Here is a 54,228-nt window from a genome sequence, read left to right as displayed (position 1 = left end):
TCTAAGACTTTCTGGTATAGTTCACTTATCATTTTCGTTATTTAGGTCATATATAGTAAATATGACTTATCTTTTTTGGGAGTCTGTGTCTGTATTCCATGCTACATAAGCTTTTCAGCTTGCTTGTCCCCCTGTCAGCCATCTGACGAGTTAATGATCAATTTTCATAAAAATCTTCAGAATGATCCAGACAAAGCCAAAGCATTACGGCAAGCAATGTTAAACACCATGAAAAAACATGAAAATCCTGGCTTATGGTCTGCTTTCGTTTTATTTGGAGAAGCAGAAAAACCAACTAATGCTTTAGATTAATCACTTTAGTCCCTTTAATCCTTCATTTTGGGGGGAGAGGTCGCCTTAAGAGAAGTGTATCAAAGTATTAAGGATGTTAGTCGGTGGCGGAAATAATTCCTCTTATGATGTATAATCATAGACCGTAGCGGATAAGGTATTCAACCGCTCTAAAAACCTAGCTATCTAATCGATAGGCGCACCTTGAAAACTAGAGTTATAGGGTTCCATAAAGGATTGCTTTTATGGGTAAAAGCTCTAAGCATCAAGTACCAGAGAAACCAATTATTTTAGAGGTTTTGAACTGTATCGTAGGGCATACGAGAACAGGCTTCTGTAAGGTCGCGAAAGTCTGAGGAGAGACTCGCCTCTGGGTTAGATACCGCAAGGGGTCTGATTTAAGCGAACTCGTTGAGCCAGAAATTCCAATCAGTGATGATAGAAGAATCCACGTCCGTTCACGGCGCGGAGTATGTCAACTGAAATCTTACCCGAAGCCTTAGCCACAGCTAGAGCGATTGGGAATGAATACCACCGTGCAGAGGCATTACAAGGATTGACTAAGGTGTTAACGCCTGCCAATGTTGACCTATCCTTATGGGAAAAAACCCTTCAGGCTTTGGGAACTCTCACTCGTTCTAATTTCCTCGAAACTATTCCCAACTTAGCGCCTTTAATCCTTCATTTTGGTGGAGTGGTCGCCTTAAGAGAAGTCCATCAAGCAATTAGAGAAGTCAGCCGCTGGTGGAAGTGATTGCCCTGTCTCGTTTTAACCACAATCTCCAGCTTCGAGTCAAAAAAGCGATGGTGAATAGATCTATTATTCTTGCTAAAATCAAGAAAAACAAATTATTTTTAAACACTCATGAGCATTAATGTAACATTTCCCGAAGAACTCCTCATTGCTGCCAGAGAAGAAAAAGAAGCATTCTCTCGTAAAGTCATAATTTATACATTAGGGCATCTTTATCAAGAAGGAAAAATTTCAGCAGGAATCGGCGCACAAGTATTAGGATGCGATAAATATACATTTTATACACTTCTCTCTGAGTATGGTTTTTCCATTATTGATTACACAGCAGAAGAATGGGAATCAGAAATACAAACCAGCCGTAAATTAGCCCAAAAAATCCAAGAGAATGAAGATAATTGTTAATTCTACACCGATCATCGCCTTATCTTTGATTAATCAATTAGATCTTCTTAATCAGCTATTTAATGAAGTGATTATTCCTTGGGCAGTTTATCAAGAAATTGTCATCGCTGGAGATAATAAACCGGGGGCAAAAGAACTCAAAAATGCCAATTGGATTCAAGTTCAAGAAGTTGCATCATCATCTCCTCTTGAACCGCTATTACTAGGATTAGATCGAGGAGAATTAGAAGTTATTCTCTTGGCAATTTCAATCAAACCAGACTGGGTAATTATAGATGAGAAATTAGCAAGAAGAGTTGCCAAAGCTATGGAATTACCCGTCAAAGGAACATTAGGAATTCTCTTGGTTGGTTTTTATGCAGGTTATCTATCTAAACAAGAAATTTTAGATTTATCACAACAGTTAGTTGATTATGGAATTCGTATTAGTTCTCCGATTCTTAATTGGCTAAAAACAGAATTAGACAATGATCATTAATATCAAATCAATACAAAATAAACTACCATGAAACAACTAATCGTACACATTCGTGACCAAGAAAAAGCAGAAACACTCTCTAAAATTTTAACTGCTTTAGATTTTGTTGACTTCGTAGAAATCATCGAAGATCAAACAACATTATCTGATAACGAGCAAGACTTCTTTGCCCTAGCAGGACTGTGGGAAAACAGAAATATCACGCCTGAATCTATCCGTCAAGCAGCATGGCGAGAAGAAAAACGATGATTTTATGTGACACCAATATCCTCATTGAATTCTATAAAAACAACCATAGAATTATCGAAGAGCTTCGCCATATTGGACTAAATCAACTAGCCATTAGTTCCATTACTCAAGCCGAATTATATTATGGAGCAATCAATAAAAATGAACTCAACAAAATCAAAAGACATCTCGGATTACTACATACCTTTCCTGTAGATGTCGCAATATCCAATCAATTTATTAACTTAATGGAAACCTACTCCCTCAGTCACAAACTCAACATCCCTGACGCTATCATTGCCTCAACAGCATTAGTGCAGAATATTAAGCTATATACATTGAATTTGAGAGATTTTTGTTTTATTCAAGGCTTAGAACTCTATGATCTGTCAAATGAATAACCCATCAACGTTAGCATTTTCCAGCGTTCAGCGAACCAGTCATGAATTAGTCAAAAAATCAAAGAGAATGAAGATAATTGTTAATTCTATTCCCAACTTAGTCCCTTTAATCCTTCATTTTGGGGGAGAGGTCGCCTGAAGAGAAGTGTATCAAAGTATTAGGGATGTTAGTCGCTGGTGGCGGTGATTCTTGTTCTATGAATTAGCCTCCGCCTTATCCAATTGAATCAGCAGTCTGCTCCCCAGTGTCTTCGACAAGCACAGAAATCCGATAACATAGTTAATAGGTGACATCGGGAAAAAATCATCTATGACGACTACATCAGAAGACGTATGGCGAATCTTAGCCGAATTAGCGACTGCTCAAGCCGAATTGACTGCTGCTCAAAAAGAAACTGACAAACAACTCAAGGAAACTGACCTACTATTGAAGGAAGTTAGTCAACAACAGAAGGAAAACGCCCAACAAATCAAGGAAACTGACCGACAACAGCAGAAAACTGACAAACAACTCAAAGAATTAGGTCAGCAAATTGGGGGACTCGGGGCAAAATTCGGCAGCTTTACCGAAGGACTTGCTCTCCCTTCAATGGAAACGATTCTCAGACAACGGTTCGGCATGAAAGTTGTTAGTCCCAGTGTGCGAGCCAGCGAAGATGGACAACACCTAGAAATTGATGTCCTTGCCTATACTAATGGTGAGTTAAATACTGCCTATATCGTCGAGGTTAAAAGTCATGCCAGAGAAGAGTCTATTACACAATTAAAAAGTATTTTGCAACGGTTTCGCAGCTTTTTCCCTGAACACAAAGATAAAAAACTCTATGGCATATTAGCGGCGGTTCATGTATCCCCAGGATTACGCGAAAAAATTCTGCAAGAAGGGTTTTATGTGGCTCGGATTCATGACCAAGTGTTTGAACTCGATATTCCCGATAATTTTCAACCTCAAATCTATTAAAAATTTAGATGTGATTGCTCTCTTCCCCACAGGAAAAAACACTTTTTTCTTCATGAATAGGAAGAATTTAGTAAAATAGTAATAGAACAAATCAGAGGAAAAAAATCATCTATGGCAACTACATCAGAAGACGTATGGCGAATCTTAGCCGAATTAACTGCTGCCCAAAAAGAAACTGACAAACAACTGAAGGAAATTAGTCAACAAGGGAATAAATAATCAGTTTTTAATAACCAGATTTAGTATAAAAAGTGTTTTGCAACGTTTTCGCACCTTTTGCCTCGAACACAAAGATAAAAAACTCTATGGCATATTAGCATCCCAGGGTAAGCGCATCCTAACAATCCTTGACAAAATGAACTTTATGTGGGTTGCCTACCCAGAGGGCAATTCAGGCATATTTGAGTAGAATTTGCCATCTCAATTGTTAAGCAACAATCGACCAAATAGGTCGAGTTCGTAACTATTCTGATTGACTGGTACTTGAGATACCCTTTATGATAGGAGGTCCCCCGACTCATATTCGATCATCAGAACCATAAACAGGCAAAATTATCTGTATATTTAATCACTTAATCAGAAGCATTTACCTTTGAAATAGCAGTTTTTAAATAGGAAACCACCTCATTAATTGCTACTTCTGACGCTTTTTTACTGGCTCTTTCGACTAATTCCACCTTACCCGATTTGAGAGATTTACCCGTGACAATGCGATAGGGAATCCCAATTAAATCCGCATCTTTGAACTTAACACCTGCACGTTCATTCCGGTCATCTAAAAGGGTTTCAATGCCCGCTTGATTTAACTCATTGTATAAACTTTCAGCGGTTTTTACCTGCTCGGCATCGGCTAAATTAGGAATAACCACAATCGCTTGATAGGGGGCAATAGCTACGGGCCAAATAATGCCATCTTTATCGTAGGATTGTTCTACGGCTGCCTGGGCTAAACGCGATACTCCTATACCATAACAACCCATACAAATGGGGGTAGATTCTCCCGCTTCATTAGTATAAAAAGCATTCATAGCTTGAGAATATTTATAGCCCAATTGGAAGATATGACCGACTTCAATTCCTCTGGCACTTTGCAAGGTTTGATTAGGATCATGAATAGCTCGATCGCCTACCCGGGCCTTGCGTAGATCGACGATTAATTCCGGTAAGATAAAATCCTTACCCCAATTGGCCCCCACTAAATGAAACCCGGTTTCATTAGCACCGGTGATAAAGTTTTCTAAGTCTGTCACCGTGTTGTCTGCTATGCGTAAAAACTTAGGAGCTATATCGCTGGCTTTTTTGAGTAAATTATCTTCTAAGTCGGGAGCAATATAACCTAAAGGTAAAGGTTTAGTTGCCCATTGCTGTTGAGCGGCAGCATCGGGTATTTTTAAAGCTAAAATTGTTTTAGCATTGTAACGGCCTGCCTGTCTAACTAATTCATTTTGTAGTTTAACTTCGTTGACCTCTTGATCGCCGCGAATATGCAGTAAAACTAAAACAGTTATGCCGCTATCATAAACCACTTCGTAGAGAACATTTTTGACGATAGCAGTGGCAGAACAATCGAGAAATTTAGCTAAACTTTCGATCGTGTTGGTGTTAGGAGTTTCTTTTTTAGCAAACTTTTTAAAGGGAGAAGCCACTTTATCTGCTGGCAAAGAAACGGCTTTTTCCACATTAGCCGCATACTTTTCATCGGCGGTAAATAAAACCTCATCTTCTCCGGCATCAGCTAAGACCATAAATTCTTGGGATGCGGAACCGCCAATCGCTCCAGAATCGGCTTCTACTGCCCGAAAAGCTAACCCACAACGGCGGAAAATATTGCGGTAAGCTATATCCATCGCTCGATAGGTTTTCTTTAAACATTCCTCGTCGAGATTGAAAGAATAGGCATCTTTCATAATAAATTCTCGCCCCCGCATTAAACCAAAACGAGGGCGAATTTCATCGCGAAATTTAGTTTGAATCTGATATAAATTAACCGGTAATTGTCGATAGGAACGAATTAAATCACGAGCGACGGCAGTAATTACTTCTTCGTGAGTCGGTCCTAATCCTAACTCCCGCTTTTGCCGGTCTGTCAGGGCAAACATAATCCCTTCTGCTTTTGTGTAGGTGTCCCAACGGCCTGATTCTTGCCAGAGTTCTGCCGGTTGCAGTTGGGGAAGTAAACATTCTTGGGCGCCGGCTTTATTCATTTCTTCCCGGACTATCTGGGAGACTTTCTGCAAAACCCGCCACATCAGGGGTAAATAGGCGTAAATGCCGCTGCCAATGCGACGAATGTAACCGGCACGCACCAAGCATTTATGACTGGGGATTTCCGCCTCGGCCGGATCTTCCCGGAGAGTGACAAAAAGCTGTTGAGAGAGTCGCATCCTATCGATATCCTTTTGAAAAGAAGACTTTCTATTATCTCATCAAAGGAGAGCGACTGCAATGAGCAATTACTTGTGTTGACAAACAATAACAGCGATCAGTTTACCGATTCTCAGGTATTTCCCCTCACAACTTGAGACTGGTTGGAGACGCATTGAACTCTAGTTCCAATTGCCTAACTCCCTTGTTCTCTACTCTAGGAAATATGAGCGTTCAGGTTGATCGCTGTTATCGTCGTTATCGAGACAGAATGTAACTTTAACAGGGTTTACTCCTTTGTGAACTTGACCTTATAACCTTGCCAGTTGATCTGTCAGGGAAGCTTTTTTCTTTAGCTTCAATTATTAATATAACATCGGATTGGAGCTAGAAGTCTTTCTCTTAATCAAAGTTTACATTACTGGGATCAAGGAAAAGCCTAGATGTTTTGACGCTTAACCGACCATAACTCTTATTATTCAAAAATTATTTTTAGGTGTTCATGTTCCGACGGCTCCACAGTTTTAGTCCTTCAAACCAGAAAATACTGACAACTCCAGAAACTAAGCTGACCAGCAAATCATCAGTATGTAGAAATGAAAAGCCGAACAGGTGTCTTAGCAAGGGAACATAGAGAACTAATCCCAAAAACAGCAGTCCACCGCCGATCACCCACCACAAAGCCTGATTAGGAGCTTGGAGCGTTTCTGGGATCGTTCGTGACCAGGAACGATTGGTTAGGATCATAGCGAGGTTGGAGATAATCAATGTCGTAAATGCTAAGGCACGAGCATCAAATTCACTATTGCCGTTGTTATAGGCGATCGCGAATACAATAACCAGTACCACTAAAACGCTGGTTCCTTGAAGCAAGGCTAATCGCAACGTCCGACGACTGAACAAGGGTTCTTTGGGATTGCGGGGGGGGCGACGCATAATATCGCTCTCTGCCGGTTCAGCTTCAAACACAACCGTGCAGGCCGGATCGATAATTAAGTGTAGAAAGGCAATGTGGATGGGGAGTAGCACCAAAGGCCAGCCAAACATGACTGGAATCAACGACATACCGGCGATCGGAACGTGAACGGCCAAGGTATAGGCCATCCCCTTTTTCAGGTTGTCAAAGATACGTCTTCCTAGTTTGACCGATTCGACAATGGACGAAAAATCATCTTTCAACAGGACCAAATCGGCAGACTCGCGCGCTACATCCGTACCTCGTTCACCCATGGCAATGCCGATATGGGCAGACTTGAGGGCCGGGGCATCGTTGACACCATCACCAGTCATGGCCACAATTTCCCCGGAGCGTTTCAGTGCATTGACAATCAATAGTTTTTGTTCGGGGACGACACGGGCAAAGATATTGGTGCTTTGAATGCGATCGCGCAGTTCCGACTCACCCATTTGCTCCAGTTCCCTGCCGGTGATCACCTTGTCTAAAGGCCTGAGTCCAATCTGACGGGCAATGTTCTGGGCTGTTACCGGATAATCACCCGTAATCATGACAACGCGAATTCCCGCACCATAGCATTCGGCGATCGCAGGTGCAACAGTAGGGCGCACGGGGTCTTCCAGGCCGATGAGTCCGACAAATTCAAACTCAAAGTCGTGTTGTTGCACAGGTAAGCGATCATCAGATTCTAAGTAGGCTAGAGGCTCGGATGACTCAAGAGCGTGGGTTTTGGGTAATGTTCCCATTTTGCGTCCTTGGGCGACTCCCAGAACTCGCAAACCCTCTCCGGCCATTGCCTGGATCTGTTCGACAAGCTCCTGTTGTTGAATCGGGCTGAAATGGCAGAGATCAGCGATCGCTTCTGGGTCCCCTTTTGCCGCAACGGTAAGCTCCCCCGTCAGGGATTCCCAGACACAGGACATGGCCAAGAGATCGGTGGACAGGGGATATTCGCGCAGTAGTTGCCAATCGCTATGCAGGTGTTCAGTCTTGGCCAGGTAATCCCAACCAATTTGCTGCAACGCTTTCTCCATCGGGTCAAAGGGATCTTTGCGACTCGCTAGAATGCCAAACTCGATCAGGGGATGAAGGACTTCGGGCAAGGGTTCGCGCTCGTGGAGCGTCACATCGTACAGATAAGCATTGGAGCCGCTGTAAACCAACAATTGTTTGACGGCCATTTGGTTCAATGTCAGGGTTCCAGTCTTATCGACACAAAGAACGGTGACAGAACCCAGGGTTTCAACCACTGGAATGCGACGAGTTAATACCTGTTTTTGCGAGAATCGCCACGCTCCCAGAGCCAGAAAGATGGCCAGCACCACCGGAATTTCATTGGGCAAAATTGCCATCGCCAGGGCTAATCCTGCCAAAAAGCCATGCAACCAATCGGCCCGGGTTAATCCATAAATCACCACCACCGCCGCACAAATGGCCAGCGCGATCATCGTCAATTTACCGACAATGCGACGGGTTTCTTTTTGTAAGACCGTGTCTTCCGGTTCAACCGTTTGCAGAGCTTTGCCAATTTTTCCCATTTCAGTATGTATGCCCGTTGCTTGCACCTGGGCAATGCCCTGCCCTTGCACCGCAAGAGTGCCAGAATAGACAGTGGGTAAGTCGTCTCCACCCGGTCTCAAGGTGGCTGAAAGTTTCTCTGGGTCTTCTTCTAGCTGGATGGTGCGTTTCCTGACCGGAACAGACTCTCCGGTTAACAGCGATTCATCAATCGTCAAGTGAGTGGACCACAGCAAAATCGCATCCGCAGGAACCCGATCGCCCTCCTCCACCACGATCAAATCGCCCTCTACCACTTCTCGGCCGGCAATCCGCTGCCGCTCCCCATCTCGAATCACCAAAGCCCGAGGACTGGATAAGTCCCGCAGTGCTTCTAGAGAACGTTCCGTTTTTTGCTCTTGGTAAAGATTGATGCCAATAATAAAAAAGACAAACCCCAATAAAATCAGAGCTTCTTGTGCATCACCCAAAAAGAGGTAGATGACACCACAGGCAATCAGGAGCAATAAAATCGGCTCTTGGATAATGTCTAGGGCGATGGTTAAAAAAGTACGATGCTGAGTTGAGGGGAGTTCGTTGTAGCCGTGCTGTTTCAAGCGATCACTAGCTTCTTGACTAGACAACCCGTTAAACTGCCTATTTTGTATAGGTGCAACCATAACACTCACTTAGGTTTTTCACACAAGCTATTCTCGCATATAGAGAGTAGGTAATTGGACAAGGCTTACTTCTGTCTGAGATTAGATCGAATCTTTGAGAAGGTTGTCAGGAAAGCAACGGCTATGGTCGGCATGAGGGCTAACGGCTGAACTCACCCGCCGCCAATAAACTTGGATGATTACAGATACTCTACCATAAGGGCAGGTGCGGTGATTTGTTAGACTTACTGACCTCGCCCTGGCTTACAATCTGCAAAACTTAATGCCTCTGTGTCTAGAACAATGACGGCTTCAACGGGATAATCAATTTCAGTTGCACGAGCAATCAAGGCATCCTGAATCCAGTCTGGTAAGCGTCTTAAAATAATTTCTGCATCAGTGGACGAGATTCCCTCTGAAGGTTTTGCCTGCATGGGTTAGGACTCCAGATGAAGCGACAGAAACCGCGACCTCAGCCCTAGGCGGGTTGCGTGTAGTTCATGGATAGGGGAATTCTTCAAAATTATCCGCTCCCAGTCCCTCAAAATCACCTTGACAGACTACTAGAATCGCCCTTAATTTTTGTCAGTTGTCAGTCCCAGCCCTAGGGCAGGCTGAATAAATCTAAAAACCTTGTTGGATAAGACTTTTAGACTTTTTTCCCCTCAAAAAGTGCCAGACTTTGGAGTGATCGGGAGTAAAATTCAGGTACTTTTTCCCTGAAAATTAGGTAGTTGACCACCTAAAAATCGGTAAAACCCTACACCCCACACCCCACACCCTGCCCCCACGAAAAACTTTTTGCCGCAAACCCTATCTAAATTACTCGTTAAGACTGTCTATGAGCAGGGAGCAGGGAGAGGGAGTTTGAGCATTTGTACTAAAATTCCCCATAGGCAGTTTAAATGTACTACAGCTTAAAACCCGACACCCTGCGCCACGAAAAACTTTTTCAGCAAGCCCTAACTATATTCTTCCCCGACACTGAGGTTAAAGAGCATTTGCAGGGACTGTAAACAGCGCTTGCGGGCTTCGATATCCTGTTGGGCGCGCAGTTGTACCATGGGTTCGTGAAGGATTTTATTGACGATACCACGGGTCATTGCTTCGATAACTTCTTGGTGTTTTTCGGCGAATTCCGTCCCCAGACGGGAGAGGGCCTTTTCTAATTCCTGTTCGCGAATATCTTCAATTTTGCTTCTTAAACAGCTAATTGTCGGTACAGTGTCCAAAGAACGCCACCAAAGCTCGAAAGCTTCTACTTCCTGCTCTAGGAGTGCCTCTGCTTCCCTAGCCATCTGACGGCGACTTTCCTGATTGGCGGCAACCACCGCTTTAAGATCATCGACGTTAAAAGCTTGCACTTGTGCCAATTCCTTCACGTCGGTATGGACGTTGCGGGGAACGGAAATATCGATTAACATCAGCGAGTTAGCAGCAATCGTCACTTCTGTCAATAAAGTTTTAGTTAAAATTGGCTCCGTGGCTCCGGTACTGGTAAAGACGATATCCGATGCCGCTACGGTAGTCATCATCTCTTCTAAGCCATATAGTTGCAGCGGTAGGTGAGGAAATTCACGGGCCAACTCCTCGGCCCGTCTTTGGGAGCGATTGACGATCGCAATTTGCTGAGAACCCTTAGCCAGAAGGTGAGTAACTAATAATCGGGACATTTTCCCTGCCCCGATAATAGCGATTTTCTGGCTGCTGAGGTCTGCCACCTTAGCATGGGCTAACTCCACCGCCGCCGAACTGATCGATACGGCCCCCGTGCCGATGCTGGTTTCCGTGCGGACGCGTTTACCGGCAGTCATCGCTTGTTTAAACAGGCGATCGAGTAATTGGCTAATAGTATTGTACTTTTGAGCTAATTTATGGGTATTTTTAACTTGAGCGAGAATTTGCCCTTCACCGAGGACAAGACTTTCTAAACCGGCCGACACCCGGAGCAGATGACGGACAGCATCCTGATGCAGCAGGGTAAACAGATAACGACGCAGGACATTAAGGGGAATATGCCCGATTTCAGCGAGAAACTGGGTAATTTCCACCACGCCCTTTTCCGTATCCGTAACCACGGCGTAGATTTCCAAACGGTTACAGGTACTGATAATAGCCACCTCTTGGATGTGGGGATAACCCTTGAGGTGGGTAAGGGCGGACTCGATTTTCGCTTCCGGGATACTCAATTTTTCGCGAATTTCCACCGGGGCTGTCTTGTGACTCAAGCCCACTACAGCAATATTCATTTATGTTCTCCTACAAATGTTGCTCAGGCTACAAAAATTATTGATAAAGATCAGTGCGTTATGTCTCTAATTGTTGCAATTTAGTCCCAATCGGGATGCAAATAAAAGATGTTTGAAAAAAAACTTTATATATTTTTACCAATGGGGGCGAGGTGAGCCATACCCACCCCACCGGGTCAGAGAATTATCTCAGTTGAATGTATTTGGGTTGGTCGAACAGGTGAACGGTATCGACAAAGCGAGCGGTTTTCGATTGGGTGGAGATAACCAAGCTTTGGGTACGAGCGCCACCGTGGAAGAAGCGTACCCCTTCCATCAGGGTGCCGGGGGTGATCCCACAGGCGGCAAAGAGGACGGTTTCGCCACTGGCTAATTCTTCGCAACCGTAAACGCGATCGGGATTGGTGATGCCCATTTCTTGCAGACGAGCGATATTACCCTCGCGACTTTCGCCGATTAACCCAGTTTGAACCACTTCGGGATCATAGATTAATTGTCCCTGGAAGTGACCCCCCAGACAACGCATAGCCGCTGCCGAGATTACCCCTTCTGGAGCGGCACCGATACCCATGAGAGCATGAATATTAGTTCCCGAAAAAGCGCAGGAAATAGCGGCCGATACGTCACCATCGCTGATCAGACGAACTCTGGCCCCAGCGTTGCGGATTTCTTGGATTAATTCCTTGTGACGGGGACGATCCATAACCACTACCACCAGTTCTTCGATCGAACGATTGAGACAATCGGAAAGAACTTTCAGGTTTTCCGTCGCCGATTTATTAATATCCACATGACCTTTAGCTGCTGGGGGAGCGGCTAATTTTTTCATATAAAAGTCAGGAGCGGCGAATAACCCACCCTTTTCGGAGATGGCTAACACGGCCATAGAACCATTTTGACCGTAGGCAACTAAGTTAGTGCCTTCGCAGGGATCGACGGCGATATCGATTTCGACTAATTCGTCGGGATTACAATATTGTTTGGCATCAGCTTGGGTGCAGATACCCACTTCTTCGCCAATATAGAGCATGGGAGCTTCGTCTCTTTCCCCTTCTCCAATAACGATGCGACCGCGCATATGGATTTTATTCATCCGTTCGCGCATCGCTTCCACAGCGACGTGATCGGCGGTATTTTTTTCGCCTTTACCCATCCACTTCGAGGAGGCAATGGCAGCTTGTTCGACCACTTCGATAATTTCTAACCCTAGCGTACTTTCCACTCGATGATCCTCCCTACAGCTGATCTATGATATATCTAGTGAGTTTGTTTCCTTAACAGTCAAAAGTCTATCACCAGACGGGGATCATTCTTAAGTTTTTATGTAGATCATCTGGAGGAGACTGGTATAGCTAGGGAGTTTTTGGGACTATTATCGCCTAATCTTGGCGATTGGGACTTTTATCACTGATTTTGTCTGGCGATCGCCAGAAGGGATGTTCTTACCCCTGTTGTTACTGCTAGACAAGGGCAGCTTTGTCGATGCTAAACATCTGGTGAGGTTTTGCCGAGCAAAATTATCCACCCTATTCCGTTAATCCTTCAGTGTGTTTAACCGATGCTAGAATGCACCAAGAGCCTCGGTTATTCTAGACAAGCTAAAACCCACTTTTCTTGGCAATTGAGTTAAAACGTCATCGGGTAAGGTTTTAAAATGAGCCATTTTAGTTGACGGTCTTTCTCATAAAGATGCAGTATAACCTAATTTGCTATCGACAACTGACTCCCCAAAGCGAAAATTTCCTACCTCATCCTTAAGATAAGCTAAGACGCATTTTAACCGCCTATAACTCAGTTTGTTAACGAAGAAAATAAACTATAGCGGTAATAATACTCAGAATTACCACAGTCTGGCGCAGATAACTAGGAGAGATAATTCTAGCTAGTTTTCCCCCCAATAAACCCCCAATTAAAGAGCCAATTGCTACCACTATCGCCGCCGACCAATATACCTGATTAGAAAAGAGAAAAAACCAAGATGCGGCCACATTAACCACCAAAGAAAGCAACTGTTTTAAAGCATTTAATCTCGTGAGATTATCCTTGAGAAATAAGCCCAAAATTGCTAACTCAATCACACCTAAACCCGCTCCAAAATAACCACCATAAATTGAAGCGAGAGCGATGGGTAAAACCGCCCAATTTTCCGGTATATTGCCCTTTTTATCTCCCTGTCGCCGCTGCAACCAAGAGCGTAAAGTATCTTGAAAAGCCAATAAAGCCGCCGCTAAAAGAATCAGAAAAGGAATCAGGCGGTCAAATACTTGATCGCTGCTATTTAACAGCAAAATACCACCGATAATGCCGCCAATAACTGCCGATGGTAGTAATAACTGAATCCGTTTTTGTTGCCCGTGCAGGTCTTTTTTTTGGGCGAGGGTTGCCCCCAGATAACCGGGGCATAAAGCGACGGTATTAGTCACATTTGCCATCACCGGTGGGATACCCACCGCCATCAGCGTTGGAAAAGTAATCAGACTACCGCCACCGGCAAGAGCATTAATTAAGCCGGCAGCCACGGCAGTGATTGCTAGGAAGCCATACTGAATAGGCGTGAGCATTTAGGCGTTAGGGATAGTAATTAGGGCTAAATCAATTTTTTCCTCGTCAACTTGCTTAATTTCGGCTCTAATTCCTGGTCCAAAGTATCTTTCGATTTTTTCTTGTTTTGCCAGCCACTTTTCTAGGGGTAAAAGGGGCGATTCAAATTCTAGAGTGAAACAATAGGCGGAATCAACAGCAGTTTCACGAATTGCCACTAAAGTCGGTCTTTCCTCGTCCGTGGGGCTTAATCCCAGCTTTTCTAGGGCTTCATCCAGATGCACTTCCTGTCCGTAGCGATAGCGGGTGACATCGTTGCGAAGTTTGGTTTGGGTGACAGTAGCCTGTTGTTGGCGCAATTGCAAGATTTCGGGGCTAGTGGGTTGACTGAAGGGTATCGGTTTGATTTCTGAAGCTTTTAGGGCTAAACCTCCCAATAATAACGGTAATCCGTAGAAAAACCCCGCTAAATTGACCGTGGCGTTACCTTGGGCATAACCGATAATGCCGATAACCGTTAAAATACTGCCTAAAATTAAGCCAAAGTATGATAGTCTAATTTTTCTGAGCATGAAATAATTTTTTTCTTGAGTACGCTAATCCTTTAGAGATTATACAACTCAAAAGAATCTTTTTTGCAGAGGGGCAGTGGGGAGATTTTTCAGTTATTAGCTACTGAAGGCAATTAGTGTCTATTGCCTATTGCCTTAGTGTCTATTGCCGATGTACTCGCAATTTCTCAATTAATTGAGATAATTTCTGGTCAGAAGCGGCAGTAATAAAGTCTAATTTAAACTTTTGTCCCTGACTGAGATATTCTGCATAACTAGACAGAAGAAAAGGACGAAACTTTTCATTATCCGCAATATAAACTTCAAAAAAAGCCACCAATAAAGCCCCCGCATAATCCTCGATTAAATTTTGATTGGGTAAAGTGATATCGACCACAGACTCTAGGGTTTTTTGCATTCCTGCATCCAATTCCGTAAAATTTACATGAGCTTGTCCCTCCACCATGGCCAGATATTTATCTGGCGTTTTTAACCAAGTAAAAGGAATGGCCTGTTCAAAAATCGGATTAGCTGCCGGGTCATAACTTCCAGAACCCAAGAGGACAGGAATCGAGATTTTACTTAAACCTTTTTCCCCAAAAATACTGCGGTTAACGGGATTAGCTGCAAAGACAGCCGTGACTCGTTCATCGCGAAAATTATAGACCTGTCTAGGCAATTCCAGGGCGCGACATTCCAGTAAAATAGCGATATTAATCCCGGAGTAAGGACGATTACAATCTTGGGCGAGATTATCAAAATCAATTTGTGCGCCGGCAACAGCTAGAGATGTATAACCTCCAAAGGAATGACCCGCTACTCCCACATTAGTGAGGTCAAGTTTACCTTGAAATTGACTAGCATTTCGTCTGGCTAATTCATCGATGACAAAGCTAATATCTTTGGGTCGATTAATAAACTCATTGCCATCAAAAATATTGCGATAATACCCCCCTAACATTCCTTGTAGGTATTGGGTATCACTGCCGGGGTGTTGCGGTGCCGCTACTAAAAATCCGTAGGAAGCTAGATGTTCAATTGCTTGGGCATAATCTTCTGGTCGCGAGGCTAATCCGTGGGAAAAAATAATTACAGGTGTTTTACCTTCTCGGAAAGTTTGCGGGATATAAACATTGACATATAAACTGCGATTGCGACTGCTATCAGTTAAGTTCCAAACTTCTTTTTTTACCTGAAAGCTACCGCGCTGACGCAGATCGGGTAAACTGGTATAATTAATCGCTGGTTTAACGGCAGCAGCTTCCTCGGCTGTCCAGAGGCGCATATCTTTAATAAATATTTCCGCCACATAAACCGCATAATCGATGGTTTTAGCTAATCCGAGGATTTCTTCCCCCTGTAACTGTATATTATTGGGGAATTTTTTCAGGACATTTAAAAGGGTTAATCCTCCCGGATCGAAAGCGGCACTAACAATCGCACCCCGCAGGGCATATTTACCATTAATTCCCCCTTCAATGGTGATGCCTTTGCCCAAACGAGAGAGCATATCAGCACCCATCACACTATTAAAAAAACGAGATAGTAAAATAGGATCGATGTCAATCTTTGTTAATAAAGCCTCACGAAACTTCTCTCTTGCTTCGGGAGTTGCTCTGGACAGAAATCTTTTTAAATTAGCGTCGATTTTTCCTTCTTTAGCAAAATTTTCTAGGGATGCTACCGATACGGAAAAGACGAGGGGTGTATAGACAAATTCAATTTCTTCGGCGGCTTTTAGGGGTAAAGTGGTGATACCTGCAGCGAAAAGACCTAGAAGGAAAGCTCGCAGCCGACGGGTGGTATTATTTCTGGGAAAACGATTTTGTAAACGGGGGATAATCATGGGATTTTTAGTTAGGGTAAATGACAACAATTAAAAGGGAAAAGTAGCATACGGCCAGTTGAAAAACGGTCTTGGTTACTTGATTTCCTTAACCACGGCTCAAAGGTATTGAGACGAAGGTTTCTAAGGTACTAAGGGGCCAATTTAAGGCTAGGGCAAGCGATAAAGTGCCAAGCAAAGTAGGACGAGAAAGCATTAGCAAAACCTCGATAGATTCATCTGGGATATTTTAATTATAGATTATTGATAATTTTTGAATATACTATCTAGAATAGTAAGTTATAATTGTTTTTATGTCAAGATATTAACCATTAATAAAAAACAATAAATACATGGATTTAATAAGTGAAAGTGATATATTTGGCGATGAAAATAATCAGATAAGCTTTTTGACTGGGATAAATTGCTAATTATTACGAATATGAATATCTTGTTGCGGGAAGGGAATCTCGATACCCTGTTGAGTAAACCTATCAAGAATAGCACAATTAATATCACTAATGACTCGCTTTTTCCCGTTAACATCATCCAACCAGAACTTTAATTCAAAGTTTAAACTAGAATCACCAAAATTAATAAAAAAGGCTACTGGTTGCGGGTTTTTGAGTATGTGAGGATGTTGATCAGCAATGTCTAGCAATAAATTCATCACCTGTTGAGAGTTAGAATTATAACCAACTCCGATAACAACTGAACAATAAATCAAGTTATCACTACCCGTGTAGGTGGTGACATCCTCAGTAAAAAACTTTTGATTGGGAATAATTTTTTCGGAATTGTCTGTAAGAATTTGCACCGTTGTCGCTCGGATACCTAGCTTTTTTACCTGAGAAGTCTGTCCTTCAATATTAATTATATCACCGGGTTTGAGAACTTTTTCAAATAATAGTAAAATACCGCTAATGAAATTACTTACCACTTGCTGCATACCGAAACCAATACCCACCGATAAACCGCCAGTAATTGCCGCTATTGCCGTTGCATTAACTCCCACATAACCCAAGATGAGAATAAAACCTAAGACAATGAAAAAATAACGTCCTAACAGTAAAGTTGCTTCAATTTCACCGCGACTCGCTTGCTGATTTAAATTAGTAATGCTCAGAATTATACTCTCTATAAGAACAACAATAATTACCAGAAAATAGGGAGCTATTATCAAAATAAATATGCTTCTCAATGTGATCGGACTATTGAATAAATTGAAGGGAGATACTTGGGCAATTTCTTGAATATTATTGTAAACACCAATAATATTTCTCAGGAGGAATAATACCAATAAAGGTGCTAAAAGCCGACCATGATAATATTTAATTGTATTGACGGAAAACCTAGCATATAATCCAGCTAATAAACAACGATAAATCAAATAAAAAAATATTAATTGTATGGATAAATTAATCATTCCTCTTGTCCAGTTTTGACTGAAAAAAATTAGATACTTTAAGTCAAGTAAAATTAGACTAATAACTGGAAAATTAAGAAACTCTATCAGGATAGCAAAATATTGATGGAGGGTTAATTTTTTATCACTGTGAATAAAACTGGTGCCGTGAGGGAATCGTTTTCTCAAGTAAGACCATAACCATTTTGATAATAACCAAGCAAGAATTAAAGACAGAAAAATGATCGCTAATTGACTTTGAACATTTCTGCGTCCTAAAAATAATAATTGGTTAGCAATTATTTCCGAAAGAGAGGGAATATTGTTGTTCATAATTAATTTATTTTCCCGACTTCCTGATCGAGACCTGATTGAATATAAAGTGTCAGTTTTTGGGCTGCTGCTGAGGAAGATATTTCACCAGCGATCGCTCTTTCATACCAAAATTCTCCTTTTTCTAAAATTTTATTCAACTTTTCCCAATCATCCAGAGGTACTGCCACGGCATTTTGAGATTGTTGTAATAATACCGATTCGATCGGTAGTAAATTTCCTTCGATCTGCACCCGTCGATTAGTGGGAATAAAACTTTCTGTTTGGGTGATTGCTTGTAATTGTTGTTTGGGATTAGAGAGAAATTTTCCTAAAGCTAACCCCAACCTATTTTCATTATCACTATTATTACGATTAAATACCATCACCCGTGTATAGAGAATTGGTGCTGCTTTACCTTGAGTGTCTTGGGGAAGTAACGCGACTCTGAGATCATCTTGGAGGCTGTTTTTTAAATCGGCAATTTCAATAGAATTACACACATAATAGGTTAAGCGGCCTCTAGCAAAGGCCTCATGAAGCAATTCCCGTTGACGATTGAGGATAAAATTAGGCTGTGACGAGGCAAATTTTAGCCATTCTAGCCATTTTGCCCAACCATCCAAGCGAGGTTGCAGCCTACCCTGATCATCCCACAAATAGCCGCCAAAAATTGCCATTCCCCAAAAAGTATCTTCAAAAGAGGAAACTATCCCCACAGAATAACCTTTGCGCGCACGTTCCACTAATCCCCCTAAACTGGTGGGAGGTTGCTTCAGCAGCGGATCGGGACTAACTTGTAATTTTTTTTGATTATAACACAGTACATTGGTACGAGAACCTAAGGGAATACCATAGATTTTTCCTTGATAGCTAACTTGTTTCAGCGTCGGGGGATAATAAATAGATAAATCTAGATTGTTCTGGTCAATTTCCCCCAGTACTCCTTGGGATACTAACCTGGGTATATTTCTCGAAAAAATTAGAATAACACTCGCACCCAATCCGCTTTGAGATTGTTTAAAAAAACGTTCTGGTATCTCATCGATAGGAATAGCTTGTTCGAGAATTGTCACTTGCGGATTTAATTTTTCAAACTCTTGCAAACCGAGACCTAGTATTTCAGTTAAATTTCCCTCTTCTGGATACCAAACCAAAAGGGTTCCTTGCCGTTGCTCCGATGATTGGTTAGGAAGATCACTAAAACAAGCATAAAGAAAAATTGGCATCAAGATAAAAAGCAATAGGAGCGATATAATTCCCCTTATTTTTTTACTTCTCCAAACAGTTTTAACTCTGAGCCTTAGAAATTGCATCGCTCGTGATCCTTCAAAAATCTTGCCATATATTCATCGTACATGAAAAAGTGAATAATCATCTTCATCAGAAAAATAATTAACCTGATCTTTTGTCAAGAGCCACCAGTCTAGCAACAATTACAGTTAAAAATTTGTGCGAGTTAAGCTGATGACGTATCTAAATTACCTGTTACGTCCAGAACCCTATTTAGAAATCTTTGTCAAGTACAATTTATATCAAATTGGGTGAGCTTACCCTGCATACCAAATAGGTTTTTAATATTATGATTAACCCCCGAGTTATGGATTATTTCTCCCCATTCGCTGCCCCTTCTCCCCGCTCTCCTATATCTTTTAAATAGGATTTAGTATCACTCCTCCTCATTTCCTCAAAATCTTTTCCCATTTAGGGCCTTTAATCTCTCCTTTTCAAGGATAATTGGCTAGGGGCAATAAATATTAGGATGAGGTTCGGGATTTTGAGGAGGAGGGGATTTAGTTAAATAATCTTTGCAGAAAAGTGCTTTGATCCCGCAGAAAAACCTGAGCGCAATTGCGCCCCGGCATTCCCGAAATTGAGCCGCCGGGGTGAGTTCCTGCCCCAGTTAAATAAAGGTTTTTAATGGGGGTTTTGTAGTTAGCTATTTCTGGCAAAGGACGCAGGAAAATCATCTGATCTAAGGTCATATCAAGATGATAGTAATTACCTTTATAGGAACCCAAACGATTAGCTAATTCGGCCGGACTTTCCACCCGACGGGCAATAATGGCGGATTTGAGATTTGGGGCATAATCGGCCAGTTTATCAAGAACTCGATCGGCCACGCGATTTTTTAATTCTTCCGTCCATCCCGTGCCGTTTAATCCTGTTCCCTCGGCCCCGGCAATCTGATAGGGGGCAAAAAATTCGATCCAGAGGGTATGCTTGCCCTGGGGAGCCATGGAGGGATCGAGAATAGTGGGGACATCTAGGTACATCGAGGGATTTTCGTCGGGAATCTGCCCCAAAATCGTTAAAGCGTGGGCCTGTTCAACGTGACGCACGGAATCGGCGATGAGAATCGTTCCCTGTAAATACTCCTCTTTGTGATCGTAAGCCTCGAACCTTGGCGCTTCGGCGAGGGCGCAATCAATTTTAAGAATTGTTTCATTGTTATTGACAATTCGCCGTTCTACCCTTTCTCGCAATTCTGGATCGGCGGCATCCACATCGGCGGGGGCGACTAACTGTAAAAACACTCGTCTAGCGTCAATATTAGAGATAACAGCCGCTTTGGCCAGATATTCCTGTCCAGAGTCCACCCTAACACCGATCGCTTGTCCTTCCTCAATTAGAATCTGTTTAACTTTCTGCTCGGTTAAAATCACCCCACCGAGACTGACAACACATTTCACCAGAGCCTCAGTTAGTGCGCCTGTACCACCACGAGGGCGAGCCACCCCGGGGGAATGACGCATCGCCATCATCATCATCCCGGAGGTAATGCCTTTTTGGGAGGGAGGAGCGCCAATTTCTGCCGCTAGACGAGCCAGGGGTGCTTTGACAAATTCGCTCTCAAACCACTCATTGAGGACATCTTCGGGGGAAGTAATCATCGTGCGGATGAAGTCGAGCAGTTTCTTTTTCGAGCCGATCGCTTTCCAGACACTAGCTAAGGCACTAGAGTTATAATTGCGGGCGATTCTGAGCAAATCTTGGGGCGGAGCGTTAAACCAAGGACCGATCGCATTCATCAACTGTCCCCAATAGTCGATAAACTGAAGGTAGCGATCGGCATCTCGCCGACAAAACTGGGCAATTGCGGCGTGAGTTTTTTCCAGAGAGCGATAGGAAAGAAAATATTGGCCGGAGGGATGGGGACAGAAAACGGTAGGATCAAAGAATAAATACTCTAATCCGTGGCGTTTTAGCTCTAATTCCTCAATTACCGGCCCCAAAAAAATAAATTCGTGATCGATCGCACAGAGATTAAACTTAAAATCGGGGGCTAGATCTGGGATAACCGCTTCTGTGGTAGCTGCTCCTCCTGGTACGCTACGCTGTTCGAGAAGGAGGACGCGATAACCAGCTTTGAGGAGATAGGCGGCACAAACTAAACCATTATGCCCCGCACCGATGAGGATGACATCGTAACTTTCCATACAGTTTCAAAAATTCCTATTTTTAATTTTGCGCTTTTCTTGACCCTAATATGTTAAAAATAGTTAAAGATTGGCTGCTATCAGCAGATTTCAGCGAGCAGTTATCAGTGAGCAGGTAGAAAACATTTAATTTTTCCTTTTTTTTATGAGTTCTGCGATTAAAGTTATTCAACCATCCGGTATTTTAGATGGCAACCAAGCCAGCGAATTTCGCCAAGAAATTGCCGAAGCCGTGCAGGAAGGGTCAGAGGTTATTATCGTTGATTTCAAGAATGTCACCTTTATGGATAGTTCTGGTTTAGGGGCGCTAGTTTTATCCTTAAAAACCGTACGTTCTGCGGGGGGTAACATTTTTATCTGCTCGATTAATGATCAGATAAAAATGTTATTTGAATTGACCGATATGGATCGAGTTTTTGAAATTTTTAATAACCGAGAAGAATTAGAACAAAAAATCCTCGGAAGTTAATTAAGTAGTCGTGCAAAATTAATTTATTGGTTGGGATAGGCAAAAGGCAAGAGGCAAAAGCTTTATCGAAATGTGTAATTAATTTTGCTTAGGTACTTAACGAAAATCCACCTGCATGATCGAAAGATCATCCTTAAAATTACCATCAAATTGTAAAGCTTGAATCTTTTCGATAAAATTATCGAGATTTTTAGCATAATTACCGTGATAATTTCGCAAAGATTGAATAAAGTTCTCCAGTCCCCACATCCTACCATCAGCACAATCGATCTCGTAAATTCCATCGCTAAAAAGATAAAGGCTACTGGGGAAATTCAGGCATTTAACCTGATTAATATATTCCGCTTCCGGAAACATCCCGATGGGAAAACCGGGGGCTTTCAGTCTGGTTTCAATCATCTGGCCAAAAGGTTTTTGAGTCAGGAGAACTGCCGGGGGATGACCGGCACTGGCATAGGTTAACTGTTGTTGTTTCCGATCATAAATTCCGTACCAAATAGTAAAATATTTATCATTCTTAGGGCTGATTTGATAAATTTGATTTAACCCATGTAAAACCTGATTAGGTTGATAGTAATTCACCTGAGTTAAACCACGGGAACGGAGTAAATTAATCACCGAAAGGGAAGGTAAAGCCGCTCGCAACCCATGGCCAGCCACATCTAAAAGATATAACATCAAATGGTCATTATCTAACCAATAATAATCAAAGCCATCACCCCCCAATCGACGAGAAGGAAGGAAGCGAAAATCGATAGCAAGTTTTCGAGAAATAAAAGGTTCTGGTAACAGCGATCGCACATAGTCCGCCGCCTCCGCTAACTCCATTTCTAGTAATTGTTTTTGCGCTTGCAGATCATGACTTAATTGATGCAAACGCATTCCCGCCCGCACGCGCGCTCTTAACTCATTAATTTCGATCGGTTTACATAAAAAATCATCGGCCCCCGCATCCAATCCCTTCACCCGATCCTCCACCGATCCCAAAGAAGTTAAGAGGATAAAAAAAGTTGTTGACAGTTGGGGATTAAGCTTAATTTGCCGGCAAACTTCCAACCCATCGATCCCCGGCATCATCCAATCACAAATAATCATCGCCGGTTTTAGTTGCCCCGCTTGCTTTAATCCTTCTTCCCCATCACTGGCAACAAAAACCTCGTATTCCTTCTGCAAAGCTCGTCTCAGGAACGTTTGAACTACTCCATCATCATCAATTACTAGAATTCGTACCATCTTTTTTGTAACTCGACTATCTCAATCTTACTGCTTACCTCGGACTCCCTAAAAGATGACTTTGCTTGTCCCTCAACCAGGGATTAAATCCAGAATCGAGCTAACACATCAGTCATAGTTTGGCAAAAATGGTATTGTAAAGTTTCAATACAAATATGGTCAGATATAGTCATTCACGGTAATATGTACAGACAAAACTATCAGACTAGGCAAAAAAAACAGGAATAAGTTATCGAACGACTTGGAGGTGGTGGAAACAAGGGAATTTAACAGGCTATCAATTGCCTTCTGGTACAACTATCATAACGGATGACAACCCTTCAAAACCCGACGCTGAGTTAAAAGACAACGGATAATAATGTTAGTAGCAGAAAGACACATTATCAAGAAAGGACATCGATTTTGGGCGGAGATAGATAATTTATCTTGGCAGTCTAAAAATCTCTACAACTCAGCCAATTATTTAATCCGACAAAACTTCATTTATGGTCATGGCTATTTGACCTATAATCAGATGGCCTCTCTGATGAAAGACACAGAACAGTATCGAGCTTTACCCGCTAAAATTTCCCAACAAGTTTTAAGAGGATTAGACCGGAACTGGCAATCATTTTTTGCCGCTTCATCAGAGTTTAAAAGTCACCCCGATAAATTTCTGGGAAAACCCAAAATCCCTGGCTATAAGGAGCCAAAAAAAGGAAGAAATCTCTTAGTTTACACAATTCAAGCCATCAGCAAAGTAGGTCTTAAGCAAGGATTAGTCAAGCTATCAGGTACTTCAATTGCATTGCCGACGAGAGTAGCGGAGCGCCTAGCAGAAGTTAGAATAGTTCCTAAATGTGATTGTTATGTAATCGAGGTAATTTATGAGAAAACCGAACAGTTCTTAGCTCCTAATGAAAAAATAGCTGCGATAGATTTAGGCATAGATAATTTGATGGCTGTAACTTCAAATCAACCAGATTTTATCTCTTTGTTGATTAATGGCAGACCGTTAAAAAGCCTGAATCAATTTTATAACCAACGTCGAGCTAAGTTACAATCTCTGTTAAAAGGTAATCGTCAAAGTTCCCAGAGGATTAGCCGTTTAACTCGATGTCGAAATCAGAAAGTAGATGATTATCTTCATAAGGCTAGTTGTTATTTGGTTAAGCTCTTAGTTGACCAACAAATTACCACTTTAGTTATTGGTAATAATCCAGGGTGGAAACAAGAGGTAAACTTAGGGAAAGTCAATAATCAAAAATTTGTGACCATCCCTCATGCTCGATTAATTGACATGATTATTTATAAATGTCAATTAGTAGGAATCAAAGTGATTACTCAAGAGGAATCCTATACCTCCGTTGCTAATTTTTTGAATTTAGACCCCCTACCAGTGTATGGACAAACAACTGAAAAGCCAGTGTTTTCAGGAAACCGAATTTCGCGAGGGTTATATCGCACAGATAGAGGATTTCTTTGCCAATCTGATGTTATGGGTTCCTACAACATTTTGCGAAAAGCATTCCCAAATGCGTTTAACCGCTATGGGATAGAGAGGTGCGTAGTTCACCCAAGGAGAATCAATCTCTTGAAGTAAAAGTGAAGGGAATTTCTGAAATGGAATTTAGTCTGTCTATATTTGACTATACTTTTACTAACTATAACTTCTAGCGTAAGGCATTGCAGAGGTAAGCCGGGGGTGAAGATTTCTTTTCAGGTAGATAGCGATCTCAAGTCCTTAGATACCGTTTTAAACTATTTTGAGCAACTTGAACCGGCGGGCATTCCCAAAAAAGCCTGGCTCCAGTGTCAGCTTGCTCTTGCCGAAGGTTTTACCAATGCTGTCCGTCACGCTCACCGACACCTCCCCCCCGAAATTCCGATCGAGATCGAGATTGAGATTACCCCTCACCAGATGGAAATTCGCATCTGGGATCGGGGTTCCGTCTTCGATTTAGAGGACTTTATCGAGAAAAACGCCTATCATGACTATAGTTTCTCTGGTCATGGGCAAGGACTGCCGATCCTCCGAAAAATCGCCGATCAACTCAGTTATACTCGCAACGAAGATCAGCGCAACTGTCTATTAATTATTAAACAATTTTCCCGCCATGAATCCGATCGCACCCCTCGTTTCTCCTAGTTGGTTAGTTAACAATCTCGATCGCCCCGATCTGATGGTTATTGACTGTCGTTTTCAATTAAATGATCCCGATCTCGGTTATCAAGAGTATTTAGCCAATCATATTGAAAATGCCTTCTATTTACACCTCGATCGCGATTTATCGGCTCCCGTTGCCCGTCATGGCGGCCGTCATCCTTTGCCGAATCCGCAGACGATAGCCGCTAAATTAAGCTCTTTAGGGGTGATTTCCAGCCAAACCCATATTATCGCCTACGATGCCTCCCGTTTTGCCTTTGCCAGTCGTCTCTGGTGGTTATTACGTTATCTCGGTCATGAACGAGTCAGCATTCTCGATGGTGGTTGGCAAAATTGGTTAAATGCCGGTTATCCCGTCTCTAATCAGATACCTGTGCCAAAAACCGGCGCTTTTCTCCCCCAAGTTCGAGAGGATTGGGTAGTCACGATCGAGGAGGTGAAAAGGCAAAAAGAGCAAGCGGGAGTGGTGTTAATTGATGCCAGGGAAAGCGATCGCTATCGGGGCGAAAGGGAACCGATCGATCCGATCGCCGGCCACATCGAGGGGGCGCTTAATTATCCCTGGTTGGAAGTCACCGATAGTCAGGGTTTTTCTCAACCCCTGGCCCAGCAAAAACAACGTTGGCAAGAGCGGCAAGGCGATCGAGAAATTATCCTCTACTGTGGTTCGGGAGTGACAGCCTGTGTCAATATCCTTTCCCTTACCCTAGCCGGATACGACAATGTTAAGCTATATTCTGGAGGTTGGAGTGATTGGTGTTCCTACCTGATCTAACCAGCCTTGTTGATACCCATCTATCGAGAAAGATTATCAAAATGACCTAATTACTGTACAATCCCCCTATTATCACTTTTAATTATTCCCAAACTATTATCTAGTTTGTCTCCCAGACAAAAAAGCTAATTTTTATTTTAGTTGCTATCTTTTTGCTCTCAAATCACCGCTATTCCTCAAAGAATAGTCGTTTTCCCCCGTAAAATTACTAAAAAGTAATTTTATAGTTAAACTCTATAAAAAATTAGGTATGTATTTTGTATGACAGAAGCCGGTCTTTGTCATTGTAATGGTGGCGGCCGTCCGAAAGATCGCCTTTCGATTTTTGTGGATGGCAATAATATGTTTTATGCTCAACAAAAAAATGGTTGGTTTTTTGACCCGCGCAAGGTGTTAAATTACTTCACCAACGACCCGAATATTATGTTAATTAATGCCTTTTGGTACACGGGTTTAAAAGATTCCCAAGATCAAAGAGGTTTTCGCGATGCTTTAATTAGTTTGGGTTATACGGTGAGAACAAAAATTTTGAAAGAATATTATGATGATAGTTCCGGTCGGTTTTCCCAGAAAGCTAATTTAGATATCGAAATTGTCGTCGATATGTTTAATACCGTCGATCAATACGATCGAGTGATTTTATTTAGCGGTGATGGCGATTTTGAACGAGCGATCGAACTATTGCGCTCTAAAAATACTCATATTACCGTAGTTTCTACGGAAGGGATGATCGCTAGGGAATTACGCAACGCCACCGATCGCTATATTGACCTGAATGATATTCGCAAAGATATCGAAAAAAGTGATTATTAACCGGCCGTTGTGTCTTTAAACCGGCTATTTATCACCTTTTTCTTTATTGGTAGTCCTCACCCCAACCCCTCTCCCAGAAGGGGATAGGTGAGGCAATTAACCATCTCTTGTTTATTTTTCCTTGAGTCGAAATAGTAAAAACTGATTGACCTGATTCGGATTAAAATTATCATCACTGACTAAAATCAAAGAGCGACTGCCATCAGCTAATCTTGGACCGAGGGTCATTCCTTCCAAATTATCTAAATCAATCCCCAAAGTCCCTAAATCTAGTAATAATTTTTTCCGCAAGGGTTGCACCTGTAAAGCTTCTAATTCCCCCGGTATCCGAGCAATTTTCGACGTATCAGTGGCACTCCCATTAACTACCTGAAATAGTTTCGCTCCAAAACCTTCTAAACCAAAAGTTCGCTCTAAACTGAGAAAATAACCCTCTTTTTCTAAAGCTAATAATTCCGTTAAACCGTAGTATCTCGCACCACTGGGTGGCTCATCTAACACATACAATTGTTCTGATACTAACACAGGCGCACCAATCGGATCGATCACATAATGAAGAAGTCGCACTCTGAGATTTTCTGCTCTTTTTCCCGTGGGACTATCTTGAATTAAAGCGTTTTCTGTGGCAGTAAACAAACGAAAAGGATCGTCTTTGAGGGTGCTGGTAATCCCTAAAGTTAAGGATTCAAACCCTAAATTATCCTGTATTCCTTTTTGATTGCTATCATCCGGTAAAAAGCGATTAGGAATTAACAAAGACTCCTTTAATTGTCCCTGCAAATCAAATTCAGCAATAAAAGGAGCAATTCCCTGTTTAACCGCACCTTCACTGGAAATAAACAAAGTTTGTCGGGGCGAAAAAGCGATACCTTCCGGGTCGATCGATCCCTTTTTAAAAGTTTCTCCCTTGCCATCTTTTAGGAACGTGACTGCCTCTAAATTCACTTTTTCGATTTTTTCATCATTTATCTGCAAACTGGCCCGATAAAAGCGGGCCGGAGCTTTCTGAGAACGATCATCACTGAGGAGATAAAAGCGGTTATTGGCACGATCATAGGTAATTGCCGATAATCCCCCCACCCTTGTCTCCTGATAATCCGCTTGTGGTAATTGATATTCTCCCAAAAACTCGACCGAGAGGGGTAGAAACATTCGTTGTTCTGCTAAAACTTGCGGGGAGACACCACAGGCAGCCAGACTAAAGGTTACAATCAAACTAGCAATTAAACCCAAAATTGGGAAACGCAAATTTTCGGCAGTCAGTCTCTTATAGAATCGATCGATCACAAAATATCATCCTCTACTACGCTCCTATCAATCTATTATGCTACGTTTTTCTCTCAGTTTATGGCTCTGTTTGATCGGTACTTCCCTTCCTCTCCTAGCACAAACAGAAACCTCTGCACCCAATCCCCTCGAAACTCCCCTAAAAAGTCCTTTATTACCCGGAATTGATCGCCCTTTAACTCCCTTGGAGCGTCGTCAACTGTTATTATACATCGATCAACGCGATGCTGAAGCTCAAGCTAAATACGATGTGGGATTAAATGAGGAAGCTTTTCCTATCTGGTATGAAGTGATTAAATTAAATCGTTATTTAGGGGCCAAAGAAGAAGTAAAATCTTTGGGAAAAGTGGGGTTAGCAGCTTGGAATCGAGATCGAACCGAGGATGTTAAATTAATTACTGCTCGTTTAAAAGCTCTGCAACAAACCGCAGAAACTAACCAGACAATGGACGGGGAGTTATTAGCATTATTAGGTACATCCTATCAACAGGTACGAGCTTTTAATGATGCGATAATTATCTATGATAAAATTCTAGCTAATGCCAGACAATCTGGTGATAATGTGGCAGTAGAAGCAACTCTAAATCAACTTGGTCAAATTCATTTATCCCGTTTTGATTATCAAAAAGCAGCCCCAGTCTATGAGGAATTATTAACTATTTCTAAGGCGCAGAATAATTCTTTAACTCAAGGAATTTATTTGCAAAGACTAGCAGAAATTTATCGAGAATCTTTGCAACCAGCTAACGCCGTGAAAATTAAAGAAGAAATAGCTGAAACCCAGATCAGAAATCAGCAAATACAGTTAATCCCCGCTCTAAAAATTCAAATTGGTTTAGATTACCAAGCTTTAAAAGATGCAAATAAAGCCAGCCAAAACTTTCAAGAAGCCTATTCTCTCGCTTTTGCTTTACAACAGTACGGCACCGCAGGAGAAGCTTTAAATAAGTTAGCCGAACTTTATAAAAGTTATCAACAGGTAGATTATGCTTTACAAATCTATCAAGAATTAATTAAAGTCCATGAATTGGGTTATAATTACTACGGTTTAATGAATACCTACGATCAAATCGGTCAAATTTATCTAGAGAGAAAAAATTATCCCCAAGCTTTACTCGCTTTCCAAAAAGGTGCGGAATTAGCCCAAGCTATCCGTTATCGTGAACAATATTTTCAAACCCAAATCACCCAAATTAATCAAGCAATAAATAATCCTGAACAGTGATCTTTAAGTCTTTGAACAGTTAACTAATGGACAGGGAAATGGGGAAATGGGGACTAAGAAATATCTTCCCCAACACCCTAAAACCCTAAAAACCTAAAACCCCAACACCCTCAAACCCAAAACCCAACCCACCAATGGAAAATTCCTATTCTCAATTAACCGAAGACTTGCTGAAATTGCTGCAACATTTGCCTCACTTAAAAGATAGTAAATGGATTCAAAGATCTCTGGAAGCAATAGTCAGAATTGCCGGGGAGGAAATCGATCGCCTCGATTGGAAAATTTTAACCTACGCGATCGAAGATCTAGAAAAGGGATTTCAGGTATTTTACCCCTACCGTCACATTCGTAAACTGACCATTTTTGGCTCGGCACGCATCAAACCCGACAGCAGTGAATACCGTCTCGCAGTAGAATTCGCACGCCGTATCAGTCAATACGGTTTTATGGTGTTAACTGGTGCTGGGGGTGGCATCATGCAAGCAGGGAATGAAGGTGCTGGACGGGAAAATTCCTTCGGATTAAATATTCAGCTACCCTTTGAACAGGGGGCTAATCCTCATATCATAAATGATGCCAAATTAATCGATTTTAAATATTTCTTTACCAGAAAACTATTTTTTCTGCGGGAAAGTGACGCAGTAGCTTTATTCCCCGGTGGTTTTGGCACCCAAGATGAGGCCTTTGAGACGCTTACCCTCTGTCAAACCGGTAAATACGGACCTGCACCCCTAGTATTAATTGATGAGCCTGATGGGGATTACTGGCAAACTTGGCAAGAACAAATTAGTGAAAATCTGCAAAAAAGAGGACTGATATCCGCTGAAGATCGGAATTTTTATACAATTACCAACGATCTAGACTACGCTTGTCAAACAATTCGCCACTTCTATCGGGTGTATCACTCCAGCCGTTTTGTGGGAGAATCCTTTGTTATTCGTCTTAATCACGAACTAAGCGGGGAACAGATCGAACAAATTAACCAAAACTTCGGCGATATCCTAGTTAAGGGGAAAATCGCACCTAGTCAAATTCTAGAACGAGAGAATCGGGATTCCAGCCACCATTTACCTCGTCTAGTTTTTTACTTCAACGGCAAGAGTTACGGACGCTTGTATCAATTAATTGATCACATCAACGATTTGAGTCCTGTAGTTGCCCTAGAAGAGCATCCCGATAGAAAATAAACCCTAGGCCAGAGTTTCCGGACAGTATCCTAAACCTTTAGTAAATTGTTGCCGAAAAGCCTCTATATCTTGCTGATCCGGGGTACCATGGGACACAATCGCCACTTGATAGCGACGCATGACATCAATAGGAGATTGTCCCGTTTCCAAACTCCAAAAAACCATCTGGAGACGCATTTCCGGTTGATAGGGAATCCCTAACTCATTCATGTAGGCGCGAAAATCCCCGTGTTGGCAAGGAGTCAGCATTTGATTAAACTTCACCTTGACCACCCAACCGTTAATCTGATGGATAACCGTCATCACGGAGGAGGGCAGATGAGTCATCGATCGCAGGTATTCGGTGACTCGTAGCGTTAAACTAGCATTAGCAAGAAAATAGAGATAGTCCATAGTGGCCGCTGGGCTATTGGCTAATAGTCACAATTAGTGTTATATCTCTAGTCTGACGATAAACCGTCCCATACACCAAGGGGAGAAATCCCCGATTTCTTGAAGTTCGCCTGGGTAGAATTACCCAACTTTTGCGAAGATCTTTATGATGACAATGACGATGACCCCTGACCAATTACTCTCCAGCTACGATTATCACCTTCCTCCGGAGTTAATTGCCCAAAATCCCGCAGAAACCCGAGACAGTTCCCGTCTTTTGGTGGTAGATTCTCCCAATAGTCATAATTTGGCTATTTTTCGGGATTTACCCACTTGGTTAGAGTCGGGGGATTTGCTGGTTTTCAACGATACCCGCGTGATTCCGGCCCGTTTATTTGGACGTAAAACCACGGGCGCCCCCGTAGAAATATTACTATTAGAAGAACAAGATGACCATCGTTGGTTATCTCTGGTGAAACCGGGAAAACGCTTTAAAGTCGGTTCAGAAGTCCTTTTTTATCCGAAAACAGGGCGAACGGAAGACAAAGAAAAATTATGGTTAGCGAAAGTAATCGACCGAGATCTGAACACCAGTGGTCGTCTGCTGGAATTTCAGCGTCATCCCGGGCGCAGTTTTTGGGATATGTTGGAGGAGTACGGTCATATTCCTTTCCCCCCCTACGTCACCGAATCAGAGGCGGAAGAAGACCGTTATCAAACAGTTTACGCTGATAAACAGGGTTCTGTGGCCGCTCCCACGGCTGGATTACATTTTACTCCCGAATTATTCCATAAGCTCGCCCAGAAGGGTATAGATACCGCCTATATCACCCTTCATGTAGGAGTGGGAACCTTTCGCCCCGTGGAAGTGGAAAATATTACAGAACACCTAATGCACCAAGAATTTTTGCAGATTTCCGCCGAAACTGCCGAAAAAATCGCCCAAACAAAGGCTAGAGGTGGCCGGGTTATCGCCGTGGGAACCACGGTAGCTCGCGCCTTGGAAGGGGCAATTAAAGAAAGTAAGAGCGAGAAATTAACCGCTTTTCAGGGAAAAACGAATTTATTTGTCTATCCTGGTTATCAATGGCGGGTTATCGACGGCATGATCACTAATTTTCACCTACCCAAGTCCAGTTTGATGATGTTAGTCAGTGCCTTAATCGGACGGGAAAGACTACTGGCATTGTATCAAGCAGCTATCCAAGAGCGTTTCCGTTTCTATTCCTTCGGTGACGCTATGTTAATCCTACCCAGCGCTCGCAGCAGCAATCGGTAAGTAGTTGCACAAAATTACCTTCATACCCCAGAAAGAAGGAGGAGCAGAACTGCGGAAAGGGCAACAGGAAAAGCCAAAATATGTGTAAGCTGCCCGCGCATCTAAATTGCTCTAGGTCAATTATCGAACCACCTTTGGCCTGTTGTCTATCCTAACCAAGAAATGAAAAGAAAAGATGTTAAAATCGGTCGCCGCTATTCTAGCAAACCCCTGCAAATATTTGTAATTATTGCCTTTATCGCCGCCGCTCCCTTTGCTATTTTTTATCTTATTGCCTTGGCTTATCTCTGGCAAGGCGATCAACTTTTGGCCGCGGGGGAGAAGGAATCGGCTCTGTCTGCCTACCGAACAGTTTTATCTTTTCACGAAAATTTGGGCCAAGCCCATATAAAAATTGCTCAGGTCTTACAAAGTCAAAAACGCTATTCTGAAGCCTTAGAAGCCTATGATCGTGGCTTTATCGTTAATGATCAACCAGCGATGGAACCCTCCCAAAGTAATTATTTAGTGGCTTTGGGAGATATCTTCGCCCAAGAGGAAAAATGGTCTGAGGCGATCGATGCTTACCAAAAAGCAATTATCATTAAACCAACTTTTAAAGCGCAATTTCAGCTAGGAAAAGCTCTCTATAGTTTACAACGTTGGGATGAGGCGGCGAAAGCTCTGCAAGCAGCGGTTTTTCTCGATCCTAGTCAGGGAAAAGCCTATTTTTATCTGGGAAAGGCCTACAGTGAACAGCAACTCTGGCAAGAGGCCAGTTATGCCTATGAGCAAGCTCTAGAATTGATACCTAGTCAGGGTGAAACCTACAAAAAATTAGGAGAAACCCTAGCAAAACAGGGAAAATGGGAGCAAGCGGGGCAAATATATCGACAGGCTTTAGTTTACGCTCCTAAAGATGGGGATATTTATAATTATTTAGGTAAAGCTTTAGCAGAACAGGGAAAACTAGGGGAAGCGATGGCAGCTTTTCAACAGGCGCGCCAAATTAGCCCCAAAAATGCCGAGATTTACGAAAATCTCTGTTATATCTATATCAATAGCGGTCAGATCGATGAGGGTCTAAATTGGTGTCGGCAGGCCGTAGAAATCGATCCCAATTTATCAGAAGTTAGATTTATTTTACAGGAAATCCAACGGGGGCGATTAATTCATGATCATCCCGAATTATTAAAAATTCCAGAGATAATTCCCAGTGTTAAGAGTGATCCTCTGGTGAATTTAAAACGCTCAATTGTTAAAATTGTCATTCGCGGCAAAAATAACAATGGTATCGGCACGGGTTGGTTATTAAAACGAGATCAAGATAGAGCTTGGATCGTGACTAATCGCCATGTGGTGACGAATTCCCGTCAGGAAATCGATGCAGGGTCCCGCATTTTTGTCGAGTATTATAGCCAACCACCCCAGGGGAAAATCCGCAAGCGTTCAAAAGCTAAAATTCTCCACACTACCCCCGCTGACGACTGGCTCGATTTAGCAGTATTAGAGGTAAAAAATCCCCCCCCAGACTTAAAACCTTTAGCTTTAGCACCCCTACCAATTGCCGCTAATCAACCAGTAATCTCGATCGGTAATCCTTTTAATCAAAAAGATTGGACTGTCAGCAAAGGCACGGTTAATGATCATAACGAAAAATCCTTAAGTTTGTCCATGTTTGTCGTTTCTGGACAGTCGGGAAGTCCAGTTTTAAACGATAAAAATCAAGTGGTGGGAGTGATTTCTCAAGCGAGTTTATTTTGTGATGATCCCTCCACTCCTAAACCCCTGGAAAATGCCGTTAGATTGGGCTGCGGTTTCGCGATTCCCATTGACAGAGTGCGAGAAAGGTTAAGGGAGTGGGAATTATAAATTATGAATTATAAATTATGAATGATGAATTGGGGAGTGGGGGAGTGGGAAGTGGGGAGAATACATAAAAGCTGTCTCCTGTCTCCTGTCTCCTGTTTACTGTTTACTGGTCACTGATAACTGATAACTGATAACTGATAACTGGTCACTGATAACTGATAACTGCTATGCTACTCTAGGCAGAAAACCATTCGATCGAGATCACCGTGGCTAACCAAGAAGCAACTCCCCCCGCTATTCGTACCCCCTTATACGACCTAATTGCCCAACAAACCAGCAAATTTACCCCTTTTGCGGGTTGGGAGATGCCGATACAGTTTAGCGGCCTAAAAATCGAACATAATGCTGTCCGCAACGGTGTCGGGATGTTTGACATTTCCCATATGGGCAAATTTATCTTAACTGGAGATAATCTGGTTCAATCTCTCCAAACCCTAGTTCCCTCTAATTTAGCCCGTTTAAGGGCAGGAAAGGCACAGTATAGCGTTTTACTTAACCCCGACGGTGGTATTATCGATGATATTATCTTTTACTACCAAAGCGACAACCAAGGCGTATTAATTGTTAATGCCTCAACCACCGATAAAGATCGAGAGTGGATTTTAGGCAATTTAGAGGGATCGGGGGTCAAATTAAAGGATTTATCCCGAGAAAGGGTCTTAATTGCCCTGCAAGGACCCAAGGCAGCCACAATTTTACAGCCCTTGGTCGGGGAAAAATTAAGCGATTTTGGCCTATTTAATCACTGGGAAAGCCAGCTTTTCGGGGAAAAAGTTTTTATCGCTAGGACCGGTTACACGGGAGAAGATGGTTTTGAAATTATGGCCGCTCCTGAAATCGGGCAGCGACTTTGGACGGAATTCTTAAATTTAGGGGTGACTCCCTGCGGTTTAGGAGCGCGGGATACCCTGCGTTTAGAGGCAGCTTTAGCCCTTTATGGACAGGATATCGACGATAGCACGAGTCCCCTAGAGGCAGGCTTAAATTGGTTGGTTCATCTGCCAGAAAAAGGCGATTTTATCGGTCGCAATGTCCTTGAAGACCAAAAACTTAATGGTGTCAATCGGCGCTTGGTGGGATTGCAGATGTCCGGCAAACATATCGCCCGTCACGATTATCCGGTAGTATTGGCTGGGGAAGCGGTGGGTAAAGTCACCAGTGGCACTTTATCACCAACTTTAAACACAGCGATCGCTTTAGCCTATCTTCCCACACCTTTCGCCTCGATCGGACAGGCGATCGAAGTGGAAATCCGCGGCACTACCTACCCCGCTACCGTCGTTAAAAAACCCTTTTATAAAAGTAAAAAGTAGTGGTTTGTTTCAGCTAATTTGGTGTATTAGAAAAATGCTATAAATTCTATAATCTAAGACTTTAAGCCGAAATCTATAGCCCTATTTTAGCTGAAACAGTCCAGTAGGGTGCGTTAGCGCAGCGTAACGCACCAACCTAACGCACCAAGAAAAAAGGAGCAATAATTTGGTGGGTTACGGCGAACACAAAATCAATACTAAACTGTAGCAGTTACCGTCGCCTAACCCACCCTACAGCTGAATCCTGAAAATGCAATCCCTAGACTTTACCACCCTCAGCGCCACTTGTGCCGAAATTGCCGCCACTTGGCTGCCGGCGAGACTAGAACAAGTGTATCAAATTGATCGCCAAACGATCGCCCTCTATTTACGAACCTTCGATCGCAAGGGATGGTTAATTATTTCTTGGCATCCCCAAGGAGCGCGGCTGCATATTGGTGATCCACCGCCAAAAGTCCCTGATACCTTCACTTTCAGCGATCAATTGCGTCATCAACTCAATGGTTTTGCGCTAACAAAATTAGCATTTGTTGCCCCGTGGGAAAGAGTCATCGATCTGCAATTTGCCCAACGTCCCGATGATCCGGCCCTGGGGCATTTGTATATAGAAATTATGGGTAAATATAGCAATGTTATTTTAACTGCGGCTGACAATCAAATTGTCACCGTTGCCCATCAAGTCAATGCCACCCAGTCCAGTGTTCGCACCGTACAAACGGGACAAATCTATCAACTACCCCCCGTTTTATTGGCAACAAATCCCAGTTTAGAAGAATCCTTGAGCAGTTGGCAAGCTAGAGTTAGTTTAATCCCTAAAACTATCGAAAAACAGCTAGTTAGTACCTATCGTGGGGTGAGTCCAGTCATCGCTCGATCGCTGTTGCAAAAAGCCAAGATTAACCCGAAATTAAACACGGATCAGTTAGATAATAACGATTGGGAAAAGCTCTTTTCAGCTTGGCAAGAATGGTTAAAAATGCTCGAAAATAAAACCTTTCAACCCGGATGGACAAGAGAAGGTTATACAGTTATCGGTGGGGAGATACTGGCAGCGGCTAAAAATGTTCAAGAATTATTAAACCGTTATTATAGCGACCAAATTAATCAAGAAAGCTTTCGACAACTACAGCAAAAATTAAACCAAAAAGTCACCTCTTTACTGACTAAACTGCAAACTAAAGCGGCGGGATTTCAAACAAGACTAGCAGAATCTGCTCATGCCGATCGCTATAAAGAGCAAGGGGATTTATTAATGGCAAATCTGCAGCAAATACAGCAGGGAATGACTAGCATTAGTTTGGCGGATTTCCAGACAGGAAAACCTGTAATTATTCCTCTCGATCCCGAAAGAAATCCCGTGCAGAATGCCCAATATTTTTATAAACAACATCAGAAATTAAAAAGGGCCCGGTTAGCGGTGGAACCTTTATTAGAGGAAGTGGTCAGTGAAATTAATTATCTCGAACAAGTGCGATCGAGTTTAAGTCAACTAGAAAATTATAGCAGCAGCGAAGATTTAGAGGCCCTAGACGAGATACAAGAAGAATTAATCCAACAGAAGTATCTAGAAAGCAATTACCGGCGTAATCGGGCGAATAATAAAGAATCCGAACCCATGCGCTTTACTACTCCCTCTGGAGTAGAATTATGGATTGGCAGAAATAACCGTCAAAATGATCGGCTAACTTTTCGTAGCGCCAGCGATTACGATATCTGGTTTCATAGTCAAGAAATCGCTGGTAGTCACGTTTTACTCCGTTTAACCCCCGGTACAGTTCCAGAAGCCGCCGATCTGCAATTTGCCGCCGATTACGCCGCTTATTATAGCCGCGCTCGCCATAGTGAACAGGTTCCCGTCGTCTATACCCGTCCCAAATACGTCTATAAACCCAAGGGCGCCAAGCCCGGTATGGTGGTTTACAAACAGGAAACGGTAATCTGGGGCTGTCCTCAGAGGGTTGAGGATTACCGCAAAAAATAATTTTTTACCAAATTGTTTACTTTTTTTTACACAAAATGGGTATTGTCTGTTACAATTTCTACTATAGAGACGAATGCAGTTCAGGCGCTTGGGAACGCAAGGACTATATTTCCTCGGATTACAACAACAAACAACAGCAAACCAGTGGGAGCAGCCGATAGTCTCGGGAAAGACACAAAAAACCGACTATTCAGGTGATATTAAAGCGACCACTGGTATTTTATCTTCACCTAACCGCTTATGTCACTTTCCTCAACTTTCTTTTCGGTTTCCGAGACTTATTGCCCAGATGAATGAGTTTGATTGTTGAGAATATTTGCTCTATCTTTGGGATGAAAGAGGGATAGTTGGCATCCAGCTTTTTGTAAAGAAATTTAAACTTCACCCATAGTTAAGCCTCTTCGGCCTAAATAAACCACTAGAAACAGTTTTTCTCGGGAGGCCGGGTTTATGGATAGCCAATTAGGAACGATGAACTTTCAACAGACAGAGCTATATAAAAGAATTCAGGCATTTGCCTTAGATCGGCCAGATAGTCAATTATCTTTCAGCCAACGATTAGCAAGAGATAACGGCTGGTCCTTAGGCTATACTCAGAGAGCGATCGAGGAATACAAAAAGTTTATATTTCTAGCCGTTGCAGCAGGACATCCGGTCACGCCATCCGACCAAATCGATCAAGTTTGGCATTTACATCTGACCTATACGCGATTGTACTGGCAAGAGTTCTGTCCCAAAATTTTGCAAACCACATTACATCACGAGCCGACTCGTGGGGGTTCATCCGAGCAATTAAAATTTGGCAGTTGGTATAGCAAGACGCTAGAAAGTTACGAACAGTTTTTTGGACATATTCCTCCAATAGATATTTGGCCTAAACCCAAAGACCGATTCGGGCGAGATTTGCATTTTATCCGGATCAACACTCAACAAAGCTGGGTTTTGTCAAAACCTAATTTGACAATCTTCTTGAAACCACAACTGCGAAAAATAGGCATCTTTACCTTTTTAGTCTTCCTTTCGCTGATGATAACTAGCTGTCAGATAATCTCCCAAATTCCTAACCCAATCAATTTTACAGGTTCGGAATTTTTAACCTTCTATATTTTCCTAGTAGTGATGGGAATCGCTTTGGCAGCCTGGCTACGTTTTTCCCTGTGCCTAGTTAGCGCTAATATAAATCAGCAACCTGATTTAAATACTTACGAGATAGCTTTCTTGGCGGGGGGCAATCATCGCCTGATTATGGCCGCAATCGCCAGTTTGGTAAAACAAGGCTATGTGGAGGTATTAAAAGAAGGCAAACTGGTGGTGACAGGAAAGATCGATGCTATTGCCGATCCTGTAGAAAAGGCGGTTGCACAAGATATTTTGGGCACTGATGGGGCAATTAAACAGGTTTTCCAGAATTCTACAGGAATGAAAGATAGCATTCGTTCCCGCCTAGAACAGCTTGGTTTGTTTCTGAGCGATGCCCAAGCATTCAAAGCGCAAATTTATCCATCATTGATTGTGGTTATTCTTCTAGGAATAGGCTTGTGCAAAATGGCTGTGGGAATTTCTCGCGATAAGCCAGTTGGTTTACTTCTTATCTGTATATTTGGGCTTCTAGTTTTGGGAGCGGGGTTTTTTGTCAAACCACAGCGTCAGCGCAGCCGTTATGGAGAGATCATTTTTAATGATTTAACAAATCGCTTACAACATTTAAAAACAGCCAATAGCAGCGATTCTGAACTTGTACTTGCGGTTGCGTTGTTTGGAGCAACAGTTCTGATGGCGGATATGGCTTTAGCAGACTTGTATCAAATGCTGACTCCCACAGCCGTTGCTAGTAGCGGCAGTGGTGGCGGCAGTGGCGGCAGTGGCGGCAGTGGTGGCGGCGACAGTGTCGGTTGTGGTGGTTGTTTTCCTATTTGTGGTGTTTGATTGAGTTCAAGGCTATTAACAGCCGATCGATCGTTTTGTTGAACATTCCCGCCACCGTAGCCCTGTTAATTTTTGCCTTAATCTCCTCTCTGGTTTGATTGCTTAAGTAGGGTTGGCTTAATATTACTGGAAGCTTTGCTAGAAAAGGGTTTTGGCACTTTTTGGGCTAAAAAAGTGCCAGAAACAAACGTTGAGAAATTAGGGACTCAAAACCCTGGCACTTTCCGGAGGCGAACCCAAAGCGCTCGCTACGCGAGAACACAAAGGTTTCCGCTTCCAGGCGCGCGAGGTCATTCTGTTTTTCTGACTTCCCCGACCGATTCGGAGACGACCGACGACCGACTCCTAACCCCACCAACAAACTTTTTGCCGCAAACCCTAAATATTCTCGTTTTCAAGGTTTAATTGGGCAATAGCTCCATCAATTAAATCACAGCCCTCCCCCAGGGATTCGATCCGCGAAAACCGATCACGCCAAAGCGCCGCACCGGTAAAATCCTGACAATACCAAGCCAGATGTTTCCTGGCTTGCCAGATGCCGCGTTGTCCCTTGTATAGCCATAGCCCCTGTAAATGCTCTTTAGCTAGGCTTAACAGGTCAATAGAGGTGGGTTTCGGCAACTTTTTGCCTGTTTTGAGGTAATAATCGATTTCCCCCACCAAATAGGGATAACCGAGGGTTCCCCGCGAACACATCACCCCATCGGCCCGGGTAAATTCCAAACAATTAATCGCCGCTTCCACAGAAACGATATCACCATTAGCGATGACAGGAATCGATAAAACCTCCTTCACCCGTTTAATCCATTGCCAATCGGCCGCCCCGTGATAACCCTGTTCCCTAGTGCGTGCGTGCAGGGTCAACATTTGCGCTCCCGCATCTTCTAAACGACGGGCAAAATCGATAATATTAATCTCCTGAGCGTTCCATCCCAAGCGAGTTTTCACCGTTACCGGCACCGATACCGCTCTCACCACTTCCCTAACAATTTGCTCGGCAATTTCTGGCTGTCGTAAAAGCGAAGAGCCACCGCCTTTTTTAGTAATTTTATTAACAGGACAACCCATATTAATATCGATGGTCATCGCTCCTTCTTTAACCGCTTTTTTCGCCGCCACAGCCATAAAATCGGGACGGCAATCAAATAACTGCATACTAATTGGTTGTTCTTTGTCCCCGATAACCATCAATTGCGGTAACTCTTGCAGCTGGGAGATTTCTGTCGCATTGACCATCTCGGTATAGAGCATCGAATCAGGAGCAAAGCGTCTCACCAGGCGCCGAAAAACTAAATCGGTGACACCGGATAAAGGTGATTGCAAGACGCGGCTATGCACTTCTAAGTTACCGATTTTGAGAGGAGATGAGTAGATAGCCATAGGACCGGTTAAAAAATCAACAGCCAACACCAGCAAACCGAACAATTAGGGGATAGTTCAGTCACTGTTAGTATTTTGCCAACCCCTAATATATGCTTAACCGTCATCTTCTAGCCTAAAACTACCTGTATGATGATTGGAGAGGATAGAATCCTATCTCCCCTAAACGAGTAATTAAACAAAAATTTCGCTTTTTTTTATGGATAATCTGCAACTCTGGCAACGTTACCAAGATTGGTTATACTATCACCCTAACCTAGAACTTTATCTCGATGTCAGTCGGATTCCCTTCGATGAGGCTTTTCTCAAAGGTCTAGAAGCAAAATTTGAGCGCGCTTTCCAAGATATGACAGCTTTAGAACAGGGTGCGATCGCCAATCCCGACGAACAGCGTATGGTCGGCCACTACTGGCTGCGCGCTCCTGAACTCGCTCCTAACCAGGAATTGCGGGACGAAATCACCGAACCCATAGCACAGATCAAAGAATTTGTCAAGAAAATTCACTCCGGAGCGATTAAGCCGCCCAATCGGGCAAAATTTAGCCATATTCTCTGTGTCGGCATCGGGGGGTCTGCTTTGGGTCCCCAATTCGTTGCCGAGGCTCTATCCCCCCTTAATCCCCCCTTAGAGATTGCTTTTATTGATAATACCGACCCTAAAGGCATTGATCGCACCCTAGCTCATTTACCCTTAGCTGCCACCCTGGTTATCGTCACCAGTAAATCCGGCGGCACTCCCGAAGCGAGAAACGGAATGTTAGAAGTCCGCAACGCTTACGAAAAACAAGATTTAGACTTTCCCCAACACGCAGTCGCCGTCACTATGCCTGGTAGCCAACTGGACAAATACGCCCAAGATTGGCTAACTCGTTTCCCCATGCAGGATTGGGTCGGTGGTCGTACATCAGAACTATCCGCCGTCGGTCTTCTCCCGGCCGCTTTGCAGGGTATCGACATTAATGAAATGTTAGCCGGGGCCAAAGAAATGGACATCGCCACCCGCGTCCATAACCTGAAAAAAAATCCTAGCGCCCTACTTGCTCTAGCCTGGTATCATGAGGGCAATGGCAAGGGAGAGAAAGATATGGTGATTCTGCCCTACAAAGACAGTCTCTATCTCTTTAGCCGCTATCTGCAACAATTGGTCATGGAGTCCCTCGGTAAAGAAAAAGACCTCGATGGTAATAAGGTGTACCAAGGTATCGCCGTCTATGGTAACAAAGGTTCCACCGACCAACACGCCTACGTCCAACAATTACGCGAAGGTGTTCCCAATTTTTTCGCTACTTTTATTGAAGTGTTAAAAGACCGACAAGGAGATTCGATAGAAGTGGAAACCGGCTCCACTGCCGGCGATTTCCTCTCAGGATTACTGCAAGGTACTCGACAAGCTTTATACGAAAATAGTCGTCACTCTATCACTATCACTATCCCAGAGGTCACTCCCCGTCAGGTAGGGGCCTTGATCGCCCTCTACGAACGGGCCGTTAGTTTCTATGCTAGTTTAGTTAACATTAACGCCTACCATCAACCCGGGGTAGAAGCAGGGAAAAAAGCCGCCGCTTCTATTCTGGATTTACAAAGAAAAATCGTGCAAGTTGTTCGGGAAACGGGGACTGCTCTCGACCTAACCACTCTAGCGGCCAAAATCGGCGCTAGTGACCAAGTTGAAGCTATCTATAAAATTGTCCGTCATCTCAACGCTAATCGGCGCAGTTTAACTATTACTGGCGATTTAAGCAAACCGGAAACGATCCAAATCTCTACCCGCTAATCAGTTATCAGTTATCAGTTATCAGTTATCAGTTATCAGTTATCAGTTATCAGATGTAAGTTTTAAGTTTTAAGTTTTAAGTTAATTAGTTATTTAGTTATCAGATGTAAGTTAATTAGTTATTTAGTTATTTATTTATCTTCATCTTTATGGTTCTTCGGTTTGTCTTATGCAACGTACAGGGTTATAAGGAATGAAACTCTTATAGAGAAAGACATTTGGCGATTTTTGTTAATTGTTTTCGCTCTAGAGCGAACTAATCAATTAAATCTCTTGCCAGATAAGGATTTAGTCGATTTATGCCACCCGATCGAACCATACTAAGTAACTAAGATTCATCTTTATCCCTGTTTACTGTTTACTTTTCACTGTTTACTGTTTACTGATCACTGTTTACTGATTACTGAATGTAACTAACCATGGAAATGCTCGAAAATCTGAAAATGGCTTTTTCCGCTTTGATGGGCAATAAACTGCGTAGTGGTCTAACCATGCTAGGAATTGCTATCGGTAACGCCTCCGTCATTGCCCTAGTGGGAGTGGGTGAAGGAGCGCAAAAAGTCGCCCTCGAGCAGTTTGAAGCTCTCGGACCGAATGTTTTATTTGTTTCCACCTCCTCGCGCAATGTCCGCCGGACAATTCCTAATCCCCGGCCTCTCACCTACGAAGATGCTCAAGCGATCGCATCTCAAGTTCCCGCCATTACCGCCATTTCTCCCGAATTGAGCGGTAAAAAAATCCTATCCTTCGGTAATAGAACCAGTAATAGTCCCCTGATTGGGGTGGGATCCCAGTACCTAAACGTGCGTAACCGTCAACTATCTAAGGGTAGATTTATTATGGAATCTGACCTGAAACGGGATAATCGGGTGATTGTCTTGGGATCGGAATTAGCCAAAAATCTCTTTGGTAATCGCAATCCCGTCGGCGAAAATCTTCGCATGGGCAATCTTAGTTTTCAAGTCATTGGAGTTTTACAGGCGAAAGGCTCCTTATTTGAGGCTAATCAGGACGATCGAGCCTTAATTCCCCTAACTACCATGTCTAATCAGGTTTTAGGGCGCAATTCTATCTATGGCATTCCCCTAACTCATATTTCTGTCTTGGCTAAAAACTCCGCCCAAATTAAAGCCGCTCAGTTTCAGATTAGCAACCTGCTGCAAATGCGTCATCAGGTCAGCGACGAGAATTATGTGCAGATTTTCCCCCAAACCACAGTCTTAGAAATGGCCAAAGAGACTAACGATAGTTTAACTAGAATGTTAGCCTCGATCGCCAGTATTTCCCTTTTTGTTGGCGGAATTGGCGTAATGAATATTATGCTGGTGTCAGTCACGGAAAGAACCCAAGAAATCGGGTTAAGAAAGGCTTTAGGAGCCAAAGAAGGGGATATAAAAGGTCAATTTCTCATTGAATCGGTGATTTTAGCCACCACTGGCGGAATTATCGGGATTTTTGTCGGCATTCAAGGAATGTATCTAGCGGGAATTTTTGCCGCTTTAACCACCAGTGTCTCAATCCCTGCCATAATTCTCGCTTTAGGAGTTTCTAGTGCCATCGGTCTAATTTTCGGTGTTGTTCCCGCTCATCATGCCGCTAAATTAGACCCAATAGTTGCTTTGAGAAGATTATAGTTTCTCTAGTTCTTGTCCTCACCTCGGGATTCTATACCCGCATCCGTTGCCGTAAATCCCTCCGCTTGCGCTAATATTTGCAGATTATGGGCTATGGAGGCGAAGGAATCGGCAGGATATTCGATTAAAGTGGCGGAATCGAGAAAAGTTTCCACTCCCACGGGACAACCCAAATAATCAGCCACCGCTTTTGGAGTAGTGGAACCGAGGAGAATAGTTCCCGATTGTCTCAAAGAAGATATCTTTTCCCACGGCTCATCGATCATTAAGGATAAATGGGTGGGAGCAAAAAGATTCGATAATTCGATCGCTTTCTCCAATGACTCCACCACCACGATTAAACCATAATGAGCGATCGCTTTTTCCGTCAACAATCTCTGGGGGTGTACCTGTAACTGTTTTTGCACTTCTTCCTGTACTATTAGGGCCAAAGCCTTATCCGTCGTCAATAAAATCGCAGCCGCTAGGGAATACTGTTCCGCTTGCGCTAATAGATCTAGGGCCAACTGCCTGGGATTGGCTTGACTATCGGCAATAATAACTAAATCAGAAGTAATAGAGAGATAATCGATTTTTACACGGTCAGAAACCAGTTTTTTAGCCAAATTAGTATAAAAATCACCTATTCCGGCAATCATCTCCACGGGAGCGATCGTTTTTGTGCCGTAGGCTAAAGCGGCGATCGCCTGTGGTCCAGCCACCCGATAAATCTCACTAATACCCACCGATTGGGCTGCCACTAAAATCGCCGGATGGATGCGTAAATCCTCATCGGCAGGAGATACCATCACAATCCGTTTAACCCCCGCTATTTTGGCTGGAATCGCCTGTTGGAGCAATAAACTGAGATAGGCCCGTTTCCCATCGGGAACGACAATTCCCACACTGTTAACCGGTTGATAACGTTTCCCTCGAACCGTACCATCCTCAGGAAACTGGACCCAAGCTTTGGGGAGACGCTGACGATGAAAAGCCTCCATTTTTGCACAGGCAACGGCGATCGCATTTAATAAATCCTGCGACACCTGTTGATAAGCGGCATCCAGTTCCGATCCACTCACCTTAATTTGCTGTAGATTAAGGGACTGTTGGTAGAATTTTTCCGTGTAATCCACCAACGAGCGATCGCCAGCAAGTCGCACCTGATCGACAATCTCTCGGACAAGCGATTCTTTTTCCCGAATTTCCGGATCGTCGAACCGTTCCCGAATTCGTCTCAGTTCCGTTCTGGCTGACCATGGCTCTGTGATAATTCGCAACATCGAGCTATTATCCTCTAGGGGCGAAACGAGATTAAAAAGTTTTCACTCCTCACACTCTAGCTTATCGCTTTCAAGCTTGACCGGGGAGGGAGACCGAGTCAGTTATTTTAGCCGTCGGTAGTCAGGAGCCGGTCGTCCGTCGCCAGGAGATTATTTTTATTTATTCTCCCCACCTCCGGCGCTCCCTTCTCCCCACTTCCTAATTCATAATTTATAATTCATAATTTATAATTCCCCACTTCCCAACAGCCAGCCCGATTTCCCCAAGGTAACAAAACCAGATATTCTACTAAATAGTCGCCTATCACACCAGCCTGATCTCGTGGTCGTCCAATGCAGTTTGCCAAGATATTAATCGCCAATCGCGGGGAAATCGCCTTAAGAATCCTTCATAGTTGCGAAGAATTGGGTATTAGAACCGTTGCCGTCCACTCTACCATCGATCGCCATGCCCTTCATGTTCAACTGGCTGATGAGAGTGTTTGTATTGGTCCGCCTCCGAGCAGCAAAAGTTACCTAAATATCCCTAATATCATCTCCGCTGCCCTAACACGCAACGCCACAGCCATCCATCCCGGTTACGGTTTTTTGGCAGAAAACGCCCGCTTTGCCGAAATTTGTGCCGATCATCAGTTAACTTTTATCGGTCCGTCTCCCAGTGCTATTCTGGCTATGGGGGATAAATCTACCGCTAAAAAAACCATGCAAAAAGCGGGAGTTCCCACTATCCCCGGCAGTGGTGGTTTAATTACCTCAGAAGCGGAAGCAAAACGTATCGCTGATGACATCGGTTATCCTGTCCTGATTAAAGCCACCGCCGGCGGTGGAGGGCGTGGGATGCGTCTTGTCAAGAGTGCAGATGAACTAGGTAATATGTTAAAAGCCGCCCAAGGGGAAGCAGAAGCGGCTTTTGGCAATTCGGGAGTATATCTAGAAAAATTTATCGAATGTCCCCGACATATCGAGTTTCAGATTTTGGCCGATAGTCACGGTAACGTAATCCATTTAGGAGAAAGAGACTGTTCGATTCAGCGACGACACCAAAAACTGCTAGAAGAGGCCCCCAGTCCCTTCTTAACGCCCCATTTACGCTCAAAAATGGGTAATGCCGCCGTTAAAGCCGCTAAATCGATTAATTACGTCGGGGTGGGAACCGTGGAATTTTTAGTCGATAAACACGGTAATTTTTACTTCATGGAAATGAACACCCGTATTCAGGTGGAACACCCCGTCACGGAGATGATCACGGGGATAGACCTGATCAGAGAACAAATTCTGGTGGCACAGGGCGAAAAACTGCAAATTAAGCAAGATCAGGTGATATTTAGAGGGCATTCGATCGAGTGTCGCATTAATGCCGAGGATCCCGATCGCAATTTTCGCCCTCACCCCGGCAAAATTAGCGGTTATCTGCCCCCCGGCGGTCCGGGTGTCCGCATGGATTCCCACGTTTACACCGATTACGAAATCCCCCCCTATTACGATTCCCTAATCGGTAAATTAATTGTCTGGGGAGAAAATCGCGAAACTGCGATTAAACGCATGAAACGCGCCCTGCGGGAATGTGCGATCACGGGAGTACCGACGACTATTGATTTCCATCGTAAAATATTGGAAACTCCCGCCTTTTTAGCCGGAGATGTTTACACTAATTTCATCCAAGAACATCTCTTGCCCTAGGGCGTTACCATGAAGTTTAGACGAGAGTAAGTTGGGGATAATAATGACAGTAGAAGTTAAATTTAACTCGTTTCAACTCAGCGATGAACAGTTCTTTCAACTTTGTCAGGATAACCGAGATTTGCGCTTGGAACGCAGCGCAAAAGGAGATTTAATTATTATGCCACCGACTGGAGGAGAAACCAGTAATTCTAACGCTGGAATCACTGCCCAATTATGGTTATGGAATAACCTAAATAAATTAGGTGTAGTTTTTGATTCTTCTGGAGGATTTAAACTACCGAATGGGGCTGATCGCTCTCCCGATGCTGCTTGGATACCTTTAGATAAATGGCAAGCTTTAACCCCGCACCAAAAGGAAAGATTTTTACCTCTATCTCCCGATTTTGTCATTGAATTAATGTCTCCTAGTGACAACATAGAAACTGCTAGGAAAAAAATGCAAGAATATTTAGATAATGGGACTCGTTTAGGTTGGTTAATCAATAGAAAAACTAGAGAAGTAGAAATTTATCGTCAAGGACAGGCAGTAGAAATTTTAACTAATCCAGAGAGTTTATCGGGGGAAAGTATTTTATCTCAATTTGTCTTAGAACTTGATAGTATTTGGTAATTCTATAATCCTATAAAAGAGAATCTATGATGACAGTAGTAGAAATTAAATTTGAATCTTGGCAACTCAGCGATGAACAGTTTTTTCAACTTTGTCAGGATAACCGAGATTTACGTTTGGAACGCAACGCAAAAGGAGATTTAATTATTATGCCACCGACTGGAGGAGAAACCGGTAATTCTAACGCTGGAATCACTGCCCAATTATGGTTATGGAATAACCTAAATAAATTAGGTGTAGTTTTTGATTCTTCCACAGGATTTAAACTACCGAATGGGGCCGATCGCTCTCCCGATGCTGCTTGGATACCTTTAGATAAATGGCAAGCTTTAACCCCGCAACAAAAGGAAAGATTTTTACCTCTATCTCCCGATTTTGTCATTGAATTAATGTCTCCTAGTGACAACATAGAAACTGCTAGAAAAAAAATGCAGGAATATTTAGATAATGGGACTCGTTTAGGTTGGTTAATCAATAGAAAAACTAGAGAAGTAGAAATTTATCGTCAAGGACAGGCAGTAGAAATTTTAACTAATCCAGAGAGTTTATCGGGGGAAAATATTCTGCCAGAATTTAGTTTAAATCTTACTTTGATTTGGTAAATCAGAGGTAGTGATTGCCGTTTAAAGCTTGGCTTTGTTAGGCATTATATTCATCGATAAAATACGAAACTTTAGTTTTAAGGAAGATAGTCATAATCAAGGATTTCTGCAAGGGTAAAGGGTGATTCAATCGGGAATAAATCAGCAGCAAGTTGATACTTTCTGACAGTATCTTCTCTGGCTGCTTGGTAACAATCTATCCAGATTTCAGGAATCAATCTTCTCAGACTTGGACTCTCTTTTAATAAGCGTTGAACTTGTCGGCGTTGTTCAACAACTGTGCTGCGCCACCCTTGAGCATTTGTTTCCTTTTCAGTTAGCCAGTAAGTCAATTTAAGCAGATGTTCGGCAATGACGGTTAAGCGACTTTCTAGTTCTCGTTTTTCACTCCTTCCCATCGTTTCAATTTCTTCGATTAAATTTTCCAAGTCTAATTTTTCAAAACGATGTTCTTTGAGTAAATTAGCGGTTTCTTGTAACCATCGGTAGAAATCTTTTTGATAAAGACTTTTACCCGAGGAGACTAAAGACTTTTCGATGCTCATTTGATGATGACCTAGAAATATGATAGAGCAATCGGCGATTCTTACCACTGTTGCCTCTTGCCTGTTGCCTCTTGCCTGACTTCTGCCAGAAGTCTAATATCGCAGGATTACTCCTGAAAACATCAGAGCTTTAAATTTAAGCTAAAATTGGGTAAAACATCTTCACCCGATAAATCAGTGGGATTTTCTAAGATATCTACTTCCTTTCCTTGACGATAAATTTCAACTTGCCGATTCTGGGGATCGATTAACCAGCCTAACCTTGCCCCATTTTCCCTATATTCGAGCAGTTTTTTCTGTAATTTGTCAAGACTATCAGATTCAGACCGTAATTCCACCACAAAATCGGGACAGAGGGGAATAAATCCCTTTTTCTGCTTAGGAGTTAAAGATTCCCAGCGTTCTCGACTCACCCAAGATAGATCAGGAGAACGAATCGCCCCATTTGGCAGTATAAATCCGGTGGAAGAGTCAAACCCGACTCCTAAAGCTTCATTTTCTTCGCACCAGCGAAACAATTGTCCTGTTATACGAAAATTTCGCTGTCCTGATTCGCCACCTGTCGGGGGATTCACGATTAATTCTCCTTGGGCTGTACGTTCTAATTTTAAGTCCCGGTTGACCACAGCAAGGGCTTCAAACTGTTCAAGGGTGATAGAGAGAGCGATCGCCCTAGGAATTTCTAAGGAGAGGGTTTCGGGTGAGGTAGTAACTGCTAACATAATCCTTTGATCAGGTGCAACTCATATATACTATTAAAGATTATTTGTCAAGTTTTTGCTCAGACTTCTTGAGCTTGCGCTAACCAAATTCTCTATTTTTTGGGGAAGTTTCCACCTCGATCGGGCGGGTTCAATAAATAACAGGTTATAATAGCGGATAATTAACTAAATTTACCTAAAAACCATCGATCGTGTTCTACGCTATTGATTTCGGAACCAGTAATACCGTCATTACTCGTTGGAATGGGGCAACAAATAGGGCCGAAACCGTCAAATTATCGGAGTTATCCCAACAAATAGCCGACAATCCCCCCCTAATTCCCAGTTTACTCTATATTAAATCAGCCAATCCCCTGCAAGTAATTGCCGGTCAAGCAGTGCGCGATCAGGGTTTAGATATCGATCGAGATCCGCGTTTTTTTCGTCGCTTTAAACGAGGTATCGGCGCAAAAATTCAAGGATTTTTACCGGAATTAGAGGAAACTGTCCTCAGTTTCGAGGGGGTTGGCCAATGGTTTCTCGATAGCATCATCGACCACTTAAAAAACACCACCCCAGAAACCCCCCAATCTCTAGTTTTAACCGTCCCCGTCGATAGTTTTGAAAGTTACCGCAATTGGTTAAGCAATGTTTGTCAGGGATGGGAAATCGAACAAATTCGACTAATTGATGAACCCACGGCCGCCGCTTTGGGTTATGGAACCACTGGGGATCAAGTGATTTTAGTGGTAGATTTTGGCGGTGGCACCCTCGATCTTTCTTTGGTACAATTAGATTTAGATAATCCTCAAAAAAATCAAGGTTTTATTCTCAAGTGGGGAGAAAAACTTTTAGGCAATAATTCCGCCCAAAAAACTAAACTAGCCAGAGTTTTAGCCAAGGCGGGGACAAATTTAGGGGGGTCAGATATCGACGATTGGATTGTCGATTATTTTGCCCAAAAGCAATCTTTAGGGAAAACTTCCTTGACTACTCGTCTAGCAGAAAGATTAAAGATTAAACTTTCTTCCCAATTAACCGCCGAGGAAGTATATTTTGATGAGGAAAATTTCGAGAGTTACGAGTTAAGCTTAGATCGAGAACAATTGACCGATATTCTCCAACAACAAAACTTTTTTAATCAATTAGATGATTTAATGACGGGAGTTTTGCAACAGGGAAGACGCAATGGAATTGAAGTTAGCGATATCGATGCGGTGTTATTAGTCGGGGGAACCGTACAAATTCCGGTGGTAAAAGATTGGGTGCGACAGTATTTTGATAGTAGTAAAATTAAAGAGGATCGACCCTTTGAAGCGATCGCTTTAGGAGCGTTACAATTAGCCCAAGGTTATCAAGTCAAAGATTTTCTCTATCATAGCTACGGGATTCGTTACTGGAATCGTCGCAAAAATGCCCACGCTTGGCATCCAATTATTAACTCCGGACAACCCTATCCTATGGAAAAACCCGTGGAATTAGTCCTAGGTGCTTCCGTGGACAATCAACCCAGCATTGAGTTAATTATCGGCGAATTAGGCACAGAAAGGGGGGCAATGGAGGTCTATTTTGATGGTGATAAATTAATCACTCGTTCCCTCGGTAATGGAGAAACTAGCGTCCAACCCTTAAATGATCGCGAGGGGGCCCGATCAATCGCTAAACTCGATCCTTTAGGTTTTCGGGGTAAAGATCGCATTAAAGTGCAGTTCTGGATTGATGATCAGTGTTTCCTGCGGATTAATGTGGAAGATTTACTCAGTCAAGAATTGTTACTAAACAATCAAATTGTCACCAAATTAAGCTAGACTTGGCTTCAGTCAAAAATCAAGTGCAGACTCATAGTAAGTTTGCACTGATATTATCGCAGTATTCTGTTTTACCGGTGGCTTTATCGACTGTGATCGCGCACGGGGATCGGGATCAGTTCGGGTTCGGGTTCGGGTTCCGGACCAAAAACACTCTCAATCAGTTTGCGCGCCCATTCTCTCAACTTGTCTATCACTTCATCTAAATAGTCCATTGACCAAATGGCTCCTTTGAGATACTAGCTATGAGTTTTCGTCGATTGATCCCCGCAACAGCTTGATTCTAGAGAATTTTAACTAATTTTCATCGTTTGGCTGTTCAATCTGACGAACGGGGGAATCTATATCTTGTATTTATATTAAGCTTAACATAAGTTCTTAGTCTGAGTATATATTCTTGGCAATTCTTTTTTAAGATATTATTAATAAATTCCTGCGTAGGCGATCAAGAGCGGTATAAGCACTAATCTGGCGAATAGTCAAGCGATCTCGATTTTCTCCGAAACGATGCTCTGATACGGTAACATTTCCCTGAGGATCGGCTAAACCGATATAAACTAGACCCACGGGTTTTGTCTCGCTGCCTCCTCCTGGTCCGGCAATACCCGTGATACTGATCCCCCAATCCGTAGCGAGGCGTTTTCGCACCCCTAGGGCCATCTGTTGGGCAACAATGGCACTGACAGCCCCGACATTATTTAAATCCCGCTCATTTACGTCTAAGAGGGCAACTTTTACCCGATTATCGTAGGAAATAACCCCACCCCAAAAATAATCGGAACTGCCGGCGATTTGGGTGATAATTTCCCCTAATCCTCCTCCGGTACAGGATTCTGCCACACTCAAAGTTTGTTTTTGTCGCCGCAACAGTTCCCCCACTACCGAGGGTAAAGTATCATCATCGGCCCCAAAATAATCTAATCCGGCGATTTCCTTAATTTCCGTCGCTACCGGTTCAATTACCTGCAAAGCAGCCTCTAAAGAAGGGGCTTTGGTCGCAATTCGCAAACGCACTTCGCCTAAACCAGCATAGGGGGCAACGGTGGGGTTAGTCAGATCAAATAAATGGACAACTTTTTCTGCTAAAGCTGACTCACCGATACCGCGAAATTTCAGAGAACGACTATAAATCCTCTCTTTGCCCCATCCTTGACTTTCTAGGTAAGGAATCGCCGTTTCTACCCACATTCTCTTCATTTCTGAGGGTACTCCGGGGAAAGTGAGAATAGTCAGGTTAGTCTGTGGTTGCCAGATCATGCCGGGGGCGGTTCCCGTTGGATTTGGCAAAAAATCGGCTCCCACGGGTATTAAAGCCTGTTTACTGTTACTAGGAGGCATTTCTCGCCCTAAACTCGTAAATTTAGCCTCGATTTCTGCTAAAATCTCTTTATCTTCTCTAAGGGGCGTTTGGAAAAAATCGGCGATTGTTTCTGTGGTTAAATCGTCGGGAGTAGGTCCCAGTCCCCCGGTAAAAATTAAAATTGAGGAACGTTCTCGGGCAATAGCGATCGCTTTTTTCAGTCTTTCTACATTATCCCCCACCACCGTTTGATAATAATGGGGAATGCCTAATTTTGCCAATTCTAGGGCTAAATATTGGGCGTTAGTATTAACTATATCCCCTAATAATAATTCCGTTCCTACACAAATAATTTCAGCGGCCATAATTTTTGACAATTAGCTTAAGATTTTCAATTTTGATCATTAACTGATTTCCTGTCACCATCGTTCGATCGGGTTTCGGTAACGATGGTACTGGAAGTTAACAATATCAGTGCGCTCCCACATTATACCAGTAAGCTATCAACAATCAGAGTCTTGTATATTAAATATCACTTTGTTGCTGAACAGCCCATATCTGATTTAGCAAACATAAAATCAGCGTATTATTCCCTTATATAACAATAATTGATCATAATCAAGCATAACAAAGTATGGCCGAGCATCACCTCTTCCTTACTGCCATGACAAACCACACCAAAATCATCTAAAATCAAAATGTCCACTAAATAATAAAATTCTATGACTCGCTGGTTTAATATTGCCGGTCCCTGTAAAGACGATATCCACTATATGCTCTCTCCCACAGTACGATTACCAGATTTAGAGGAGCTAATTCAACAACGTAGTTACTTTGTCCTACACGCACCACGACAAACAGGGAAAACCACCGCAATGTTAGCCCTAGCAAAACAACTTACCGACACCGGAAATTATGCCGCAGTCATGGTATCAGTGGAAGTAGGAAGTGCATTTAATCATGATCCTACTGCCGCAGAATTGGCAATTTTAGGGGCATGGTATGATACAATAAATATCCGTTTACCCAAAGAATTGCAACCAGCTGCTAAACAATGGCAACAGGAACAACCAGGAAGCAGAATTAAGGCTTTTTTATCAGATTGGGCAACATCCTTAAACCGCCCTTTAGTATTATTTATAGATGAAATTGATTCTTTACAAGACCAAACATTAATATCGGTTTTACGACAGTTAAGAGATGGTTTTCCTAACCGTCCAGAAAATTTCCCGACCTCCGTAGGATTAATTGGTTTACGAGATGTGAGAGATTATAAAGTAGCATCTGGTGGTAGTTACAGATTAAATACTTCTAGTCCTTTTAATATCAAAGTTGCTTCTCTGACTATGCGAAATTTTAATCTTGCAGAAGTAGGAGAATTATATCAACAGCATACAGCAGCAACTGGACAAATTTTCACACCAGAAGCTATAGAAACAGCATTTTATTTAACCCAAGGACAACCTTGGCTAGTCAATGCTTTAGCTAAAGAAATTGTAGAAAAAATGGTAAAAGATAGAAATATTACTATTACCAAAAAACACATTTTAACAGCTAAAGAAATATTAATTGCACGTCAAGATACTCATTTAGATAGTTTAGCGGAAAAACTCAGGGAAAAACGAGTTAAAAATATTATTGAACCGATTTTAGCAGGGCAAACCTTACCCGATACCCTAGCAGATGATCGCCAATATTTAATAGATTTAGGATTATTAAGACGTGATCCGATGGGGGGATTAGTTATTTCTAACCCCAT

The 54,228-nt window shown here is 42.8% G+C and carries 46 protein-coding genes and 2 pseudogenes; 29 read left to right on the top strand and 19 right to left on the bottom strand.

Translation table 11 applies throughout. The features are described 5' to 3' along the window. Nucleotides 1–153 precede the first annotated feature (153 nt). From IM473_RS05910 to IM473_RS22685, 9 genes and pseudogenes are all read left to right on the top strand, one after another. Entirely contained in the window at nt 154–312 is a 159-nt protein-coding gene (locus tag IM473_RS05910; protein ID WP_287656733.1) for a CHAT domain-containing protein, read from the top strand. A 451-nt stretch (nt 313–763) separates the two neighbouring features. Continuing rightward, entirely contained in the window at nt 764–1,045 is a 282-nt protein-coding gene (locus IM473_RS05905) for a hypothetical protein (RefSeq protein ID WP_287656732.1), read from the top strand. 111 nt (nt 1,046–1,156) lie between these two features. Continuing rightward, nucleotides 1,157–1,447, top strand: a complete 291-nt coding sequence (locus IM473_RS05900) for a UPF0175 family protein (RefSeq protein ID WP_008203693.1) — start codon at nt 1,157–1,159, stop codon at nt 1,445–1,447. After that, the gene (locus tag IM473_RS05895) at nt 1,431–1,925 is read left to right on the top strand and encodes a PIN domain-containing protein (RefSeq protein ID WP_002780146.1); all 495 of its coding nucleotides are present in this window, start codon (nt 1,431–1,433) and stop codon (nt 1,923–1,925) included. Before IM473_RS05900 ends, IM473_RS05895 begins: the two co-directional genes overlap by 17 nt. A gap of 27 nt (nt 1,926–1,952) precedes the next feature. Continuing rightward, the gene (locus IM473_RS05890) at nt 1,953–2,174 is read left to right on the top strand and encodes a hypothetical protein (RefSeq protein ID WP_287233903.1); all 222 of its coding nucleotides are present in this window, start codon (nt 1,953–1,955) and stop codon (nt 2,172–2,174) included. After that, a complete protein-coding gene (locus IM473_RS05885) occupies nt 2,153–2,554 on the top strand; it encodes a type II toxin-antitoxin system VapC family toxin (RefSeq protein ID WP_287690381.1) in 402 nt (133 codons plus the stop codon). The genes IM473_RS05890 and IM473_RS05885 overlap by 22 nt, the downstream gene beginning before the upstream one ends. Before the next feature lie 310 nt (nt 2,555–2,864). Then, nucleotides 2,865–3,515, top strand: coding sequence for a DUF3782 domain-containing protein (locus IM473_RS05880; protein WP_002802065.1), 651 nt, complete (start codon nt 2,865–2,867; stop codon nt 3,513–3,515). Nucleotides 3,516–3,626: 111 nt separating this feature from the next. Further along, nucleotides 3,627–3,722, top strand: a pseudogene (locus IM473_RS22485) (DUF3782 domain-containing protein); the annotation flags it as partial. A 37-nt stretch (nt 3,723–3,759) separates the two neighbouring features. After that, a pseudogene (locus IM473_RS22685) lies at nt 3,760–3,837 on the top strand (DUF3782 domain-containing protein); the annotation flags it as partial. A gap of 250 nt (nt 3,838–4,087) precedes the next feature. On the opposite strand, the gene IM473_RS05870 reads toward IM473_RS22685, so the two are convergent. From IM473_RS05870 to glpX, 5 genes are all read right to left on the bottom strand, one after another. Continuing rightward, nucleotides 4,088–5,899 (bottom strand): proline--tRNA ligase, encoded by a 1,812-nt coding sequence (locus IM473_RS05870; RefSeq protein ID WP_287656729.1) that lies wholly within the window; start codon nt 5,897–5,899, stop codon nt 4,088–4,090. 472 nt (nt 5,900–6,371) lie between these two features. After that, on the bottom strand, nt 6,372–9,011 hold the full coding sequence (locus IM473_RS05865) for a cation-translocating P-type ATPase (protein ID WP_287656728.1): 2,640 nt from the start codon (nt 9,009–9,011) through the stop codon (nt 6,372–6,374). A 224-nt stretch (nt 9,012–9,235) separates the two neighbouring features. After that, entirely contained in the window at nt 9,236–9,424 is a 189-nt protein-coding gene (locus IM473_RS05860) for a hypothetical protein (protein ID WP_287656727.1), read from the bottom strand. A 528-nt stretch (nt 9,425–9,952) separates the two neighbouring features. Next, nucleotides 9,953–11,239, bottom strand: a complete 1,287-nt coding sequence (locus IM473_RS05855; protein WP_287656724.1) for a glutamyl-tRNA reductase — start codon at nt 11,237–11,239, stop codon at nt 9,953–9,955. 184 nt (nt 11,240–11,423) lie between these two features. Further along, nucleotides 11,424–12,461, bottom strand: a complete 1,038-nt coding sequence (gene glpX / locus IM473_RS05850; protein WP_287656723.1) for a class II fructose-bisphosphatase — start codon at nt 12,459–12,461, stop codon at nt 11,424–11,426. 163 nt (nt 12,462–12,624) lie between these two features. Between glpX and IM473_RS05845 the strand changes: the two genes are divergently transcribed. Then, nucleotides 12,625–12,777 carry a hypothetical protein gene (locus IM473_RS05845; RefSeq protein WP_287656721.1) on the top strand — a complete coding sequence of 51 codons (153 nt, stop codon included), beginning with the start codon at nt 12,625–12,627 and terminating at the stop codon, nt 12,775–12,777. A gap of 261 nt (nt 12,778–13,038) precedes the next feature. Here the strand turns inward: IM473_RS05845 and IM473_RS05840 are convergent, their stop codons facing one another. From IM473_RS05840 to crtO, 6 genes are all read right to left on the bottom strand, one after another. Beyond that, entirely contained in the window at nt 13,039–13,800 is a 762-nt protein-coding gene (locus IM473_RS05840; protein ID WP_287656718.1) for a sulfite exporter TauE/SafE family protein, read from the bottom strand. Continuing rightward, entirely contained in the window at nt 13,801–14,352 is a 552-nt protein-coding gene (locus IM473_RS05835; protein WP_287656717.1) for a DUF2854 domain-containing protein, read from the bottom strand. Nucleotides 14,353–14,494: 142 nt separating this feature from the next. Continuing rightward, complete coding sequence (locus tag IM473_RS05830; RefSeq protein WP_287656716.1) at nt 14,495–16,177, bottom strand: alpha/beta hydrolase; 1,683 nt, start codon at nt 16,175–16,177, stop codon at nt 14,495–14,497. Between the two features lie 406 nt (nt 16,178–16,583). After that, a complete protein-coding gene (locus IM473_RS05825) occupies nt 16,584–17,894 on the bottom strand; it encodes a mechanosensitive ion channel family protein (protein ID WP_287656715.1) in 1,311 nt (436 codons plus the stop codon). Between the two features lie 2 nt (nt 17,895–17,896). After that, on the bottom strand, nt 17,897–19,189 hold the full coding sequence (locus IM473_RS05820; protein WP_287656713.1) for a sugar ABC transporter substrate-binding protein: 1,293 nt from the start codon (nt 19,187–19,189) through the stop codon (nt 17,897–17,899). Between the two features lie 477 nt (nt 19,190–19,666). Then, complete coding sequence (crtO, locus tag IM473_RS05815) at nt 19,667–21,313, bottom strand: beta-carotene ketolase CrtO (protein WP_287656712.1); 1,647 nt, start codon at nt 21,311–21,313, stop codon at nt 19,667–19,669. A gap of 145 nt (nt 21,314–21,458) precedes the next feature. Here crtO and IM473_RS05810 point away from each other — a divergent pair, with 145 nt between their 5' ends. Then, nucleotides 21,459–21,782, top strand: a complete 324-nt coding sequence (locus IM473_RS05810; protein ID WP_287656709.1) for an STAS domain-containing protein — start codon at nt 21,459–21,461, stop codon at nt 21,780–21,782. 96 nt (nt 21,783–21,878) lie between these two features. Here IM473_RS05810 and IM473_RS05805 read toward each other — a convergent pair whose 3' ends face one another. Further along, a complete protein-coding gene (locus IM473_RS05805) occupies nt 21,879–23,015 on the bottom strand; it encodes a SpoIIE family protein phosphatase (protein WP_287656707.1) in 1,137 nt (378 codons plus the stop codon). Between the two features lie 358 nt (nt 23,016–23,373). On the opposite strand from IM473_RS05805, the gene IM473_RS05800 reads away from it, so the two are divergent. The 4 genes from IM473_RS05800 (at nt 23,374) to IM473_RS05785 (ending at nt 26,749) form a co-directional block, all read left to right on the top strand. Continuing rightward, nucleotides 23,374–24,597 (top strand): RNA-guided endonuclease InsQ/TnpB family protein, encoded by a 1,224-nt coding sequence (locus IM473_RS05800; RefSeq protein ID WP_287656705.1) that lies wholly within the window; start codon nt 23,374–23,376, stop codon nt 24,595–24,597. 102 nt (nt 24,598–24,699) lie between these two features. Beyond that, the gene (locus IM473_RS05795) at nt 24,700–25,143 is read left to right on the top strand and encodes an ATP-binding protein (protein WP_287656704.1); all 444 of its coding nucleotides are present in this window, start codon (nt 24,700–24,702) and stop codon (nt 25,141–25,143) included. Next, the gene (locus IM473_RS05790) at nt 25,112–25,936 is read left to right on the top strand and encodes a sulfurtransferase (RefSeq protein WP_287656702.1); all 825 of its coding nucleotides are present in this window, start codon (nt 25,112–25,114) and stop codon (nt 25,934–25,936) included. Before IM473_RS05795 ends, IM473_RS05790 begins: the two co-directional genes overlap by 32 nt. Before the next feature lie 261 nt (nt 25,937–26,197). Continuing rightward, the gene (locus IM473_RS05785) at nt 26,198–26,749 is read left to right on the top strand and encodes a LabA-like NYN domain-containing protein (RefSeq protein WP_002764933.1); all 552 of its coding nucleotides are present in this window, start codon (nt 26,198–26,200) and stop codon (nt 26,747–26,749) included. Between the two features lie 111 nt (nt 26,750–26,860). On the opposite strand, the gene IM473_RS05780 is transcribed toward IM473_RS05785, so the two are convergent. Next, nucleotides 26,861–28,036 (bottom strand): esterase-like activity of phytase family protein, encoded by a 1,176-nt coding sequence (locus IM473_RS05780; protein WP_287656700.1) that lies wholly within the window; start codon nt 28,034–28,036, stop codon nt 26,861–26,863. A 37-nt stretch (nt 28,037–28,073) separates the two neighbouring features. On the opposite strand from IM473_RS05780, the gene IM473_RS05775 reads away from it, so the two are divergent. Then, the gene (locus IM473_RS05775) at nt 28,074–29,261 is read left to right on the top strand and encodes a tetratricopeptide repeat protein (protein ID WP_287656698.1); all 1,188 of its coding nucleotides are present in this window, start codon (nt 28,074–28,076) and stop codon (nt 29,259–29,261) included. A 134-nt stretch (nt 29,262–29,395) separates the two neighbouring features. Next, nucleotides 29,396–30,448 carry an LOG family protein gene (locus IM473_RS05770; protein ID WP_287656696.1) on the top strand — a complete coding sequence of 351 codons (1,053 nt, stop codon included), beginning with the start codon at nt 29,396–29,398 and terminating at the stop codon, nt 30,446–30,448. Nucleotides 30,449–30,451: 3 nt separating this feature from the next. Here the strand turns inward: IM473_RS05770 and IM473_RS05765 are convergent, their stop codons facing one another. Next, a complete protein-coding gene (locus IM473_RS05765; protein ID WP_002733765.1) occupies nt 30,452–30,841 on the bottom strand; it encodes a hypothetical protein in 390 nt (129 codons plus the stop codon). A 160-nt stretch (nt 30,842–31,001) separates the two neighbouring features. Here IM473_RS05765 and queA point away from each other — a divergent pair, with 160 nt between their 5' ends. From queA to IM473_RS05740, 5 genes are all read left to right on the top strand, one after another. Next, nucleotides 31,002–32,099, top strand: coding sequence for a tRNA preQ1(34) S-adenosylmethionine ribosyltransferase-isomerase QueA (queA, locus tag IM473_RS05760; RefSeq protein WP_287656734.1), 1,098 nt, complete (start codon nt 31,002–31,004; stop codon nt 32,097–32,099). A 162-nt stretch (nt 32,100–32,261) separates the two neighbouring features. Next, nucleotides 32,262–33,950, top strand: a complete 1,689-nt coding sequence (locus IM473_RS05755; protein WP_287656694.1) for a tetratricopeptide repeat protein — start codon at nt 32,262–32,264, stop codon at nt 33,948–33,950. A gap of 206 nt (nt 33,951–34,156) precedes the next feature. After that, complete coding sequence (gene gcvT, locus IM473_RS05750) at nt 34,157–35,263, top strand: glycine cleavage system aminomethyltransferase GcvT (RefSeq protein WP_287656693.1); 1,107 nt, start codon at nt 34,157–34,159, stop codon at nt 35,261–35,263. A gap of 250 nt (nt 35,264–35,513) precedes the next feature. Then, on the top strand, nt 35,514–37,244 hold the full coding sequence (locus IM473_RS05745; protein ID WP_287656692.1) for an Rqc2 family fibronectin-binding protein: 1,731 nt from the start codon (nt 35,514–35,516) through the stop codon (nt 37,242–37,244). A 450-nt stretch (nt 37,245–37,694) separates the two neighbouring features. Next, a complete protein-coding gene (locus tag IM473_RS05740) occupies nt 37,695–39,170 on the top strand; it encodes a TIGR04222 domain-containing membrane protein (protein ID WP_287656690.1) in 1,476 nt (491 codons plus the stop codon). Between the two features lie 378 nt (nt 39,171–39,548). Here the strand turns inward: IM473_RS05740 and dusB are convergent, their stop codons facing one another. After that, nucleotides 39,549–40,550 (bottom strand): tRNA dihydrouridine synthase DusB, encoded by a 1,002-nt coding sequence (gene dusB, locus IM473_RS05735; protein WP_287656688.1) that lies wholly within the window; start codon nt 40,548–40,550, stop codon nt 39,549–39,551. Between the two features lie 199 nt (nt 40,551–40,749). Here dusB and IM473_RS05730 point away from each other — a divergent pair, with 199 nt between their 5' ends. Next, nucleotides 40,750–42,324, top strand: coding sequence for a glucose-6-phosphate isomerase (locus IM473_RS05730; RefSeq protein ID WP_287656687.1), 1,575 nt, complete (start codon nt 40,750–40,752; stop codon nt 42,322–42,324). A 419-nt stretch (nt 42,325–42,743) separates the two neighbouring features. Continuing rightward, the gene (locus IM473_RS05725; protein ID WP_287656685.1) at nt 42,744–43,958 is read left to right on the top strand and encodes an ABC transporter permease; all 1,215 of its coding nucleotides are present in this window, start codon (nt 42,744–42,746) and stop codon (nt 43,956–43,958) included. Between the two features lie 5 nt (nt 43,959–43,963). Here the strand turns inward: IM473_RS05725 and hisD are convergent, their stop codons facing one another. Next, on the bottom strand, nt 43,964–45,220 hold the full coding sequence (gene hisD, locus IM473_RS05720) for a histidinol dehydrogenase (protein WP_287656683.1): 1,257 nt from the start codon (nt 45,218–45,220) through the stop codon (nt 43,964–43,966). A gap of 333 nt (nt 45,221–45,553) precedes the next feature. Between hisD and accC the strand changes: the two genes are divergently transcribed. Genes accC through IM473_RS05705 form a run of 3 tightly spaced genes read left to right on the top strand, consistent with a single transcriptional unit; the run spans nt 45,554 to nt 48,115 of the window. Then, nucleotides 45,554–46,900, top strand: coding sequence for an acetyl-CoA carboxylase biotin carboxylase subunit (gene accC, locus IM473_RS05715; RefSeq protein WP_002802160.1), 1,347 nt, complete (start codon nt 45,554–45,556; stop codon nt 46,898–46,900). Nucleotides 46,901–46,943: 43 nt separating this feature from the next. Next, nucleotides 46,944–47,513 carry a Uma2 family endonuclease gene (locus IM473_RS05710; RefSeq protein WP_287656681.1) on the top strand — a complete coding sequence of 190 codons (570 nt, stop codon included), beginning with the start codon at nt 46,944–46,946 and terminating at the stop codon, nt 47,511–47,513. A 26-nt stretch (nt 47,514–47,539) separates the two neighbouring features. After that, the gene (locus IM473_RS05705; RefSeq protein ID WP_287656679.1) at nt 47,540–48,115 is read left to right on the top strand and encodes a Uma2 family endonuclease; all 576 of its coding nucleotides are present in this window, start codon (nt 47,540–47,542) and stop codon (nt 48,113–48,115) included. A gap of 77 nt (nt 48,116–48,192) precedes the next feature. On the opposite strand, the gene IM473_RS05700 is transcribed toward IM473_RS05705, so the two are convergent. Further along, on the bottom strand, nt 48,193–48,660 hold the full coding sequence (locus tag IM473_RS05700; protein WP_287656676.1) for a DUF29 domain-containing protein: 468 nt from the start codon (nt 48,658–48,660) through the stop codon (nt 48,193–48,195). Nucleotides 48,661–48,782: 122 nt separating this feature from the next. Beyond that, nucleotides 48,783–49,382, bottom strand: a complete 600-nt coding sequence (locus IM473_RS05695) for a Uma2 family endonuclease (RefSeq protein ID WP_287656674.1) — start codon at nt 49,380–49,382, stop codon at nt 48,783–48,785. Between the two features lie 191 nt (nt 49,383–49,573). Here IM473_RS05695 and IM473_RS05690 point away from each other — a divergent pair, with 191 nt between their 5' ends. Then, nucleotides 49,574–51,169, top strand: a complete 1,596-nt coding sequence (locus IM473_RS05690; protein ID WP_287656672.1) for an Hsp70 family protein — start codon at nt 49,574–49,576, stop codon at nt 51,167–51,169. A 411-nt stretch (nt 51,170–51,580) separates the two neighbouring features. Here IM473_RS05690 and IM473_RS05685 read toward each other — a convergent pair whose 3' ends face one another. After that, nucleotides 51,581–52,834 (bottom strand): competence/damage-inducible protein A, encoded by a 1,254-nt coding sequence (locus tag IM473_RS05685; RefSeq protein ID WP_287656670.1) that lies wholly within the window; start codon nt 52,832–52,834, stop codon nt 51,581–51,583. 357 nt (nt 52,835–53,191) lie between these two features. Here IM473_RS05685 and IM473_RS05680 point away from each other — a divergent pair. After that, nucleotides 53,192–54,228: AAA-like domain-containing protein (locus tag IM473_RS05680; protein WP_287690379.1), on the top strand; the 1,037-nt coding region annotated here is incomplete at its 3' end.

The sequence above is a fragment of the Microcystis sp. M015S2 genome (assembly GCF_020245945.1).
GTDB lineage: Bacteria > Cyanobacteriota > Cyanobacteriia > Cyanobacteriales > Microcystaceae > Microcystis.
The sequence above is the reverse complement of the archived record's forward strand: the minus strand, read 5'-3'. Positions and strand labels throughout refer to the sequence as shown.

Excerpts from the sequence above, each read along its gene's own strand:
- IM473_RS05835 (WP_287656717.1), bottom strand. The coding sequence starts at position 14,352 with ATGCTCAGAAAAATTAGACTATCATACTTTGGCTTAATTTTAGGCAGT.
- IM473_RS05865 (WP_287656728.1), bottom strand. The coding sequence starts at position 9,011 with ATGGTTGCACCTATACAAAATAGGCAGTTTAACGGGTTGTCTAGTCAA.
- hisD (WP_287656683.1), bottom strand. The coding sequence starts at position 45,220 with ATGTTGCGAATTATCACAGAGCCATGGTCAGCCAGAACGGAACTGAGA.
- IM473_RS05725 (WP_287656685.1), top strand. The coding sequence starts at position 42,744 with ATGGAAATGCTCGAAAATCTGAAAATGGCTTTTTCCGCTTTGATGGGC.
- IM473_RS05800 (WP_287656705.1), top strand. The coding sequence starts at position 23,374 with ATGTTAGTAGCAGAAAGACACATTATCAAGAAAGGACATCGATTTTGG.
- IM473_RS05785 (WP_002764933.1), top strand. The coding sequence starts at position 26,198 with ATGACAGAAGCCGGTCTTTGTCATTGTAATGGTGGCGGCCGTCCGAAA.
- crtO (WP_287656712.1), bottom strand. The coding sequence starts at position 21,313 with ATGGAAAGTTACGATGTCATCCTCATCGGTGCGGGGCATAATGGTTTA.
- IM473_RS05775 (WP_287656698.1), top strand. The coding sequence starts at position 28,074 with ATGCTACGTTTTTCTCTCAGTTTATGGCTCTGTTTGATCGGTACTTCC.
- IM473_RS05825 (WP_287656715.1), bottom strand. The coding sequence starts at position 17,894 with ATGAACAACAATATTCCCTCTCTTTCGGAAATAATTGCTAACCAATTA.
- IM473_RS05805 (WP_287656707.1), bottom strand. The coding sequence starts at position 23,015 with ATGGTACGAATTCTAGTAATTGATGATGATGGAGTAGTTCAAACGTTC.
- IM473_RS05770 (WP_287656696.1), top strand. The coding sequence starts at position 29,396 with ATGGAAAATTCCTATTCTCAATTAACCGAAGACTTGCTGAAATTGCTG.
- IM473_RS05730 (WP_287656687.1), top strand. The coding sequence starts at position 40,750 with ATGGATAATCTGCAACTCTGGCAACGTTACCAAGATTGGTTATACTAT.
- IM473_RS05855 (WP_287656724.1), bottom strand. The coding sequence starts at position 11,239 with ATGAATATTGCTGTAGTGGGCTTGAGTCACAAGACAGCCCCGGTGGAA.
- IM473_RS05885 (WP_287690381.1), top strand. The coding sequence starts at position 2,153 with ATGGCGAGAAGAAAAACGATGATTTTATGTGACACCAATATCCTCATT.
- IM473_RS05820 (WP_287656713.1), bottom strand. The coding sequence starts at position 19,189 with ATGCAATTTCTAAGGCTCAGAGTTAAAACTGTTTGGAGAAGTAAAAAA.
- IM473_RS05840 (WP_287656718.1), bottom strand. The coding sequence starts at position 13,800 with ATGCTCACGCCTATTCAGTATGGCTTCCTAGCAATCACTGCCGTGGCT.
- IM473_RS05895 (WP_002780146.1), top strand. The coding sequence starts at position 1,431 with ATGAAGATAATTGTTAATTCTACACCGATCATCGCCTTATCTTTGATT.
- IM473_RS05745 (WP_287656692.1), top strand. The coding sequence starts at position 35,514 with ATGCAATCCCTAGACTTTACCACCCTCAGCGCCACTTGTGCCGAAATT.
- queA (WP_287656734.1), top strand. The coding sequence starts at position 31,002 with ATGACCCCTGACCAATTACTCTCCAGCTACGATTATCACCTTCCTCCG.
- IM473_RS05890 (WP_287233903.1), top strand. The coding sequence starts at position 1,953 with ATGAAACAACTAATCGTACACATTCGTGACCAAGAAAAAGCAGAAACA.
- IM473_RS05910 (WP_287656733.1), top strand. The coding sequence starts at position 154 with ATGATCAATTTTCATAAAAATCTTCAGAATGATCCAGACAAAGCCAAA.
- IM473_RS05905 (WP_287656732.1), top strand. The coding sequence starts at position 764 with ATGTCAACTGAAATCTTACCCGAAGCCTTAGCCACAGCTAGAGCGATT.
- dusB (WP_287656688.1), bottom strand. The coding sequence starts at position 40,550 with ATGGCTATCTACTCATCTCCTCTCAAAATCGGTAACTTAGAAGTGCAT.
- IM473_RS05880 (WP_002802065.1), top strand. The coding sequence starts at position 2,865 with ATGACGACTACATCAGAAGACGTATGGCGAATCTTAGCCGAATTAGCG.
- IM473_RS05755 (WP_287656694.1), top strand. The coding sequence starts at position 32,262 with ATGAAAAGAAAAGATGTTAAAATCGGTCGCCGCTATTCTAGCAAACCC.
- IM473_RS05765 (WP_002733765.1), bottom strand. The coding sequence starts at position 30,841 with ATGGACTATCTCTATTTTCTTGCTAATGCTAGTTTAACGCTACGAGTC.
- IM473_RS05830 (WP_287656716.1), bottom strand. The coding sequence starts at position 16,177 with ATGATTATCCCCCGTTTACAAAATCGTTTTCCCAGAAATAATACCACC.
- IM473_RS05710 (WP_287656681.1), top strand. The coding sequence starts at position 46,944 with ATGACAGTAGAAGTTAAATTTAACTCGTTTCAACTCAGCGATGAACAG.
- IM473_RS05685 (WP_287656670.1), bottom strand. The coding sequence starts at position 52,834 with ATGGCCGCTGAAATTATTTGTGTAGGAACGGAATTATTATTAGGGGAT.
- IM473_RS05700 (WP_287656676.1), bottom strand. The coding sequence starts at position 48,660 with ATGAGCATCGAAAAGTCTTTAGTCTCCTCGGGTAAAAGTCTTTATCAA.
- IM473_RS05740 (WP_287656690.1), top strand. The coding sequence starts at position 37,695 with ATGGATAGCCAATTAGGAACGATGAACTTTCAACAGACAGAGCTATAT.
- IM473_RS05695 (WP_287656674.1), bottom strand. The coding sequence starts at position 49,382 with ATGTTAGCAGTTACTACCTCACCCGAAACCCTCTCCTTAGAAATTCCT.
- IM473_RS05810 (WP_287656709.1), top strand. The coding sequence starts at position 21,459 with ATGAGTTCTGCGATTAAAGTTATTCAACCATCCGGTATTTTAGATGGC.
- IM473_RS05860 (WP_287656727.1), bottom strand. The coding sequence starts at position 9,424 with ATGCAGGCAAAACCTTCAGAGGGAATCTCGTCCACTGATGCAGAAATT.
- IM473_RS05790 (WP_287656702.1), top strand. The coding sequence starts at position 25,112 with ATGAATCCGATCGCACCCCTCGTTTCTCCTAGTTGGTTAGTTAACAAT.
- IM473_RS05870 (WP_287656729.1), bottom strand. The coding sequence starts at position 5,899 with ATGCGACTCTCTCAACAGCTTTTTGTCACTCTCCGGGAAGATCCGGCC.
- accC (WP_002802160.1), top strand. The coding sequence starts at position 45,554 with ATGCAGTTTGCCAAGATATTAATCGCCAATCGCGGGGAAATCGCCTTA.
- IM473_RS05900 (WP_008203693.1), top strand. The coding sequence starts at position 1,157 with ATGAGCATTAATGTAACATTTCCCGAAGAACTCCTCATTGCTGCCAGA.
- IM473_RS05705 (WP_287656679.1), top strand. The coding sequence starts at position 47,540 with ATGATGACAGTAGTAGAAATTAAATTTGAATCTTGGCAACTCAGCGAT.